Consider the following 57,671-nt stretch of genomic DNA (forward strand, 5'->3'; position numbering starts at 1 on the left):
CAGCGTTGAAGCAGCCTCCACCGCTGCCGGAACCACCGCTGCCGCCACCGCAGATCTCACCAGACACTGGCACCCCAGTCCATGTAGCTGCGCCACCTTCACCGACAGACTTCTGAGCCCCCGCAAGGTCAAGCCCAAAGGTGCGACCACCGGCCGAGATACTCCCACTCGTCGCACTCGACACTGTGATTGTGGGGTTACTAAAGGTTTCCTTCAAGAGGCCACCATGACCTGTGAAAGTGATCTGGCCCGAGTATTGCACTGTGCCTGTCTGCGCCTTGGCGTTCCAGGATCCGCCAGTTGCCTGCGGGAACACGTAGGCCCCACCTGAGCTCCCTACCCCACTCGTGTGGATACTTCCCTTAGCGATCTGCCCCGTCGTGTATGAAGCAAACGCCGATGAGACGCCCCACACGAGCGAACCAGCCTGCTGGGAGGCTCCAGGACTCGTTGGTGGTGCCGGGGGCATCGCCACAACCGTGACTGTCGCGCTCCCAACTGAGGCTGCGAAGTCTCGGTTTGTCGGCGTAAATTCGGCACGAAACAGCTTATCGCCGGCCCCGGTAAGCCGCGGCACAGCCAGCGATGCTGCTCCTGCGGTCACGGCCCGCTGACCGAGCTTCGTCTTCCCATCGTAAAAGCTCACCGTCCCTGAGACGCCTGTTGGAGCTATCTTTGCGAAGAGCTGCACCCCGTCCCCGACTGTGACCGACCTTGCCGACGCCGTGAGCGTGGTTGTGGTGGGCCGAACCGCTGCGGCATTCACCGAGAAACTCACGGGGGCCATATAACTGCCAGTCGTGTGGTTTCCGTAGTTCCCGTAGAGACGTGCTCCGGCCTCAGTGAAGACGGCCGCGGTTGTCGTCACCTTGCCAGACCTCAGCGATTGTGCTGTGAACTTCAGCTCGGCAATGTCGACGCGCTGGCCGCTCATTGCCGGGAAGCTCGCATATCCGGTCTGAACTACGGATGCCGAAAGTTTGGCAGTGGTCGGTGATGTGAGTACGATGTGCGGGTCGATAAGGCGCTGGTGTAGGCCGTACCCGCCCGGGTAGTTCGATCCGGCGTGTCCGAGCGATCGCATTTCGCCCTTGTACTCGATGGTGCCCACGCCAGTCCGCAGGTTGACGGGCTTTCGGGAACTCGCATCGCTCCATGTGACTGCCAGGGGCTTTCCGCCGGCAGGGTTCTTGAGGTCAGTGACAAGGGTTGCGGGCAGCGTCGCGCGCACCTCACCGTCCGCGATAGGTCCATAGATGTAGTTCCACCAGGTGTCTTTCACGTTCCAGGTCAGCTCCCCGGAATCGACACGCACGGACTCACCAGTGTCCTTGGGAGTCACTACGAGGCGATGCGATCCTTCGATCGCAGACGGCAACCAGCGCTCAGCATCATCCGGTGTGAAGCGCGCTCCAAGGTCGTAGGTTCCGACCTCGAGGGAATCGAGCTTCAAGGTCGCCGTGCCAGCGTTCACGGAGATGCTGCTTCCGAGCGCGGCATCCCCGTTGGTGAACTGGAGAGTCCCCGCGGCTTCGGTTGGGGTGACTTTCGCGGTCATCGTCACGGAGTTCCCCTCGACGACCGTGGATGCCGGAGTAACCGACATCGACACAGAGGTTGCCAAGGCCTTACTTGTCACTTCGACCGCAACAGCCTGGCTCTGTGATCCCGAGAAGGCGGCATCATCTTCAGGTACGAACCGCGCGGAGATCGAGTTCGTGCCCGTGGGCAGCGAGACGCCTGTGAGCGAGGCAGCACCATTCACCACGTCGACAATGCCATCCGAGAGCTCGACTCCGTGATTCGAAAAGACTACGGCCCCGACTGCCGACGCGGGGACAACCGTGACAGCAAGATCGATTGTCTCTCCCGCCGCAACGGTTGACTCCGACACTGCAAGAGACGTGGTCGTAGTCACCGCCTCAGTCGGAGTTGGCAGGGTGAAGGACACCTCGCCTGTTGGCTTGCCGACGGCGAAGTTGCCAGTGTTGCCGAACACTGGGGCGCTCGTTGCGGCAAAGACACCGGCAGCGACAACATGACCGTCAGCGAGATCCCCTTCGGAGATCGAAAGGTCGGCGAGAACGACACGCTCCCCAGCATGCGCCTTGAACGCCGCATAGGCTCCCTGGGTGACCTCCGCTGAGAGCGTCGCTGCGGTCGGCGACGAAAGAGTGATCTGCGGATTCGCGAGCATCTGGTCAAGCCCAAACCCACCGTCAACGCCGTGTCCCGAATGCCCCTGGCTCAACATGCTGCCTGCGAAGGTAACGGTACCAGTACCGGCCTTGAGGTCCACGTCACCGGAGCCTTCGGCCCACTGCACAGTCCCGTCGCCGAGTGCAGACGCTGGCGCGCCTGCAGTGATCTCCCCCTGCGCAATAGGGCCGGTCACGTAACTTCCCCATGCCGGGGCGACCCCCCAGTTCAGCGTCCCGCCTTCCACGGGGAGTGGCATCGCCTGCGCAACGAGGGGCGTGGCGAACGCGCCACCCATTGCGAGGGTCAGCGCTACGGCCGCGGTGAACGCTGTACGGAACTTGCGAATCACGAAGAATACCTTCAATCGTTGCGGAGGAGACGATACGCCGTGAAGGCCCTACCGGCTCCGGTGTTCCCGGAACGGCAGGGCCTTCAGCAACCCAGTTAGTTCTGAGCAGCCGTTCGACGTCGGGCGATGAGCATAGTAGCTGCGCCTGCGATGAGAACAAGCGCGCCGAGAGCGATAATCCCGGTGTAGGTCTCGCCACCCGTCACTGCGACAGCCGTACCCTTCCCACCGGTCTGAGTGCCGCTGCCATCCGTGGTGTCAGGCGTGCCCGTTCCACCACCGTTGTCAGTGCCCGGAGTCTCGGGGCCGCCCGTGGACGCAGCAGCCTTCACAGTGAAGGAAACCTTCGCTGTTGACTCGCCCTGAGTGAACACGATCTCGTGCTCGCCGAGTTCGAAGTCAGCCGGAACGGTCCATGTGACCTCGGCAGCACCTGTCAGCGCGTCCGCCTTAACGGTTCCGAGGTCCACAACCTCGGAGTGAACCTCAACGGCGACGTCTGCCCCGCGGTCGGCGAACGGCCCTGCGGTGAACACAACGGTATCGCCGCGCTTCACCTCGATGCCGTCGGTCTTGCCGTTTGAGCTCACCTGTGGTTCGCCCGGAGCCCAGCTCCAAGAGTAGGCAACCGGTGCCGCGGGCTTACGTACGTCACCAGCCGCGCCAGTCGCATAGTAGAAGCTCTGCGCCGGTGCTGCAGCTGTTGCAGCCTTCACGAAGGCATTCGACCACGTCGCGTCCTGCCCTGCGCTCCATGTTCCCTTCGCGGTGACCCCGGCCCACGCGAAGTCTGCAGCGCCGTCAACAGAGTCTCTGGTGAAGTCAGGGAAGCCTGCGTTTGCAATCTCGGCGATCACGATGCGATCTGCTGCGTTCTTGTCGAGATCTGCCTGGCCCGAACGAACAATGCCCGTCCATGCGCCGTTGCCTGCTGTGTCGATCACGAGCTCGGGGTCAGTGATCTCGACCCACAGTCCGTTGGCGCCGCCAGCCATTCCCTTGTATGCCTCGGTGCGCATCGTCCCTGTGAAGGCGAGCTTCACGCAGTCGTCGGCGACGATCGCAGTACCCTTCGACAACTCAAAAGTATTGCCGTCATCGGCGAGGGCAATGTTTCCGCCCGCAATCTTGTCCCAGCCTACTGAGTACTCGCTCCAACCCCAGTTTGCCTCCACGTTGGTGAATTCAACGCCACCCTTCGGAGAGCAGACCGCAGCCTGCGCGTAGTCGATGACGCGAAGCTTCGACACCGCCTCGCTACCGAGGTAGTTGTTGCTCGAGGCGAAGACCGCTCGCAACGCATTTCCGCCGGCAGCAAGCTTCGAGGTCTTCAGAGTCGCAACGCCGCTCGCGACCTGCGCCTCACCAACCTTCTGTTCCTTGCCCGTGGCTTCTGACGTCGCAAAGAATGTCACAGTACCCTCGGCCGCGACCGGTGCGACAGTCGCCGTCAGCGCAACTTCCTCGCCATTGGTGACCGACCCAACCGGGGCAACCTTCAGCTCGGTTGCTGTGAGTGCCGACCAGTCGAAGTCAACGGCGAGGGCCGACGGAGCCTTACCGGCCTGGTTCTCATTCGTCTGGTAGTAGTACGCACGCTGCGCGGGATCGAGGCCAAGGAGGAAGGAGTTCGGCCAAGCGGCGGTGTACTTCTGGCTCCAGGTGCCCTGGGGAACGACGCCGTCAAAGTTGAAGACGATGTTTGTGTTTGCCTGTGCTCCCGGCGCGATGTCTGCGCCATCAAAGCTCGCTACAGTCACGTACCCGTCACTCGCGAACTCATTACCGTTCGAGCCAGACTTGACCTTTGCAGTCCAGACGCCGCTGCCGTCAGCCGAAACGTAGAGCTTGGGATCGATGATCTGCTGCCAGTTCGTGCCACCGTGCATGTCGATACCTGCCACACCTGTGAAGGAGATCTCAGCACAGGTTGGAGTCGCTCGGACGACACCGTTTTCAAAGAGGTGCGTCTTTGCGTCTGCGTCGACACGGACGTTGCCCTCGGCAACTCGCACAGCTGACATGACACGCGAGTTCGCGTACTCGGACCAGCCCCACTCAGCTGTTGCGGTCTCGCTCGCAACCGACGCATCAGCGGAGATCTCGCAGCTTGCGAGTGGAGCAGGATCGACAACATTGAGGTTTGTCTTCTCAGGCGCCGCCTGCTCAGTAGCCTCAAACTTCCCAGCGTCTGCCGGCGTGAACGCCGCAACGAAAGAATAGCCGCCCTGCGCAAGGTCAGAGACCTTGACAGTTGCAACGCCCTCGCTGTTTACGTCTGCCGAGCCGCGCGACACGCGGTCCGTGGAGCCAGCCGCAACAGAAAAGACCTCGACCTTGCCTGAGGGCTTTGCGTCGCCGGAAACCGCAGCGACGGAAACCTCGACGTCGACGCTCTTGCCCAGGGTGACTGGGCCAACGAGTGGGCCGGTGAATGCCACAGTCGTTTTCACTGCTGGCGTCGCGTTCACTTGCACAGCCACTGCGGCAGAGCTGGACGCAGCGAATACCGCCGAGTCCGAGGGAACGAACTCTGCGGTCAGCGAGTTTGCACCCTTCGGGAGCTTCACACCCGAAAGCGAGGCTGCTCCTGTCGCCACTGGTACGGTTCCGTTTGCGAGCGCTGCCCCGTTGTTCTTGAATACGACAGAGCCGACAGCGTCCGAGGGCGCAACTGTCGCAGAGAGATCAATCGCGTCGCCGACGATCACCGAGGTTGCCGAGGCAGTCAACGACGTCGTGGTCGCTGTCGCCTCAGGCTTCGCCGGAAGAGTGAAGGTTACGTCGCCGACGGGGTTGCCTACGAGGAAGCTACCTGTATTTCCGAACACCGGGGCGCTTGTGGCCGCGAAGACACCGCGAGCCGTCGCGGTTCCGTCTTCAAGGTCACCCTCGGCGATGCTGAGGTCAGCAATCACTACGCGTTCGCCGTTGTGCTCCTTGAACCCGCCGTATGCGCCCTGCGTGACCTCCGCTGAGAGCGTCGCCGACGTCGCCGACGAGAACACGAGCTGCGGGTTTGCGAGCTGCTGGTTGAGCCCGAATCCGCCCGGGTACTGCCCCGCGTGGCCCTGCGAGACCATCGTGCCAGAGTAGGTCACCGTGCCTGTGCCTGTGGCAAGATCAACGGATCCCTGCCCGTCAACCCAGTTGACGGTGTTGCCTGTGCCAAGCGTTGCAGGTGCTCCAGCGGTGATGGAACCGCTGGCAATCGGACCTGTGACGTAGTTTCCCCAGGCTGGGGCAACGCCCCAATTCAGGGTGGCTCCCGACGTGGGCTCTTCGGCGGCGAATGCTACCGTCGGCGCTGCTACGGCACCGCCAAGGACAAGCAGGCCAGCCGTCGCGGTAGCGAGGGCAGATCTCACCCGCGTTCGAACGCTCAACTGTGCAGTCATAAAGGACGCACTCCATTCTCTGTGTTGGCTGTCTGGGACCCCGTCCTCGCGAGCTACGCGCGAGTTCCGAGTACGTCTGACTGAGGTTAGGCTCACCTACAGTCAGACCCGGTGAATAGTCTGACGAATATCGTCTGATGATGCAAGCTGCAGATCAGACCTGAGCGAGTTTTCGTGCAAATTGCGCACAGTTCGCGACGCGTATGCTTGAAACACACGAAGATCCTCGGAGGTCACCATGACTGCCATTGGCGAAGGCAACTACCCGTTCCAGCTCAGCGAGAGCGAGTGGCGCGAGCGCCTCACTCCCGACGAGTACGCGATCCTGCGCGAAGCAGCTACCGAGCGGGCCGGCACCGGCGAACTCCTCGGACAGTGGGGCGACGGACTCTACTCGTGCCGCGGGTGCGGCGCCGAACTCTTCCAGAGCGGCACCAAGTTTGAGTCGCACTGTGGGTGGCCGAGCTTTTACGAAAGCATCAACCCCGACGCCGTCGAGCTCCTCGAAGACACCTCGCTCGGGCAGGTTCGCACAGAGGTGCGCTGCGCCAACTGCGGGTCGCACCTCGGCCACGTGTTCCCCGACGGGTTCGGCACCCCAACAGGGAATCGGTTCTGCATGAACTCGCTTGCCCTCGGATTCGACGGCCCAGCAGCCTAGTTTCGGCCGAGCGGCTTGCTCGGCAACGCCGCGACGATCACCGCGACGAATGCGATCGCGGTTCCGAGCACTAGGGCTGGGGTGAGGCCTCCCGCAAGCGGGAAACCGATCTCAAACAGCATCGCAGCGATGAGCTGACCCGCCACGTTTGACATGCTCAAAAGCAGCACTCCTGCCCTGCGAACGAGCATCGCCGCGACTGCGATGAAGATCACGCCGACGACGCCGCCGCAATACATCCAGAACTCCGACGGCCACCTCGTGGGCCAGCCGTTAACGAGCACGGACACGAGCGCCACGGTTCCGAGCACTGCCGTACCGACAACGAAGTTCATGAACGTCGCAGTCACTGCGCTCTCTGCCGCAGCCCTGACGAGCCCATTCACCATTGACTGGGCAGCCATGCCTGCACCGACAATCACAGGGACGAGCACGAGCAGCACGAGCCCTCCGTCGAGGCTCGCGGCGACCGTCACAATGACGGCGACGATCGCGAGCGTGGTACCGATGAGGCGCGTGGGCGTCGCGTTGATCCGACCGCCAGGCCCGAGCCCCAACCTGTCCATGAGCAGCCCGCCAGAGACCTGCCCGGCCACGATGCCCACGGTGAAGAGCGCAACGCCTGTGAGCGGCGCTATGAGGCCCTGCATCAGCACAAACGCTGCGCCACCAATGCCGCCAAGAAGCGCCCACACCGGAAGCCTGCCTGCAGATACCTCGTCACGCATCTTTCCGAGTCCCTCGCGGCCTCGCCGCGAGAAGATCAGCACGACCCCGATGAGCACGAGGCCGCCTCCGAAGGAGATCGCGGCCGCAAGGTAGCCGCTGCCGATCTCCTGGGCGAATCCGCCGTTGATCCTCGACTGCAGGGCGACGAGCATGCCTGCAAGGCCGGAGCCAAGAAGGGCTGCTGCGAGCTGATACTTGGAACGAGCCATTTTCCCAAGTCTACTCCCGCCGTACGCATGCGACGCCCGGCCCACACATAGGCCGCCAAACGCAGAATGGCCCCGCCGAAGAGGAGCCATTCATCTGAGCCCCCTATCGGACTCGAACCGATCACCTGCAGTTTACAAGGCTGCTGCTCTACCAGATGAGCTAAGGAGGCGTCTGGGGCGGCTACTGCCGCCCCTACCGATCATAGTCGGAATTTTGTTAGTCCGTTGCCACCTCGGCGGCACCGGCCTGCTCAATCTCACCCTTGATCTTCAACATGAAGGTCTCGAGCGAACCGTCGCGGCCCTCGCTCCACTGCTGCCCGTTCACGAGCACGAGCGGGGTCGACACGAGGCGCTGCGGCTTACCCTCAGGCTGGAGCTCGGTTGCACTCTGCGGCTGCAGCAGGCGCTGCCCCTCGGCGAGGCCCCAGATTCCCTCGCTTGCGGCGGTGTAATTCTCACTGAAGAACCCTCCGAATGGGCGCTCCTGGATGCAGCGCTGCAGCTCCTGGGTCGGCTCCGCACCGGCCGCTTCAGCCTGCTTCAGCAGTTCCTTGTCGTCGAGACCAGGGGTGCCCTCGGAGGGCTGAACCTCGGGGCTAAGGAGACGCTTGTGCAGCTCAAATGCAACATCTGGCTGCTGCTCAACAACGCAGCCAAATGCGTTCGCCGCGCGTGTCGAGTACTTCGTTCCAAGCGACTGTCCGTCGAGGAAGTTGATCGGGTACACCGCGAGATTCGCGTCGCCAGAGCCGACGTAGTTCTCGAGCATGACGCCGTTCTGCGCCTCGAAGTTGCCACACGCGGGGCACATGTAGTCGACATAAACGGTCACGTCGAGCGGCAGCTCGTCACGGTTGGTCTCTGGTGCGACGCGTTCTGCCTTCGGGTCCGAGAGCGCCGCAGACGGTACAACCTTCAGATCCTTAGTGAACACGGCCGCGCCAGAAGCCATGTTCTTCGGGCCGGGTCCTGCGGGCTTGAGCGACTGCGTGAGTACGAGACCGACAATCGCGAGGATCGCGATAACGCCAAGCACGACGCCTCCCTGAACGTACAGGCGACGGCGCTTCTCGCGCTTCTTCTCGGCCTCGCGAGCGATCCGAGCCTGCTCGCGGGCCTGCGTGCGACGCTCGTTCTTCGACAGTCGCGACGTTGTGTCATTCGACATGGGTGTATTTCCTCCAGAGAAGCATCGGAAATCGATGCGTGGTCACAGTGAGCGCGGGTACGCGGCCGTTACTTCTTCTTGGCGCGACGCTGGGCGCGGTTCGCGGGGCCAGCCTCATCGGCGGGAACTTGCTGGCCAAACGCGCCTCGCGCGGTGGGCTGCGCCGGCTGCTTGGAGCCGCGCTTCTTGGCCTGCGAATCATTGACTCCAGCGCCACTCACCTCGGGGGTGCCGTCAACATCGGGTGACGTGTAGCTCAGCTGGGTCTCGTCGGGCTTTGTCTGCTCGTCGAGCCCGCCACCCTCGAGGTGCACATGCCCCTCGTGGCCAGGCTCGTTCGGACGCACCTGGACTTCGAGGTTGTAGAGGAGGCCGGTCGACTCTTCCTTGATCTGGCCCATCATGCCCTCGAACATCGTGAAGCCCTCACGCTGGTATTCAACGAGCGGGTCTCGCTGCGCCATCGCGCGGAGGCCGATTCCCTCCTTGAGGTAGTCCATCTCGTAGAGGTGGTCGCGCCAGCGGCGATCAATTGTCGTCAGCACAACCCGTCGCTCAAGCTCGCGCATCGCCTCAGAGCCGAGCGACTCCTCGCGGGCGGCGTAGGCGACCTCTGCGTCGGACAGGATCTCGCGACGGAGGAACGCCTTGTCGACGCGCCCGTTCGGCGCCTCGGCGACGACCTCGTCAACGGTGAGAGCAATCGGGTACAGCTGCTTGAGATCTGACCAAAGCGCGTCAAAGTCCCAGTTCTCGTCGGCACCGTGTGAGTCAAGGATCGCGTCGATCGTCTGCTCGCGGAACGCGACCACGCGCTCCTCGATCGCCTCACCGTCGAGGATCTGGGCACGGTCGCCGTAGATTGCCTGGCGCTGACGGTTCAAGACGTCGTCATATTTCAGAACGTTCTTACGAATCTCAGCGTTGCGCGCCTCGACCTGGCTCTGCGCGCTCTGGATCGAACGGGTCACCATCTTCGATTCAATCGCGAGATCGTCGGGGAAGCCGTCACGGTTCATGAGGGCAGCTGCCGCGCCCGAGTTGAACAGGCGCATGAGGTCGTCGGCGAGCGAGAGGTAGAAGCGGCTTTCACCGGGATCACCTTGACGGCCAGAGCGGCCGCGAAGCTGGTTGTCGATGCGGCGTGACTCGTGGCGCTCAGTGCCGAGCACATAGAGGCCGCCAGCCTCAAGAACCTTCTCAGCCTCGGTCGAGACGGCTTCCTTCACTGCCTCGAAGACTTCGTCCCAAGCTCCCTCGTAGGCCTCCGGATCCTCCTCAGTCGAGAACCCGCGCGCAGTCATCTCCTGCACAGCGAGGAACTCGGCGTTGCCGCCGAGCATAATGTCGGTACCGCGGCCTGCCATGTTTGTGGCGACAGTGACGGCACCGTATCGACCCGCCTGGGCGATGATCGCGGCCTCGCGTGCGTGGTTCTTCGCGTTCAGCACCTCGTGGCGGACGCCCTGCTTCGCGAGCTGGCGCGAGAGGTATTCGCTCTTCTCGACGCTCGTGGTACCGACGAGCACCGGCTGGCCCTTAGCGTGCCGCTCCGCGATGTCGTCGACGACCGCAGCGAACTTTGCTTCCTCGTTCTTGTAGACGAGGTCGGGCTGGTCGATGCGCTGCATCTTCTTGTTCGTGGGAATCGGAACGACGCCGAGCTTGTAGGTCGACATGAATTCGCCGGCCTCAGTCTCAGCGGTACCCGTCATGCCCGAGAGCTTGTCGTAGAGGCGGAAGAAGTTCTGCAGGGTGACTGTCGCGAGCATCTGGTTCTCTGCCTTGACCTGCACCCCTTCCTTCGCCTCGATAGCCTGGTGCATTCCTTCGTTGTAGCGACGCCCTGCAAGGATACGACCGGTGTGCTCGTCAACGATCAGCACCTCACCGTTCAGTACGACGTAATCCTTGTCGCGCGTGAACAGGGCCTTCGCCTTGATCGAGTTGTTGAGGAACGAGATGAGTGGGGTGTTCACCGACTCGTAGAGGTTGGTGATACCAAGGTGATCCTCAACCTTTTCAATGCCAGGCTCGAGCACACCGACGGTGCGCTTCTTCTCGTCAACCTCGTAGTCGACGCCGGCCTCGAGGGTCTTCGCGATCCGGGCGAACTCGCCGAACCAGCGGTTGCCTTCTCCGGAAGACGGGCCCGAGATGATGAGCGGGGTACGCGCCTCGTCGATCAGGATCGAGTCGACCTCATCGATGATGGCGAAGAAGTGACCACGCTGGACCCGCTCGGCCGAGGTGCTCGCCATGTTGTCGCGGAGGTAGTCAAAGCCGAACTCGTTGTTCGTGCCATAGGTGATGTCCGCGTCGTACTGCTTGCGGCGCTCGACAGGGTCCTGGCCCGAAACGATGCAACCGGTTGTCATACCGAGCGCGCGGAAGACGCGGCCCATAAGCTCAGACTGGTAGCTCGCGAGGTAGTCATTGACTGTAACGACGTGCACGCCCTTGCCTGCAAGCGCGTTGAGGTATGACGGCATTGTTGCGACGAGAGTCTTGCCCTCACCAGTCTTCATCTCGGAGATGTTGCCGAGGTGCAGGTTCGCGCCACCCATGACCTGGACGTCGAATGGGCGAAGTCCAATTGTGCGCTTCGCGGCCTCGCGGACGGCTGCGAAGGCCTCTGGCAGGAGGTCGTCGAGCGTCTCGCCAGCCTCGAGTCGCTTCCTGAACTCAGTTGTCTCCTCGCGCAGCTCCTCGTCGGTGAGGGCCTCAAACGAGGGTTCGAGATCATTGACCGTCTTGGCCAACCGCTCGAGCTTCTTGAGCGTGCGTCCTTCGCCGACGCGAAGGATCTTCTCGAGGACTGTCGCCACGTTGTGTCTCCTGTACGGTAGTGCGCGATGAGCTGCTGGGCAGGGCATCGTCGTTGCCCAATTGTGACAACTCCTCAGCTTAGCAACGGCTGTGTGCATTGCGCTGGGAATTCGTTCCTTCATTTGAATCATTCAAAATAAGGGCTACACTGGAAACATGCCCGCAACCGCCCCCGCCACCGAATCGGCGGCACGACTGAACGCCGTTGGCCTGCGCTCAACCGCGCCGCGTCGAGCCGTTCTTGAGGCGCTGCAGCCGGGCGGTCATCTTGACGCGAGCGAACTCTACGACCGCCTGAAGGACGATCTGCCAGGGACATCCTTGCAGGCCATTTACGGCGTTCTCACGGCCCTCGTTGAGGCAAACCTTGTGCGGCGCGTCACGCCAGCAGGCGGTTCCGCTAGGTACGAAGCACGAGTTGGCGATAACCATCACCACCTTCTTTGCCGGTCGTGCGGACGCCTTGAAGACGTCCCATGCGCAGTTGGCGCGGCTCCGTGCCTGACCCCCTCAGAAGACCATGGCTTCCAGATCGAAGCGGCCGAGGTCACCTTTCACGGCCTGTGTTCCGACTGTGTGCCCGTGGACTAGCACCTAGCTGTTCACCACATCCAGACTTCCATCCGACTCAACCCCCACGAAATGAGGCATCATGGCTGAGAACAAAACCCTGACGACCCAGACGGGTACCCCCGTCGCAGACAACGAGCACTCGCTCACCGTTGGGCCCGACGGCCCCACGGTACTGCACGATCACTACCTCCTCGAGAAGCTCGCATCGTTCAACCGTGAGCGTGTGCCTGAGCGCAACCCGCACGCAAAGGGCGGCGGCGCGTTCGGCGAGTTCGTCGTGACCGAGGACGTCTCGAAGTACACTCGCGCTGCAGTGTTCCAGCCCGGCGCCAAGGCAGAGACGCTCATCCGTTTCTCCTCCGTCGCTGGTGAGCAGGGCTCCCCTGACACCTGGCGCGACGTACGTGGCTTCTCGCTGCGTTTCTACACGCCCGAGGGCAACCTCGACATCGTCGGCAACAACACGCCGACGTTCTTCATCCGCGACGGCATCAAGTTCCCCGACTTCATCCACTCGCAGAAGCGCCTCGGCGCGTCTGGCCTGCGCGACGCAGACATGCAGTGGGACTTCTGGACGCTGTCGCCCGAGTCGGCTCACCAGGTCACCTACCTCATGGGTGACCGCGGCCTCTCGAAGAGCTGGCGCCACCTCAACGGCTACGGCTCACACACCTACCAGTGGATCAACGCCGAGGGCGAGCGCTTCTGGGTGAAGTATCACTTCATCTCCCAGCAGGGCGTCGAGCGCCTCTCGCCCGAAGAGGCAGAGAAGCTCGCAGGGTCGGATGCCGACTACTACCGCCGCGACCTGTTTGAGTCCATCGAACGAGGCGAGTTCCCGTCGTGGGACGTCTACGTGCAGGTCATGCCCTATGAAGAGGCAAAGACCTACCGTTTCAACCCGTTCGACCTCACGAAGGTGTGGCCAAAGGCTGACTACCCGCGCATCAAGGTCGGAACGTTCACACTGAACCGCAACCCTGAGAACTTCTTCGCTCAGATCGAGCAGGCCGCGTTCACGCCCGGTAACCAGGTTCCCGGCACGGGCATCTCGCCCGACAAGATGCTGATGGCTCGTGTCTTCTCGTACGCAGACGCCCACCGCCACCGCATCGGTGCAAACTTCAACCAGCTGCCTGTCAACCAGCCGCATGCCGGAGAGGTGAACAACTACCAGCACGAGGGCAGCATGCGCTACCACTTCAACAGCGCAGAGCACCGCACCTACTCGCCGAACTCGTACGGCCAGGCTGGCGGCCCGGTTGCCGATCCGGTTGCAGGTGTCGAGGCGAGCTGGGAGGCCGACGGCAGCCTCGTTCGCTCGGCTCACACGCTGCGCGCTGACGACGACGATTTCGGCCAGGCAGGCACGCTCTACCGCGACGTCTACTCGGCAGAAGAGAAGGCACGCTTCCACGAGGTGCTCGGCGGCCAGGCACAGGCAATTACCGTTGATCGCATCCGCGAGGCGTTCTTCCAGTACTGGACAAACGTCGACGCAGAGCTCGGCGCGATCCTGCGCGCGAACTACGCAGCCTAACCACGTCTGAGGGGCCGGGGCCAGCCGCAGTGGCTGGCCCCGGCCCCTCGCGTTTTCTAAACTCGGTCTGAAATGATTGGCACGTGCAGCATCCAATCGTCCCAGAGAGCGTGACTCACACGAGCGTCCTCGTCGTGCTGCCAACGTTCAATGAGCGGGACTCGCTTCGCGGAGTCGTTGCGACAGTACTCGACGCCGTGCCCGGCGCCAACGTGCTCATTATTGACGACAACAGCCCTGACGGTACCGGCGAGATCGCAGACGACATCGCACACGTAGAGCCTCGTGTGACCGTGATGCACCGCGATGGCAAGCGTGGCCTTGGTACCGCGTATATTGCCGGGTTTCGCCTCGCAATCGACCTCGGCTACGACTATGTCGTCGAGATGGATTCCGACGGCTCACACCAACCTGGCGAGCTCCCGGCGCTTCTCGACGCCGCAGCCGCGGGGGCCGGCCTCGCAATCGGCACCAGGTGGATGCCCGGCGGCAAGATCGTGAACTGGCCGCGCCACCGCCGACTGCTGTCGCGCGGAGGGACCGCGTTCGCCCGCCTTGCGCTGCGGTCGCGGCTGCGGGACCTCACGAGCGGTTACCGCGTGCTCTCACACGAGTGCATTGAGCGGCTCGGACTTGAGACCATCGACTCCGAGGGCTACGCCTTCCAGGTCGAGACCGCGTGGCGCATCGAGCAGCTCGGCATTCCCGTCGCTGAGGTTCCCATCACCTTCGTGGAACGCACCACAGGCCGGTCGAAGATGTCGACGCGAATCATGTGGGAGGCGTTCTCAAACGTCACTCGCTGGGGTATCGAGACCCGCCGAGCGCGCTCGGGCAAGCCTGCCTTCCAGCACTAGGTCAAGCGCCCGCAGAGGCACGCCCTCCGCATGCAATCGACACTAGAACTGCAGAAATCCTCGGAAATCGACATTGAGACTGTAGATCCCAGGCTGTGTGGATGTGGCGACCGGCGCAAACGCGGCGGCCGCCCCCGAATGGGGACGGCCGCCTAGTAGCTCCTGCTGACTAGCTGTCTGCGTGACCAGCTGTCCTGCTGAATAGCTGTCTGCGTGACTAGCTGTCGGGGCGCCTAGCTGTCTGCGAGCGACAGCACGCCGTAGTTCCAACCCTTGCGGCGGTAGACAACGCTCGGCTTGTCAGTCTCGGCATCGATGAAGAGGAAGAAGTCGTGGCCGACAAGCTCCATCTGATCGACTGCATCTTCAACCGGAAGTCGCTCCGCCGGGAATTCCTTCGAGCGGATAACGACAGGCGAGTACGCCTCTTCGGCCTCAGCCACGACGGGTACCGAACCTGTCGCGACAGCGTCAATGACCTCGGCTGAAGCGGGCTGCAGGTCGACCACAGCAAAGTCATTCGCTGCCGCGTCGCCGAGCGAAGTCCGACCCCGGCCGCGGCGGTCCTGCGCACGATCCTTCGAGCGGCGGATGCGCTCGAGCACGCGACCGTAGGCGATGTCATAAGCGGCGTACTTGTCTGGCCCCACTGACTCGGCTCGAATCACCGGGCCCGGGCCGATCAGCGTAATCTCAACCCGGTCACCATGCTTTGGGCTCTTGTCACTGAGGCGCGATACACGTACCTCGAAGGCCTGTGCCTTCGGGAGCAACCCTGCTACCTTCTCGGTTTTTGACTCAACGTACTGTTCAAAGCGATCAGTAATCTCGACATTTCGTCCGTGGATGCTGACGTCCATGACGACCTCCCAGGTGACTCAGGCGGGTGGGCCGGTGTGGCGCACCACTACGCCTTTCTCGAACATTACCCCCTTTCGCCTGTGAGGTTCCACTCTGTTTTTTGTGGCGCGTCGCGACGCTCCGCCGAGCAGAGTGTCACAGCGCCGACGACGGGGATGCCTTCGGCTTCGAACACGGCGATCGCCGCCCAAAGCGTCGCGCCGGTCGTGGCAATGTCGTCAACAAGAATCACTCCCCGCCCGTTGAGTCTTCGCTCCGCATCGCGGCGAACCCTGATGAGCCTTGCATTTCGCTCTCGCGCAGCAGAGTCGAGCCCAACCTGCCCGACGCGGCCACGTCTCGGCACTAACAAGCGAAGGCGTTCACCTGGCAGCCGCCCCGACAGCAGCCCGGCACGCAGCATCACGTCGACGTGCCTGTACCCTCGTTCACGCTCGCGTCGCTTTCGAGACGGGAGGGGAACCCAGACTGGTGCCCGCGGGAGTGCGTCGCCAGCGCCGCGATCCAGCGCACGCTGCCTGTGGTGTTCTGCGGCGAGCGCGGCGCGAAGCGGCACAGCCAATCGGGGTCCCAGCATGCGCCCGAAACTGTATGCGCCGCGATGCTTATAGGCGAGCAGAACCGCCCGGAGAATCCCGTCATACGCTCCAGCGGCGAAGCCTGGCACCCCGAGTGCTGGGATCGCATGAACTTCGTCAGGTGGGGCGTCTGCTACCTCCACGGCACATGTAGAACAGAGCTCTCGATCCTGCCTGCCGCATCCGACGCACAAACTCGGCCAGACAAGCGCGAGGAGGTCGAGCCCAAGCTCTCGCAGCCACCCGAGGGCTCCCGTCAAGCGCGAGCCCCTGGCAGGAGCAATGTTCTGGGCCTCAGTTCCGGCCGGAGCCCCACGGGCGGCAACTTCTCGTTTCGGCATGAGCCAAGTTTCGTCTGGCAAGTGGTTGCGAGGCGGGATCCCCGTCAGATTGTGGACAACCTCGGCCGCCGCCTGCCCCGACTCCTCCTGTGGAGCGAACTAGCCGCGCTTTGCGATCACTTCAACGTCGGCTGCGACGCGTTGCCAGCCGCTCGCTCCCTGGGGCGCAAACAGTTCCCCATTCTGGGTGAGCACTCTAATCTGGGCCCTGTTGCCGCCACCGAAGATTTCCTCCGCCTCGGGCACTGATCCCTGTTCGCTTGGAAAAGTTCCCGGCCCACCGACTGTGACCTTCCCTGCGCTCCCCTGCAAGGTGACTGCGACGAACCGGTTCTGATCGATCCAGTCGAAGTCGAGCGCCTCGCCACTTGCCCACAGCTCGATGTCTGCCTTCGGAGTGACCGCCGTCGGCATTCCGCCATCGGTTTCCCTGAGGATCCCGCCGACAAGCACGTAGCTCTTGCCACCGTCGTCAACGAGCGCGCCGATCATGCTGCCACCCGGCGCAATACCCACAGCCCGCACGTCGAGCCCGTCGAGCCAGGGAATGACGATGTCGTGTTGCTCCCCCGAGGCGCTCGCGACGTGCATCTTTGTTGGCGCTGATGCTGAGAGCGACCAGGTCCACAGGTCGTCGTCAACGTTTGGCGCCAGCGCGTCCTTCCGGTTGTCGACGACAGCTGTGAACCCTTGCGAGACGATGTGTACTCCCGCCTTCGTGCGCACGGCAGCGACGGTCTTGGAACGCGAGAGCGCAATCGCGTCGCCAGCGAGCTCTTCAACGACCGGGCTAATCCCGATCACTGGCTCGATCCCTGACGCCGTAAAGACGCCAAATTTTCCGTTCTGCACGCCCGCGAGCTTGGCTCCCACCTGCGACGGAGTCATGGGCGCGACTGCCTGCGGCTTTCCCTTGACCGGTGTCCCGTCGATGAGCAGCTCGACCCGGTTCACGCCCGAGACGCTCTGCAAGCTGGTCTGGAGTTGGAGCAGCATCTCTTCTTGCGCCTTGGGGTTATTCAATCCCTCGCCCTTAATATCGACCCGCGCAAGCCCGTCTTCGACGGTGACCGCATTCTTGGTGAGTGAGGTCCCTTCGGGGAAGCCTGAGCGAGCGACAAGCTCAAACCGTTCACTCGGGCCAGCGAGCAACGCGTTCACGATCTCCGTCGAGAGCGCAGCCCGCGACAGGAACCATCTGGTGTCGGGCACCAGCCGGTCGCCGGCACCAAGGAAGTTCACTTGGTGTTGCGACCAGATCGCGTCGAAGGTCGCGCGGTCAAGGATGACGCCAGCGGGGGCAGACGAAATCCTCCATTCATCGCCGACACGTGTGAACTCGAATCGGAGCTCGGTGCTCTCGCCGGCTTCAGTCAGCAGCAGCCGGCCTTCAGGGTCGACTTCGGCGACGACAGAGAGCATCAGCATGCCTGCCGCGTCGCCGTCTTGTCTGAACGGACGCGACCCCTCCCAGACGAGCACACCGAAGTATGGATCCCACTGATCGGCGTACTCGGGTGTGAGGTACTCGCGTGCGACAGAGTAGTCGTCAATCGGTGAGCGTGCCGCTGTGATGAACCCGCGAACCAGCTCCTCGGGTGTCGCGCCGGCCGACGGCCCAAACGCGCTGAACTGGAGGGCCTGCTCAGCTTGATTGATGTCAGTGAGTCCCGGCTGCACCGCACCGGAGCCTGGGATCGCAGCGCACGCGCTGAGCGTCAGGGTTGCGACGAGGGCGAATCCGAGGCCGGCACGCGACATGCGTCTGATCCTGCGCTTGGTCATGAGCGGCCCTCCTTTGGCGTCTTGATGCTCCGACGGAATGGGCGTTTCAACCAACCACCTGTTGTCTCACGCACGTCTGCTCCGCCCGCGACGTCCTCGGGGATGAGCGGTATCGGCGACACAAAGTCTGTCACGTCGTCACCGCGCGGCAGGGTGAGCCGGAAGCTCGTTCCAACGCCCTTCGCCGACCACACTTCTAGGAATCCGCCGTGGACCGCGGCGTCCTCTCGAGCAATCGCAAGGCCGAGTCCGGTCCCGCCGAGCGTGCGCTTGCGTGAGGGATCAGCGCGCCAAAACCTGTCAAAGACGTGGTCGACGTCGTCAGCGTCCATGCCCACTCCCCAGTCGCGCACCGCAACGGCAATTGCGTGGGCGTTCGAGTCGACTGTAACCACGATTGGCCGATCCTCACCGTGCTCGATCGCGTTGCCGACGAGGTTCGACACGATACGTCTGATGCGCCTCGCGTCGACGTCAACGGGCGTGTAGCCGCCGAGCGGCCGTACCTCGATCAGGCTCGATGAGAGCGGCCTGAGCGACGTCACGACCTCGTCGACAAGGTGGACGAGGTTCGTGGGCTCAGTCTCAAGCGTCACCCGCCCGGCGTCGTAGCGCGAGATCTCGAGCAGGTCGGTGAGGAGCGACTCGAACCGTCCAACCTGCGTGCTCAGCACTTCGACGGCACGCTGTTGGCCCGGCGCTAGGGAGTTCTGCTGCCCGCTGAGTACCTCGCTCGCGAGCCGGATAGTAGTGAGCGGCGTGCGCAACTCGTGCGACACGTCAGACACGAAACGCTGCTGCATCTCTGAGAGGTCGTCGAGCTCTTGAATGCGGGCTTGGAGCGTGTCGGCCATGTCGTTGAATCCCTCAGACAACACATCAAAATGCTCGTCGTGCTGCAGTGGCATGCGCGCATCCGCTTCACCTGCTGCGAGCCGCCGGCTCGTGTCTGCTGCCACGCGAATCGGGCGGAAGACAATCCGAGAAATCACCCAAACGAGCAGTCCGATGAACAGCATCATCCCTACCGCCGTGACAAACAGCGTGCGCTGAACGAACGAGAGCGTTTCCGCTGTCGCCGAGAGCTCGTACCCGATAAACAGGTCGAACACCCCGGCGCCCGCCGGGAACTTCAGGGACGAGCCAACGACTATGCCAGGTGCGTCTTTCGCCTCGCCGTCGCGAAACGTCACTGCCTGCCAATACTGGGGTTCCTCAGCAACAAGCACAGCCTCCGCGAGTTCCTCGCTCACTGCCTGACCGAGCGCCGATGGGGTACTCGCCACCGGGGATAGCTCGGGAAATGGCGCCTGGTTTTCTTGGCGCCTGATGTAGATCATCTGGCTCGACGACGTGTCCTGCACCGTTCGAAGCACAGAGGTTTGCAGTGACTGCAGGCCGCCCCTGTCGGCGGGATCGAACGAGTCGATCATGCGCTGCGCCTGCACCGTTGCGCGCGCTGAGTCCTGCAACGATTGTTCGAGGCGCGACGAGAACAGGTCGTTGCTCACGCTCGTGAGCAGGAACACACCGGCGATCGCGATCATCGCGCCAGTCACGAGACCCGTGATCGTCATCGTGCGGAGCATGAGCGACCGGCCCCATCGTGCGCGGAAGGGTCCGAGCACGGGTTGAGTCGCCTTGATCCATCGCAGCCTCAGGCGACGCCAAGTCCGCTGCATTCGACCGCGCGACCTTGGCTCAGTCATGCGAGTGACTATTCTGCGCGGGCACCAGCACGGTACCCAACCCCGCGCACGGTCGTCACGATCACCGGGCGATCAGGATCGATCTCGATTTTCGCGCGCAGCCGCTGGACGTGAACATTCACGAGACGAGTATCGGCCTTGTACTGGTAGCCCCACACCTTCTCGAGCAGTACCTCACGAGTGAACACCTGCTGAGGCTTCCGCGCGAGAATCGCGAGGAGATCGAACTCGAGCGGTGTGAGGGCGATAACCTCGTCGCCGCGCTTCACCTCGTGGCCGGCGACGTCGATGTGCAGGTCGCCAATCATGAGGGTTTCGTTCGTATCTTCCTGCGGTTCGCGGAGGCGAGCGCGGATCCGAGCGATGAGCTCTGCAGGGTTGAACGGCTTGACGACATAGTCATCTGCACCGACCTCGAGCCCGCGCACGACGTCGCGGGTGTCGGTGCGGGCCGTAAGCATGATGATGGGCACCCCGGATTCTGCACGAATCTGTTCGCAGACACCGATCCCATCGAGTCCTGGCAGCATCACATCGAGGAGTACAAGATCAGGGCGGGTCGCACGGAACTGCTCAACGGCTTCGAACCCGTCGTAGGCATGCTCGACAAGGAATCCTTCTCCTTGCAGCACCATGCTCAGCATCTCAGCGAGTGCTCTGTCATCATCCACTACGAGGATTCGTGCGCTCATGAGCCTATTATGACCGGTCGGCCTGGTAATCGTGCAACCAGCCCCCTCGGAAGGGGTGGAAAGCCTAGAAGTGGTCAAACCTGCCGGGTAGCAGTTCCCAAGGTTCACGTCCCAGGTACTCACACACAGCACGGTACACACAGTGCTCAATGAAGTAGCGACGGTGCTCGTCGTCATCAACGTGCAGCCCCTTGCTGCGTTGAATCGGCATTCGATAGAGCATGATGCTTGCTGCGTCTCGGTCGATCGAGTAAAGCATCGGCATTGAGCTCTCGCCTGCGGCAGCAGGCACGGTTTGGAAGCCGATCTGCACGCCGTGGAGTTCCTCGGGGAACGCTCGCTGCAAGAACTCGACCGCGCCGCGAGCGTCAGACTCGAACTTCTTCACCCTGCTCTGCGGATTCGCGAGCGCTGGTCCAGTGATTGACGAGCGGATCGGGCGACGCCCATGCCGTGTCTGGCGCCCGTGCGTACGCGGGGTCCTGGAAGTCATACCGTCCAGTCTACGGCCACCGCTAGCGCGTGTAGACCGTGAGCTGGCCCGTGTGCTCTGCGCGCGGCATGATTGGGTATCCGGCGATCGAGCCGCTCCCGACCATGCGAACTCCCGCGTGTACGGGCTCGGTGCTCGTGAGTGTGCGGCTGCCTGCCCCTGGCACGACAACGGCGGCTCCCGGCGCGACAGTGACCTGCTGCTCTTTGCCGCCTGCGACGGTGACCTCGGCGGGTACATCACCGGGGTTTGCGACGATGAGTTCGCCTCCTGGCGTCACCGGGGCTGCAGTTGGCGTATTCGCCGGAATCGTCGGGGCCGGCGCGAACCACTGGAAGTCGTGAGTCTCACCCGAGTTCGCGGCACCCTCGGCTCCCGCGAAGACAGGCACATCGGCGTCTACAACAATTGCGGTTGCGTCGTGCGGCCACGACTCAATCGCAAGCGCCCCCACGACGCGGGGTTCAAGCTCGATGACGCCGAGCTGCGTGCGAACACCCTTGGCGTCGATTGCTGAGACCGTGCCGCTGCCTGCGACATCTCCTGGGGTGATCGCGTGCACGAGTACCGGGAAGCGGTCAGCTGGCCCAGTGTCAGTTGGTACCTCTTCGTGGTCGTGCGAGTCTTCGTTCGCGACTCCTGGAATGACGAGTAGCTGCTCGGGGCGAAGCTGCCGAGTGACTACGGAGGTTCCGACAGGGACGATGCCGTCCACTCGTGCGACCCCGAGGCTTGCCGAGACAGGTGCCCCCGTGCTTGTCACTCGCACTGCGAGGCGCTCTCGGTTGGGCGCATACCCGTTGAGCGAAACGATCTGTTCGGAGTTCGGGGCGACGATCACTCCCGAGGTTTGCACTGCGTCGATCTCGCCGTTCTCGTCAAACACGGTGATCTGCACGGTTGCGGGAACCTCGCTCGCGTTGCCTAGGCTGAGCGTCGTCGAGAGTCCGAGCGTGCTTGCTCCGCCGACGAGCCACTGCTCGTTGACGGGTTCGACGCACGCACTCGCGGTTGCGCCGCGGAGTGATGCTGAGGCGAGTTTCTGGCTTTGGGCGGCAGCAAGCGAGGCCTGCGCGGCGCCGGTGAGCACTCGAGCTCCACTCGCGGCTGCGCCCTCCCCTCCCCCGAGCGTGCCGAGTTCACCGTCTCCGCTCACGACCACAGTTGCCTCGCCTACCGGCACGGCGACGTCGGGGCGAGAAGGATCAGCGCCGAGCTCTGCGAATGCGCCAGCACACACAATACTGCGCTCGCCTGTCTGTGTCGTGCTCACCGTGACTGCGTGCGGGGCGCGCTCGACGCTCGGAAGCTGAACCGTTCCGAGGAGTAACACCCCGGCTGCGGCAGCTCCGGTGATGATGAGCCCTGTGAGCGCACGGGCGCCGCCGCGAACAAACCTCTCGCTTGTGCTCATCTACTTGCCCTCCCCGAGCTGCTCGTCTGCGTCTCGCGATTCTGCGTCTGTCGCTTCCTCGACGCCCGCATTCGGCGCGTCGACCGCTGCGGCCTGCGACGTCACGGCGAGGTGGGAATCCCCGTCAGGATCGGTCGAGCGCGCATCTTCCGCTGATCCAGCCGGTTCGGTGTCCCCCGCAGGATCAGCCGGGTCGATGTCCGTCGCTGGATCAGCCGGGTCGATGTCTTCGTCAGCTTCAGCTAGGACCTCGGCCGGTGACTCGTCGTCGGATTCTGCACCTTCACCAGCATCGGAGAAACCCTCAGCCGCCTCGGACACCTCGGACACCTCAGGTACCTCGGACACCTCAGGCGCGGCAGGCGCGGCAGATGCCTGCGGCTCGTCGCCCATATCCACGGCGGGGGCAGCCGTCTCAGTGACCTCGGCCCCGGCAACCGCGGGAACAGCCCCTTCCGCGACAGCGGAAGGTAGGGGTGCGCCTGCACCGGCGGTCACAGCGGCAGCGGCGCGGCGCTCTGCTCGCTTACTCGCGCGCTTGCGCACCCGCTTCGGACGCTTGCGTCGCTCAGGGCGCTCAACAACCTCGCCCGTGGGCAGCGCGAGCAGCAGCATTGCGAACAGCAGGACAAGCTGCACGGTCCAGACAGTCTGCCCGCCGAACGAAGTCCCGACGAGCGCGGCAGACTCGTCCCCCTCAGCTTCATGGCCTGTTGCGGCATCTGAGACGCGCCAGAGGAGTCCCTGCTCGGTCGTACCGACGCTCGCGAGTTCGGGGTGCTGGTCGAGCGTGCGCTGAAGCTCGGTCTCCGCGCTCGGCTCATTCCCTGACCGCAGTAGCACGTAGGTGATGCGCTCGGCGTTCAGCGCGTCGGCGACGCTGCCGCCACCGATGCTCGCGAGCGAGCCAACGAGTTCGGCGAGCTGCTTGTCGTCGTGGGTCGGGTCAGAGAGGCGCGCGGACGTGCGGAAATCGTCAAGCTCGATACCCTCGCCTGTCACAATTTCGGCGCGCATGGCTCCCTCACCTGACGCACTGAGTACGAGTGTGCGGGTGTTTGGGTTTTGTTCTCCAGCGACCTGGACGAGCGCGGGCATCCGAGACTCCCCTGGGCCCATCGGCACGTTGCCTGTGACAAGGCGCACCGCGATCGGCCCTGCAGCAACGACCGCTGCGACGAGCGCGACTGCGACGACCGCAGGCGCAGCACGTCGCGCCGTTTCGGCGCCGAGAGCTGCGAGCCCGAGTACGGCGAGCCAGTAGAGCACGAGGCCAGAACCCGTCCAGACCGCAATCGGGGTGTCACCCGACGTGGTGAGCATGAGCTGGGTTGATCCGACCGCCGCGACTATTCCGAGCCCACCGAACAGGGCATGCAGCAGCGTTGCAGCGACCTTCCCGGTGTAGAGACCGAGCAGGGCCAGGAGTGCGATCGGAAGCATCAGCACGCCGACGAGGAGTGTCGCGGGTAGGTTACCGAGCCCGACTGTCTCGAAGATGCGTCCCCAGCCGTCGAGGCCGAACTCTGGGAACCCGAGCAGCAGGTGCCAGGTCGTACCCGGTGTGTACGGCAGTGGGATCCCTGGGTCAGCGAGAAGGTCGAGCGGTCGCCCGCCGAACACTGTCGCGATGATCTTCGGGCCGAAGAGCACGAGTGGAGCGATGGCGATCGACAGCACGCGCAGCGCGCCGCGCAGACTGGAGAATACGCCGACGACGAGGAAAACGAGCGCGACCGGGATGAGCACGGGGGCGCTCGCGAGGGCAACCGCAGCGAGCAGCGACGCAGTGCCAGCCCAGCTCCAGGACTCGCGACAGCGGGTGGCGGCGAGAAGCAACCACGGCATTACGACGGCCAGGATCAGCGTGGTGATTCGGCCCGAGGCGATCGAACCGAGCAGCACGGGGCTCAGAGCGAACCCGATGGCGACAACTGCCCGCGCCGCCCCCGACTCTGCAATCTGCGCCGCCCAGATCCAGGCGCCGAGCGCCGAGAGCGGAATTGCGATGATGAGCAGGATGACGAGCGCGTGCGAGGGGTTCCAGAACGTGACAGACCCGAGCACTGCGAGCACCCAGGCGAACGGGTCGGCGGGAACGCCGTCGAGTGTGCGGGTGTGATGCCAGAGCTCGCCGATAGGGCTGAGCGGCGCAAGGCCACCCCCGAACAGGCTCGTTTGGGCGATTGCCCACCAGGTAAGCGCGATCGCAGCCACCGCAGTAACCACGAGCACCGCGAGGCCGCCCGTCGAGACAAACCCGAGCTCGCGCGGAACACGCCCCTGGGCGGCAAGTATCGCCTCGCGGTCGATCATTCGCGCGGTGCGCACTGTCTTTCTGTCGGTGCGCAGTGGGCGCACCGCTGCCCAGCCGACGCGTGACGCCCGCTTCACTCGTTTGCGCGACGCGAGAAGCGCTTTCGGGCGGAAGAAGACTGTCAGCGCGGCGACGAACTCGCCGATCATGTTTCCTGGTTGCTCGCGAATCAGCGCCCAGAAGACGCGAACGATTGCGAGAAGTGGCAATCCGAGCCACATGAGAAACGCAGGGAGTGCTGACGCGTAGGCAATGCGCCGGTGCAGGTGTGCGGTTCGAGCTTGCCTGTGGGCGGTGCGGAGCACTCCGCGGGACCTGTCGATGTGCGGCCCGGCGACGCCGCTTCTGGCGAAGCGCACCCGCGACTCTGGCGACACTTCGACCCTGTAGCCGGCGAGACGGGTGCGCACACAGAAGTCGAGCGCGTCGTCATAACTTGTGAAGGCTGGGTCGAATCCGCCGAGCTCGTCCCACACGTCGCGGCGAACGAGCATGCCGACAGGGCCGACGCCGAGCACGTCCTCAAGGTGGTCGTACTGTTGTTGGTCGAGCTCTTGCCTCCTGAGCAGCCAGCGAGAGCCAGTCGTCGTGAGACTCTGTCCGAGCTCAATGATGCGCTCGGGGTGATCCCAGTCCACGAGTTTCGGGCCGGCGACGGCAACTGACTGCGCGCGCTGCACGCTCGACAGGATCCGCTCGAGCGCCTCGGGCTCTGGGCAGGAGTCTTCACTCAGCAGCCAGATCCACTCTTCAGCCGGGTTTGATCCGGGAAGCACGGCGGAAAGCGCCGCGGCAACGGCGCGCCCGAATGACACGCGCGACGGGATGCCGATGACCCGCGACGCCTCGGCACCACCGAAGTTGGCGTGTACGAGCTGGGTGCCGACCCGCTCGGCGCCGCCGTTGTTGATGGCGACGATGGCGTTTGGGCGCCGCGTTTGAGAGGCGATCCCTGCGATCGTCTCATCGAGCCACTCCCCACCTTGAGAAGCGACAATGACTGCGGTAACTGTGCTGCGCATAACGCCGTCAGTCTAGAAGGGGTGGCATGGTTTCAAACTGGGGGCATGCCGAGGAGCGCAAAGCTCAGCCGGCCTCGCGGCGCAGCTTGCGGCGTTCGCGCTCTGAAAGCCCGCCCCAAATGCCGAACCGCTCGTCGTTCTCGAGCGCGTAGTCGAGGCACTCCGAGCGCACCTCGCATGTCTCACAGATTCGCTTCGCTTCGCGGGTCGACCCTCCCTTTTCTGGGAAGAACGATTCTGGGTCGGTCTGCGCGCAGAGCGCGTCAGACTGCCATGCAAGAGCCTCATCTTCTGCCTGACGGCGAATTCCTGGGGTGCCGAGAAATACCGGATCGACAAACCAGTCGCCGGGAACGCCTGGCCCTGAAGCTTGTTCCATGGGTGCGCTCCTTTCTCGAAATCTCTGCGTTTGCGACGCTGACACGCCGCATTACCTAAATAATTACACCCTTGTCATTCGTTGAATGTCAAGCCGGAGAGTCTAAACCCTCAAGTACTCGTTGAGGGTCAGTGGAGTGTCGCGTGTCGCACCTCTACACTTGATGCCATGTCTGAATCTCTTCGCGTCGCGTCGGTTAACGTCAACGGCATCCGGGCCGCCTACCGCAAAGGCATGGGCGACTGGCTCGCTGAACGGGACGTCGACGTGTTGGCGCTGCAGGAGGTGCGCGCGCAGGACGAGCACCTCGAGGAGTTCCTCGGTGCCGCGGGCTGGCACTGGCTGCACGACCCGTGCGAGATCAAGGGCCGCGCGGGCGTTGCGATCGCGAGCCGAGTTCCCGCGCTTGCGCACCGCGTCGGCCTGGGTGGAGCGGACGATCAGGATCGCGTGCAGTCGTCAGGCCGCTGGCTCGAGGCCGACTTCGCGTTCGGCGACTCCCAGCTCACCGTCGTCAGCAACTACACGCACTCGGGCGAAGTAGACACGCCGCGCCAGGAGGCAAAGTGGGCGTTTCTTGACGCCATGGGGGCGCGAATGATCGAGCTTGCAAGCGAGCGCGACTTCGCTGCGATCGTTGGGGATTTCAATGTTGGGCACCGCGAGCTCGACATCAAGAATTGGAAGGGCAACGTGAAGAAGAGCGGCTTCCTGCCCAGGGAGCGAGCATATTTCGACCGTTTCTTCGGCCCGCGCGGCGAGCTCGTCACCGGCGTCGACGGCTCTGAGGGTGAGGGATACGGCTGGGTCGACGTTGGGCGCACGTTTGCTGGCGAGGTCGATGGACCGTACTCGTGGTGGTCAAACCGCGGCCAGGCATTCGACAACGACACCGGCTGGCGCATCGACTACCACGTCGTGACCCCGCAGCTCGGCGAGCGGGTACTCGATTACAAGATCGACCGCGCCGCGGCCTACGACGAGCGATGGTCGGATCACGCTCCAGTCGTCGTTGATTACCGCATCTGACCGCGTCGCCGCGGCCACGCGATCCATACTTCACACAGAAACACGTTAGATCTCACATGAGCGATTCAAAGCCAGTCATCTTTTCGGGCATGCAGCCCTCGAGCGATTCCCTCCAGCTCGGCAACTACATTGGCGCCCTGAGCCAGTGGACGAAAATGCAGGAGGACTTCGACGCGATCTTCTGCGTCGTGAACCTGCACGCGATCACCGTGCCGCAGGACCCAGCAGAGCTTGCCATGCGCACCCGCCGCACCGCGGCACAGTACATCGCGGCAGGCATCGACCCCGCGAAGTCGACGCTGTTCATCCAGTCGCACGTTCCAGCGCACGCCGAGCTCGCGTGGGTGCTGAACACACTGACAGGGTTCGGTGAGGCCGGGCGCATGACGCAGTTCAAGGACAAGTCGCAGCGCCACGGCGCTGATGCAGCCTCTGTCGGACTGTTCACCTACCCGATTCTGATGGCGGCAGACATCCTGCTTTATCAGGCGGAGTCGGTGCCAGTCGGCGAAGACCAGCGCCAGCACGTCGAACTCACCCGCGATCTCGCAAACCGCTTCAATTCGCGCTTCGGCGAGACCTTTGTGCTGCCAGAGGCGCAGATTCCGAAGACGGTCGCAAAAATCTACGACCTGCAAAACCCAGCAGCAAAGATGTCGAAGTCGGCCGAGACCGAGGCAGGCCTCATCAAGGTGCTTGACCCTGCGAACGTCACCAAGAAGAAGATCATGCGCGCGGTCACCGACGACGGCGACGAGATTCGGTTCGACCGCGCGACTAAGCCGGGCGTCTCAAACCTGCTCACAATCTTCTCGGTGCTCGCCGAGCGCTCAATCGAGTCGATCGAGGAGGAGTTTGCGGGGCTCGGGTACGGTCACCTGAAGAAGGCCGTGGCCGAGGTCGTGGAAGACTCCCTCGCGCCAGTACGCGAGCGCACAACCGAGCTCATGGCCGATCCGGCTGAGCTCGATAGGCTGCTCGCACGCGGCGCTGAACGCGCGAACGAGATCGCAAACTCAACCCTCAATCTGGTCTATGACCGGGTCGGTCTGATGCGCTAAAGTCGAGCTAATTCGCTAGAGGGGGACGCGAGATGGCCGGGCTACACATACTCGTTGTCGACGACGATCCAGACGTCGCGCTCCTCGTAAAAACTGTGCTCGAGCGCCGGGCAGGAGCAACTGTCGCTGTCGCGCACGACGCGGCTCGGGCGCTCGAGCAAGCGCGTGCGTCGCGCCCCGACATCGTCGTGACTGACATTGAGATGCCCGGCGCGAGCGGCATTGACCTCCTCACTGACATTCGCCGCGAGTTTCCCGGAGTTCCGGTACTCGTTATGACCGCGCACGTCTCCGTTGACTACGCCGTCTCGGCGCTCCGGGCACAGGCGGACGAGTTTCTGACGAAGCCGCTCGACAACACCCAACTCGTTGACGCAGTCACCCGCCTCGTCGAGGAGACGCGCAGGCGCGGGCCTGGGCGTCGCCCCAATACCGTGCTCGCAGTTGGCGCGCACCCTGACGACGTCGAGATCGGAGTTGGCGGAATCCTCGCAGCTCACGCCGCCGCCGGCGACAGCATCACGATCCTGACCCTGTCGCGTGGCGCCCGCGGCGGAGACGCCGACAGCCGGCAGTTCGAGTCGCTCGCGGCTGCCGAATTGCTCGGCGCGCGCCTGTTTCTGAAAGACCTCGTCGACACCGAGATTCCGAACAGCGGGCAGACAGTGCGCCTGATCGAGGATGTCGTGCGCGAGGTCCAACCGACTGTCGTGTACACGCACTCGGGGAACGACAGGCATCAAGACCATCGCGCCGTGAGCGAGGCAACGATCGTCGCGACACGAAGCGTCGCTACCGTTGCGTGCTATCAGAGCCCGTCGGCGACGATTGATTTCAGACCGACACGGTTCGTGCGCATTGACGACTTCCTTGAGCGCAAGTTTGACTTACTCGCCTGTTTTGACTCGCAGGTGGCGAGCCGCGACTACCTCACACGCGACTTCGTCACAGCTACAGCGCGATACTGGACCAGGTTCGGCGGCGGCAGGGCGGTAGAACCCCTCGAAATTGTGCGTGAAAGCACTGAACTTGCGCACAGCTACGAACGCCTCAGGTTGGAGAACTAATGCCCACTCGCGTACTTGTCACCGGCGCGGGCGGGCCCGCCGGAGTCGCGGTGATTCGCTCGCTGCTTCGTAGGCCTGACCTCGAAGTCTTCGCAGCCGATATGGATGGCTGGGCGAGCGGGCTCTATCTCGTGCCAGCTGAACGGCGACGGCTAGTGCCGCCTGGGCGTGACGACTCGTTCGTCCCAGCGCTCGCGCAGCTCGTGTCCAGCGATGCGCTCGACCTCGTGATCTCGACAGTCGATGTTGAGCTCGTTGCTGTCGCTGACCGCAGGGATGAACTCGCGCCCGCAGTCCTCGCGGCGCCGACCTCAGACACGCTGCGCGTGTGCCTCGACAAGCTGGCCCTCGCAGAGCGGTGCGCGTCGACGGGCAGATCGCCGCGAACCGTCGCTGCCGGCCCGGAAGCGCTCGCGATCGACTGGGAGTTCCCCGCCTTTGCAAAACCGCGCCAGGGTGCTGGCAGCCGCGGAATTCGCGTGGTGGCCGACAGAGAGGCGCTTGAGGCGCTCCCGTTCGACGAGAACCTCATTGTGCAGGATCTCCTCCCCGGAGACGAGTACTCGGTGGACGTCATTGCAGACGCAGCGGGGAACGTGGTCGCCGCCGTGCCGCGCACCCGCGCCCGCGTAGACTCGGGCGTCGCTATCGCCGGGCAAACCGTGCACGACTCTGAGCTTGAGGAAACCGCCGCAGCGATCGCTCGCGCGATCGGCCTGACCGGTGTGGCGAACGTCCAGTTGCGCCGAGACCGCGCCGGGCGCGCGATGCTGCTTGAAGTGAACCCCCGCTTCCCGGGTGCGCTCCCACTCACGATCTCGGCGGGGGTCGACATTCCATCGCTCGTTGTTGACTTGTTCCTCGGCAGGGATGTTCCGGCGAGCGTCGAATTCCGTGAGGTCGCGGCAGTCAGATTCCTCGAGGACATCGTCGTCGAGGTGTCAGACGTACTTGAGTCGGCGCACGCTGGCCACCAGGACGACGCATGAGCGAACCCACCGCAGACTCAGGGATTCTCGGCGGCGATTTCCACGTGCACTCAACGTTCTCGGATGACGCTCGCTCGTCTCTCGCCGAGAACGTCACGGCAGCCGCAGCCGCGGGCCTCCACACGGTGCGCCTCGTCGACCACGTGCGGCAATCTACCGCCTGGGTCCCCGAATACCTCGCTGCCGTCGCGGCTCTCGAAGCTCCCGACGGCCTCACTGTGCTCACCGGTGTCGAGGCGAAGATTCTGAACACCGAAGGCGAGCTCGACATTCCTGCGTTGCCCGCCGGGATCGACAGGATCCTCATCGCCGACCACCAGTTCCCGACAGCTGCGGGCCCTGTCGGCCCCACCGAGATCATCGAGCGCATCTCTGCAGGGTTGTCCCCCACTGACGCCCTCGACGACTGCATCGCCGCACTCATCGCCGCGATGGAGCGCTACCCAGGCAACCAGCTCGCCCACTGCTTCTCGATCCTGCCGAAAGTTGGACTCAGCGAGGATGACCTCTCGCGAGAGCACCTCGAAGCGTGGGCGCTGACCGCCGCACGCACCGACACGTACGTTGAAGTCAACGAGAAGTGGGGCTGCCCTGGCCCGCGCGCGATCGCAGCTCTCCGGGCGGCCGGCGCGACGCACGTCGCCTCGACAGACAGCCACGACGCGGCGACTGTTGGCAGCTATTCCCGTGTGCGGGAGCTCCTGCTGAACGCCGAGGCCACGCCGTGAACGGGTTTCAGATCGCCCTCGCGGTCCTTCTGCTCGTGTGCGTGCTCGTTGGTACGCTGCCAGTGTTCAACACCGCGTTCCAGTTTCTCGTGCTCCCGTTTCACGCTGTTAAGAATCACTACCGGCGCGCGGCTCCGTTCACACCAAACGTTGCGGTCATCGTTCCCGCTTGGAACGAGGGGCTCGTCATCGGAGCGTCGATCGACAGGCTCCTCACCCTCGACTACCCAGAGGACAAGCTGCGCATCTTCGTTGTCGACGACGCCTCAACCGACGACACTCCCGACGTTGTGCTCGCCCGCGCAGCACAGCATCCCGGTCGCGTCGTGCACCTCCGGCGCGAGGTTGGCGGAGAGGGCAAGGCGCACACCCTGAACCACGGGATCTCGAAGGTACTTGCGGAGCCGTGGGCCGAGGCTGTACTGATCATGGATGCCGACGTCATCTTCGCCCACGACTCGCTTGGCAAGCTCACGCGGCACCTCGCCGACGAACGCGTCGGAGCTGTCACCGCGTACATCGCCGAGGGATCTGCTGACCGCAACTACCTCACGCGGTTCATCGGCATCGAGTACGTCATCGCCCAGCTCGCTGCGCGCCGCGCACAGAACGTGCTCGGCGCCGTCGCTTGCCTCGCGGGAGGCGCCCAGTTGCACTCACGCGCGAATCTCGAAGCGATCGGCGGCCGGATTCCAACTGGCACGCTCGCTGAGGACACAATGACAACGTTCGAAAGCCAACTCACTGGCCGGAAGATGGTGTTCGAGCCGCACGCAGTCGTGCTCGCGGAAGAGCCCCGCACCGTCGACGCGTTGTGGAAGCAGCGTCTTCGCTGGGCCCGCGGAAACGTGCAGCTCACGTCGATCTACAAGCGGCTCTGGTTCCGCCCGAGCCGAACCCACAAGCTCGGGAGCATTCCGTTCGGCGTCGCCTGGTTCAGCATTCTGCTGCTGCCGGCGTTTCTCGTGCTCTCGGCCGCCGCACTGTTCGCGCTGCTGCTCCTGCACAGCGACATCGCCGAATCAGTCTTCAGCTTCATGTGGATCGTGGCCGCCTGCACCTACATGTACTCGATCCTCTTCGCTGTGCAACTCGACCCGCGCACCGCTCGCCACTCCTGGCGCGAGGCGCTCCTGTTTCCAGGCCTCGGGGCCATGGTCATCATGGCAGTTGCGTTGTTCCCCGGGGTGACAGACGCGGCACTCACCGAGTGGTTCGGCAGGCTCACCCCTGGCGACCGGTTCGTGACTTCGAGCATCCTGTACCTGTGGGGGCCGCTGTCGCTTCTCGGGGCGTGGCTCGCGCGCTGGGTCGAGCGGTTCACGGGCGGAAAGTTTGTCGCTGGTCTACTGATTTACGTGTGCGGCTATGGTTCACTCCTGTGTGCCATTACTGTTGATTCCTACATCAAGGAATGGCGCCGAGCAGACGCTTCTTGGGTGAAGACCGAGAAGGTTGGAAGGGTCGTTTCATGAGTACACGCGAATCAGATGACGAGATTCGGCGCGACGCGAGGCGCGAGCTGCGGCTCGTACCGCAGGCGCTGATTGCACTCATCATCGTTGCCGCGGTAGCCATCGCGCGAGAGCTGTTGCTCCGGTGAGCCCGAGCTTGCTTGCCCTCACCGTCGAGGACAACGCCGAGCAGACAGAGCTGCTGCGGCGCATGCTTGAGCGCGAGGGATACGAGGTCTTTTCAGCACCCGACGCTGAGACCGCGATCGCCGCCTTCCCTGAGATCCAGCCGTCGCTCGCGATCGTTGACCTCAGGCTCCCCGGCGTCACCGGGAGCGAATGCATCGACATCTTGCGCTCCCGGTTTCCGAGCTGCCGCATCATCGTGAGCTCAGTGCTCGACGAAGACGAGTACCCGCGCGCAGACGCGTCGCTTCCCAAACCGTTTACAGGCGCAATGTTGCACGACCTACTTGCGGAGCTCACCCAGTGATCGACAGTCGAGAAGTCAGGTGGTACCGCAACTTCGATCAGCCGAGTCCGCTGCTCAAGCAGGCTCCGACGGCTGTCGCGTTCTTGCTCGCCCTCACCACCGTGTTCCTCGTGCCAGGGCTTGCGCCCGTCGATGCCACGCTCATGCTGCTCTCCGGCGCGCTCATCGCCGGGGCCACGGTTTTCGCAGTGCTCCTGACAGCGCGCGGGCATTTTCAGGGCCCAATCGTGCTCCTCATACCACTCGTCGACTTCCTCGGATTCGCCTTTTTCCGCGCGGCGACCGGCGCGGGTCAGTCGCTGTTCGCGACGCTCGTGCTCATCCCGATCGCATGGCTCGCGACCGCACCCGGTATTCGCCAGGTTGCAGTCGTTTTTGTGCTGAGTGCCGCGATGGTTTTCATCCCCTACATCACGCACCCGCCCGAGAACAGCACCGACCTGCTCCGCGGCATCATCGTCCCGCTCATCTACGCCACAGTGGCGGCGGTGATCAACGAGCTCGCCCGCCAGCAACGCGCGCGCGTGGAGCAGGCCGAGCGACTCGCCTCCGAGCGCACCCGCGCCCTCCGCGCGAACGAGCAGGCGCTCGCACAGCTCCGCGAGAGCGAAACCCGCTACCGAACCCTGCTCGAATCTCACGAGAGCCTCTGGGCAGCAATCACCGCCCAGGCCGTCATCGCGACGGACTGCAACGGCCTCGTCAGCGCCTGGAATCCAGGGGCTGAACGCATGTTGGGCCTCAGCGAAGCCGAGGCCCTCGATGACGTCAGTATCGACAGGTTCTTCTCCCCCGCAGTGCTCGCGGCGCTCGCGGGCACGCGCCCAGGCGATCCGCCAAGCACCCCAGCCGAGCCGAGTGTTCGCGCGCTTTTCGAGCTCGCAAACACCGGCTCAACGCTCGACGAAGAACTCGAAATTCAGACGGCCGCCGGGAGCAGGATCCCGGCCAGGGTCACGGTCACGCGCAGAAACGACGGCGCAGGCAACCAACAGGGGTATCTACTCGTCGTCACTGACGAAACTCGCCAGGCTGAGGTCGCCCGGATGAAGGATGAGTTCGTCGGGATGATCTCGCACGAACTTCGCACCCCGCTCAGCGCCATCATTGGGTTCCTCGACCTGCTGCGCAACGACCCCGAGCAGCCACTCGCAGACCAGCAGATCGAGTTCGTCGACATCATCGAGCGAAACGCAAAGCGCCTGCTCGCGCTCGTTGGCGACCTGCTCTTCACCGCGCAGGTTGAGTCGGGGAGATTCCCAATCACACCGCACCACGTCGATATCTACGACGCCCTCCGGCTTGCAACCGAATCGGCCCGGCCGCACGCTGAGGGCGAAGGCGTTGAGCTAAAGATCGACACTCCGGCGGAGCCGCTCTTCGTCATGGCGGACGGCGGTCGGCTCGGGCAGGCGATCGACAACCTCATCTCGAACGCGATCAAATTCACGCCACGCGGCGGCCGGGTGACGGTGTCGGGGATGCAGCGCGATGGCGCAGTTGCGATCTCCGTGAGCGACACGGGCATCGGTATTCCGAAGGCCGAACAGGCAGACCTCTTCAACAGGTTCTTTCGGGCGTCCACCGCGACGCAGAACGCGATTCCCGGAGTTGGCCTCGGCCTCAACATCACGCACGCGATCGCGGTCGCGCACGGCGGCGGCATCACAGTGGTGAGCGACGAGGGCGCCGGAACGACATTCGAGATGCGGCTGCCGCTCGCTCCCCCAACACAAGCGATCCCGGTGGTACAGCGCGGCTGAGCCAGCTCAGTCGCGCCGCGAGCCTCTGTGGTCGAGCGAGCCGTCGTCAGAGTCATGTGCCTGCCGGGCGTCCCGCAGTGTTCGCCCGTAGCAATCCTGCACACATGGTGAGCGGGAGAGCGCTATGCTGATGGGGTGTTCCGGGGTCGGTGGGATTCCGAACCGGCGGTGAAAGTCCGCGACCTCCGCATCCGCGGGGCTGAATCGGTGAAATTCCGATACCGACGGTGATGTGTGGGGCTTTGGCTCACGCACAAGTCCGGATAGGAGGAACGCGGGTGACTGAGGCGACGCCTTGAGCACCCCATACCCGGGCACCCGAAAGGGATGACATGCCTGCAGCGCACGCACTCTCACCACAGGTGATCGAGGCAGCAATGCGTCGTGGGCTTGCGCTTGCCGAGCGCGGCCCCGAGCGGGACGAGAACCCACAGGTTGGCTGCGTCATCCTCGACGACGCTGGCGCAACCGTTGCTGAGGGCTGGCATGAGGGAGCTGGCACCCCACACGCGGAGGTTATGGCGCTCGCCTCGCTTCCCCATGACATCGACGCTACTCGGCTGACAGCGGTCGTCACGCTCGAACCGTGCAATCACACGGGTCGTACGGGCCCGTGCGCTGAGGCGCTCCTTGCGCGCGGCATTGGAGCCGTCGCATTCGGGCTGTCTGACCCCGGGGCGGCCTCGAGCGGGGGCGGCGAGACGCTCCGCGCTGCCGGCGTCGCTGTCACCGGTGGTGTGCTCGCGGCAGAGGTCGGCGCATTCCTCGCTCCCTGGCTCGCACGGCAGGCGGGAGTGAACGATGACCGCTAGACCCACAGTGACCGTGAAGTGGGCGCAAACAATCGACGGCCGCGCAGCCGCCGCCGACGGCACAAGCCAGTGGATCACTGGCCCAGCCGCCCGCGCCGACGTCCACGCGCGCCGTGCGGCGGCGGACGCGATCCTCATCGGCACAGGCACACTCCTCGCCGACGACCCGTCACTCACGGCCCGAACACCGACCGGTGACTTGCTCGTCGAAGCCGCCGACCAACCGTTTCCGGTCGTTGTCGGCGCGCGCGAGATTCCCCCTGGCGCGAAGGTGCTGCGCCACCCGGCACTCGCTGCGAGCGGGTCGCTACCGATTCGGCTCGCGGGTGCAGACCTTGCCGCCGACCTCGCGACGCTTCACGAGCGCGGGATCCGCTCCCTCTTCGTTGAGGGCGGACCGCATATCGTGAGCTCCCTGCTCAGGCTCGGCCTCGTCGACGAACTGCTCATCTACGTCGCCCCCGCGCTGCTTGGTGGGCCACGGCTCGCGGTGAGCGACCTCGGCATCGACACGATGGCAGACATTGCCAGGCTCTCGTTTTCGAGCGTCGAGCGCCTGGGTCCAGACCTCTTGATTGTTGCAACGCCCGAACCGAAGGAGACCCGCTAGTGTTCACCGGACTTATCGAAGAGATCGGCGAGATCGTCGCCATCGAGCCACTCGGCGACTCCCTCAGGCTCACAGTCGCTGGCCCGCTCGTCACGAGCGACGCAACCCACGGGGCCTCTATCGCCGTCTCTGGTGTCTGCCTGACGGTCATCGAGCAGGGCGCGGACGAGACGGGCCGCGGCACTTTCAGTGCCGACGTCATGGCGCAGTCCATCAAGATGTCGACGCTCGGAGACCTCAGCGTCGGCAGCAAGGTCAACCTTGAGCGCGCGGCACGCCTCGATACCCGGCTCGGCGGCCACATCGTTCAGGGGCATGTTGACGGCACCGCGACGCTGCTCACCGTCGCAGACGGCGACGCCTGGCGTACGCTCCGTTTCGCGCTCTCTCGCGACCTCGCCCCGCTGCTCGTCGACAAGGGATCAGTGACGCTTTCAGGTACCTCACTCACAGTGTCGGCGATCTCGCCGGTAGCAGAGACTGAGCAGTGGTTCGAGGTCTCACTCATTCCCGAGACCCTCGAAGCGACAACACTCGGCGCGCTCAGCCCAGGCGATCGCGTCAACGTCGAAACCGATCTCATTGCCCGCCACGTCGAGCGCATGCTCAGTTTCACGCCTCAGGCGTAGCAAGCTGCTCCCACGATTCACACACACGCTAAAGGACATCGAATGACTACTGAACGTACCGCGGGTATCGCCTCGATCGACGAGGCCATCGCCGCGATCAAGGCCGGCCGCCCGGTCATCGTCGCAGACAACGAGAACCGCGAGAACGAGGGCGACGTGATCATCTCGGCCGAGCTCGCCTCAGCCGAGTGGATCGCGTGGACCGTGCACCGCTCGTCGGGGCTGCTCTGCGCCCCAATGACAAACGAGATCGCCGACAAGCTCGACCTCCCCATGATGGTTGAGCGCAACGAAGACGTGCGCGGCACCGCGTACACAGTCACCGTCGACGCAGCGCATGGCGTCACCACCGGTATCAGCGCGAGCGACCGCGCGACGACAGCGCGCGTACTTGCAAACCCCGACGCTGTTCCGACGGACGTGAATCGCCCCGGCCACATCCTGCCACTTCGCGCCGTCGACGGCGGCGTGCGCGCCCGCGATGGCCACACTGAGGCCGCCGTGGAGCTCATGCGGCTCGCTGGGCTGCGCGAGGTAGCGATCATCGCCGAGATCGTCGCCGACGACGGTGAGATGATGCGTCTGCCGGGCCTCATCGAGCTTGGCGGCGCTGAAGGCGTTCCAGTCATCACGATCGAGCAGCTCATCGCGTACCTCAACGAGCACGACCCTGCAGGCACGCCCGCGGTGCAGGGACACTCGCGCCGCGTGAGCCTCCGGGCAGACACCCTGCTTCCCACCGAGCACGGAGACTTCCGCGCCCTCGCGTACCGTGACCGCCGTGCCGGGGTCGACCACGTCGCGCTCGTCGCTGCTGGACCAGACGGTGCGATGCCAGGCAAGGGCGCACTTGTCCGCGTCCACTCCGAGTGCATCACTGGTGAGGCATTCGGATCGCTCAAGTGCGAGTGCGGGCCGCAGCTCGACGCTGCGCTCGATCTCATTCACGAGCGCGGGGGCGTAGTCGTGTACCTCCGTGGCCAGGAGGGACGCGGGATCGGGCTCGCAAACAAGCTTCGCGCCTACCAGCTGCAGGAGAGCGGCGTCGACACTCTCGACGCGAACCTGCAGCTCGGGCTCCCAGCTGACGCGCGCGACTACACGGCAGCTGCCGAGATCCTTTCCGACCTCGGCATCAGCGACGTGCGGCTGCTCACGAACAATCCCGATAAGGTTGCCCAGCTTGAGGCACACGGGCTTGCAGTGGCCGACAGGGTGCCGCTGTTCGTCGGAGTGACCGACGAGAACCGAGGCTACCTGCAGGCCAAGCGTGACCGAATGGGACACGCGCTGCCTGAGGGCGAACTCTAAACCGGCGCATTCGATACGCACTATCCACACGAGTTAAGAACAGAGGACACCAGAAATGAGTGGAGCAGGAGCCCCAACGCTCGCCGTCGACGCGACAGGGATGCGCGTCGCAATCATCGCAGGAAGCTGGCACACGGAGATCATGACGGGTCTCATCGCTGGCGCAGAGGCGTCAGTTGCCGCTTCGGGCGCCACGCACTCGCTCTTCAGGGTCGCGGGCGCGTTTGAATTGCCCGCAGCCGCTCAGGCAGCGCTCACTCCGGTGGCGCAGGGGGGCGGCGGGTTCGACGCGGCAGTCTGCCTCGGCGTCATCATTCGCGGCGGCACACCGCACTTCGAGTACGTCTCGAGCGCCGTGACCGACGGACTCACTCGCGTGCAGCTCGACACGAGCCGCCCCGTTGGCTTCGGCGTGCTCACGACGGACAACGAGCAGCAGGCGCTCGATCGTTCGGGCCTGCCAGGCTCCATCGAGTCGAAGGGTGTTGAGGCAGCCGAGGCTGCCCTGCACCTCGCTGACGCGATGCGGACGATCCGTGAGGCCGGCGCGGCCGCCTAGCCGCTTGCACCGAGCCAGGTGCGCGCCGCTCCGTGAGACCCCGGCTTCCCTGCTGCAGGGCAGCCGGGGTTTTTGTGTCGTGGGCGCGTTCTGGCGGGGACAACTCCGCGACGTTCTCACAGCGCCCATGCACCACCGCTGGATAGAGTGAACGGGTGCCAGAATCTAACGCGCGACAGTCTGCTCAGCCAACCGACACCGTCTCGTCGGAGGCTCCCGGAGAGGCTCGCACAAGCGGGAAACGTCGCGGGCGCAGCGCACAGGCAAAGGGGCCTCGCGCATCTTTCAAGCAGCTTCTGCCGTACCTCTTCGAGCAGCGAGGCCTCCTCGCCTTCATCATCGCACTGAGCCTCGTGAGCGCGCTCGTATCGCTCTCTCAGCCACTCCTCGTCGGCCAGGTTATCGAGCGTGTCCAAGACTCTCGGCCGCTTGGCGTGCTCGTCGGCGTGCTTGTCGCCGTCGTCATCGTTGGCGCGCTGCTCGACGGCTACCAACACTACTTACTGCAGCGCATGGGCGAGGGAGTCGTGCTCCGCTCGCGGCGCAGGCTCATCGCGAAGATCCTGCACCTACCGATCTCCGAGTTTGATCGCCGACGCACGGGCGACCTCGTGTCACGTGTCGGGTCAGACACGACACTTCTTCGAGCCGTGCTCACGCAGGGCCTTGTCGAAGCCGTCGGCGGCTCATTGCTCTTCGTGGGCGCGCTCATCGGCATGCTCGTCATCGATCCAGTGCTGTTCCTCATCACCTTCGGCATCATCGGGGTATCGCTCGTTGTCGTCGTCGCGCTTTCGAGCCGCATCCGGCCCGCGGTCGCGCAGGCGCAGGAGAAGGTGGGCGACCTCGCCGCGTCGGTCGACCGCGCGATCGGGTCGATGCGCACAATTCGTGCGGCGGGCGCCGCAGACCGCGAGCAGGTCGCAATCGTGCAGCAGGCGGAGGAGGCGTACGGCTTCGGCCTCAAGATCGCCCGGATCTCAGCTCTCATTGTTCCGATCTCGTTCATCGCGCTGCAGGTGTCGCTCCTCTCAGTGCTCGGCTTCGGCGGGTACCGCGTCGCATCTGGCGCAATCGAGATCAGCCAGCTCGTGACGTTCATCATCTTCCTCTTCATGATGGTGACCCCGCTGGGGCAGGCGTTCGGCGCCTTCTCCGCTGTGAACCAGGCGCTCGGCGCGCTCGGCCGCATCCAAGAGATCGACTCGCTCACCACTGAGACCGCAGGCGACGCCGACCTCTCCCCCTCAGGTGACCTCCTTCCGCTCGCAGAATCGCGGAGTGACGCGGCGCCGGCGATCCGGTTTGAGAACGTACGGTTCACGTATCGATCGGCTGCGCCCGACAGGGTCGACGCACGCGAGCTCGTGCGTGGACGCTCTGGCCGCGACGCCGCCGCGGTTCCCGCCGAGATTGTTGAGACGCCGGTGCTCCACGGGGTGTCATTCGATGTTCCACGTGGCACACGTGTCGCACTCGTCGGGCCATCGGGCGCAGGTAAGTCGACAGTGCTCGGGCTGATCGAGCGCTTCTACGATCCTGATTCGGGCGCCATCGAGCTGTTTGGCGTCGACCTGCGTTCGCTCGACCGCGGAGAGCTTCGTTCACAGCTCGGCTACGTCGAACAAGATGCGCCCGTGCTCGCCGGCACGCTCAGGGACAACCTCCTCCTCGCCTCCCCCACAGCGAGCGACGCCGCCTGTGAACGCGTGCTCAGGGCTGTCAATCTTGGTGGTCTTCTCGACCGGTCGGCAGCGACCGGTGGCCTCGAGAGCGGCCTCGACGCGCAGGTCGGCGAAAACGGCCTCATGCTCTCGGGCGGCGAGAAGCAGCGACTCGCGATTGCACGCGCACTGCTCACTGCCCCGCCGATCCTGCTGCTCGATGAATCAACAGCGTCGCTCGACGGAGTCAACGAGCGTCTGATGCGCGAGGCGCTCGACTCCGTTGCTTCCGGCAGAACACTCGTCGTTATCGCGCATAGACTCTCGACAGTTGTCGACTCAGACAAGATCATCGTCGTAAACGATGGCGTCGTCATTGGTGAAGGCACACACGCCGAACTTGTCGCGTCAGTGCCGCTGTACCGCGAGCTCGCCCAGCATCAGCTGCTGGTACCGAGGGGCCCAGAAGGTCCAATGAAGTAGCTGGCAGGTCCTTTTCCCCGGCAGCCGTGTGTCATGTCACGTACCACGCGCCAAAACTGGGGATAATCGTCTGAGATTGCCCAGACGAGGACGTACAGATGGACGCTGCAGAGCTCACCGCACGGATCAAAGATCTCATCACGCTCGCCCGCGGCGACGGCGGCACACACGAGGGCGGGGATATCGGGCGCCCGGTGAGCTCACGCGACGAGGGAACCGCGCTCTTCTCTTCGCTGCAGCTCAACGCGCGCGAATCAGTGAGCGCCCTCGACAACGGAGACTACTGCGGCGACACGAACGGGCAGAGCCCCTCACAAGCAATCGCGCTCTCTGCCGGCATTCGGTACCGCGTGGTGTATTCGACAAGCATCTTCGAGCACGACGCACACCTCGAGGCGACGCTCGACGCCATCGCGCAGGGGGAGGAAGCCCGCGTCTCCGACCTCGTGCCCTCCCGGCTAGTCATCCGCGACCGCTGTGAGGCCCTCGTCATCGCGAAAGGCTACCCCAACGTCAGTCCCCTCGGTTTTCACACGACGCACCCGGCGACAGTCGAATACCTGTGCGACCTGTTCGACGCGGTGTGGACCCGCGCTCTTCCGGTCTCGCCACCGCAGCTTGACGCTCAGGCAGCCCTGTCACCCGAGCAAGTCCAGTTGCTCCAGTATCTCGTGCTCGGACGCACGGATGCGAGCATCGCGCGCTCCCTCGGCGTCAGCGAGCGCACTGTGCAACGACAAGTCCAGGCGATCCAACATGCGCTCGGTGCGAAGGGTCGTTTTCACCTTGGTGTCTGTATCGGAGAGTATCTCGCCGGCCACGAGAACGTCCCGGTGCAGCTGGGCGCGGTGCCCGTGATCCAGTAGGGTCACGAGCACCGCGCCCAGTCAGCGGTTCTTAGAAGTGCGCGACAACGCTAACGTTGTCAAACGATTCAGCGCCGTAGAGAGTGACGTAGTTCCACCCCGAGGCTGGCCAATCGAGCACAACTTGCTCGTTGTTGCCCGCATTGGTCGAGCGTCCCTGGTGATTGTTCTGGCTCGCCCAGCCTCCACTGCCGACGTAGAGATCGGCGTTGCCTGTGCCGCCACCAGCAGTGATCGTGAGACGCGGCGTACCCTCGGGAACCCAAACCATGAGGTAGTCAGAGTCGCCCGCGCCGCCCGAGCGCTTCATCCGGCCGCACACCTGGCCGAGCGACCGGGTATCGGGGTCGTCGCAGACGGGGATCTCCCACGTGTTCTCGCCGCCGGTTCCCGGGCCGGTCTCCTCATCGCCGACGACGGTCACCTTGCGGGTCGCCGATGCCGTCGCACCCTTGTTGTCGGTCACGGTGAGCTTCACCGTGAACTCACCAGCCGCGGCGTAGGTCACGACCGGGCTCTGCTCGGTCGAGGTCTCGCCGTTGCCGAACTCCCACGCCCAGCTTGCGATCGAGCCGTCGGCGTCCGTCGACCCGTCAGTCAGCGTCACCTGCAGACCTTCAATAGCCGCGGTGAACGCCGCGGTCGGGGGCGTGTTGGTCGTCGGTTGCTCGCCGCCGAGCTCGACCCCGCAGTTGCCAGCGGCACACTCGGCGAGGTACCCGGCGAACTCGGCGTCGTACGACGTGCCGATGCTGTTCTTCAGGTACGCGCGGGCCGCGTTCCAGTCGCCCGAGCGGTAGTGTCCGAGCACGGTCTGCATCTCTGCCGGGTGCGTGTTCAGCATGAAACTCACCGCGAGGTAGCCCCACCGGTAGATGCGGTCGGTGCCGTGGTCGTACGTCGTGTCGAACAGCTCGCTGAGCTTGTACGTGCCTGCGGCCGCAAGATTCTGCGCCTCAGTGTAAGCAAGGCCACGGTAGTGGTACGAGATGTACTCGGCGAAGCCCTCAACCCACCAGATCGTCGGGGTAAGCATGTTCTCGCCGAAGTCACCGTGCATGTTGAAGCGACCGTCGAGGTAGTGGGTGTACTCGTGGTTGAGGTTCCAGATCGCGAACGCAGGGCGCAGCCACTCGGCTTCGTACGCGATGAATCGCGCCTGGTTGTTCGCCTGTGACGGGTCGCCCTCGAGGTACATGCCACCATTGTTGGTGTCGATGTCGAACAGGGTGCCTGCGTACGACTGGTAGTCGTCGCTCGAGTCGAAGACAACGACTTCGATGTTCGTGTTGATGTCGCCGGGTACCGGGCCCGGGTCCTTCGCGACGGCGTGGAAGTACGCGTCCTGCGCGAGCAGACTGTTGCAGCTCTCGGTGAGCTGGCCCTGCGTCATCTCCTGCGCACGGATGGTGATGCTTGAGCTGCAGACGTGCGTAACGGGAAGCACGAAGGCCTCGATCTGCTCTTGCAGGTCGCAGATGCCGTAGTAGCTGCAGTTGTCGCGGTCGTACCAGTCGGCCATCGTGGCGACGGCAACCCACAGCGCCGAACCGGACCCTTCGAGGGTGTTCTCATCGAGAATCGCCTTGACGTGCGGCTTCGCGGCGGCTTTCACCTGCGGATCGCCGAGGAACCGGCCGAGTTCGCGGCCCGCGTTCGTCACGAGGTACGCACGCGGCGTCTGCAGGAGGCCTGCGTTCGTGACGGTGAAGTTACGAAGCGTCTGCAGGATCGACGGGTCAGCCGCGACCGCGCTCACGAACGCAGGAACCTGGTGCCCGCGGAACAGCACGGTGTAGCTCGCATTCACGGCGTTCAGCATCCACCACGACGAGTCGTAGCTCGCGTTGTAATCGGTGAGCAGGTGCTTGACCACAAACAGGTACCGGTCGTTGAGCTCTGCGCTGTCGATCAGCGTCACGGCCTCGGAGAGCGTCTCGCCGTTCGCGTCAGAGACATCCTTCGAGTGCGGATTCGCAAAGAACGTGTCGAGCGCACCCGTCATTGCGGTGCGAAGCGCGTTCCCGTACGCTGGCACGCTTGCCGAGTTGTAGTACTGCACGTAGTAGCCCGCGCGTAGGAACAGCACGAACTGCGCCGCTGAGGTCGAGTTGTTGCCCGGGTAGGTCTCCGAGATCGTGCGCAGCGCGTTCGCGGCGCTCACCATCTTGGCCTCGGAGAAGACCTGAGCTGCCTGGCTGCCCGTTACCGAGAACAGGGTGTTGATACAGTCGGTGCTGCTTGCCGCGATGAGGTCCGTGAGCGCCCTGCCCGACGCAGCGGCGAAGTCAGCCTTCGTGCACTCTGCCTTCGCCGCACGCGCGCCCTGCGCCCGCTGCTTCTCGGAGCCCGCCTGCATGGAGGGGCGCTTGGGCGCCTCGAGTTCGTCGGTCGCTTCAACTCGCAGCGCTTCTGTATTCGCTGAAAGGGGCGGGAGTGCCGAGTCTTCTCCATCACTGTTTGGATTCAGCAGGCCTGAAATATACGCCGGCGCAGTTTCGTCCGCGGGCACTTCCGCCTCCCCCGTGGTGCCGAGCGCGGCTGCCGGTGCCGTAAAGGCGAGCCCCGCGCAGACCGCGATGCCGAGGAGCATCGTCGCTCCCCGCCGCATCGTTCGTGCTGTCATTATGTCCTTCTTCCTATCGTTCTGCGCACGATTGCGCGCGACCAGGCCGCCGCACTCCTGCCTCGATTCGGGCGCACCAAAACACCGCCCCCGCAGTACGCAGAAGCAGAGATGACTTGCCCTGCGGTCAGTGTGACACACGGCCGGAAGACCCGCCAAGGTCGGGAACACGTCACCTGGTGTCGGAGGTGCGCCACGAGCAGGTTGGGTCAGCGCTACCTAGAATGAACTATGAAGGCCACCCCGAAGTTGCGGGACGCAGCGCTCATCGCCCTCGGCTGGAAGGACAGCACACTGTGAATGTTGCACAACTCACAAGTCGCCTTGAGGCGTTGCTTCGAGAGGCAAGTGAAGCGCCGGAGCAGAGGGACGAGGATCCTCTGCTGCTCGGCAGCGAGGTTCGCACAGCGGGCGAGCTCCGCACCCGGTTTCTCGCGCTCGGAGCACAGGCGACACAGACGCTCGATGTGTTGAGGGCAGCGCCAATGACCGCGTTCGCGCACTGGGAGGCGTTGCCACCGCAGCGTCCCGCGAGCACTGTGCGTGTCCGGAGAGTACTTTCACCGACCGAACCCGGCTCTGCCGGAGAAGACTCGGTGCGCTTCTCGGAACTCGCTTCGATGCACCTGGTCGTGCGCGACGGTGCCGAAGCGCTGCTAGCCGTGCCCGTGGAGGGGACCGCACACGGCGACGTTGTCCTCGCAATCCACGCAACGCACCCGGCCCTCGTCGACTATCTCATGGTGGTGTTCGAGAGCGCATGGGCGCACGCCCTCCCGCAGGCGCACTCCCTCCCCGGACGGCTCGGCGACGGCTTCTCACAGGACGAGCTTGAGCTACTAGACCAGCTGCTCCTGGGACTCACGGATTCAAGCATCGCCCGCGAGCTTGGCCTCAGCGTTCGAACCGTGCAACGACGCGCGGGGGCCCTGCAGCGGCGCTTGGGTGTGAGCCGGAGGTTTCAGCTGGGTATGCGTGTCGGACTCGACGGCTTTCCGGCCCGCTAACGAGTTGGGGCTTCGCCGCGGCCGAACATCCAGGCGAGGTTCGGCTCAACGATTGGTCTGAAGAGCGCCGAGACGGGCTTCGTCGACAGCAGGGCCGCGATCGCTACGGCTATGCCCGAGAGCGCCACGATGCCCAGCCAGCCGAGTTCGCCGACCGCACCTACGAAGCCAGACTCGCGCAGTGCCCACACGACGACTCCGTGCAGTAAGTAGACGTAGAGCGTGCGCGCGCCCCACACGGTGGCGATTGAGTGTGAACGCGACACAACAATGAGCAGTGCGAGCGTCATCGCGGCCGCAAGGAGCATGAGCAGGCCGACGACGAGCATTCCACCCGCTGCGAGTCCGAACCAGCCCGCCAGGCCGGAGCCGTTGGCGTTCCAACCACCGACCGGTGCGTGCTCGAACATCCACGAGTAACTGTCTCGGTGGGTCAACCACCTGTCGATACGCCAGAAACCCCTGACCCCACCGGGAAGCAGTGCAAACACGGCAAGCACCGCTGCCACTGCGCACAGAAGCGCCCATGCGCCAGCGCGAAGAGACCTACTTGGTGTCATGAACCAACTGCCCGAGAGCCAGCCGCGCTCACGAGCAAGCCAAGCGCCGACGAAGAATGGCAAGAACGCGAGCGTGCGCGCTGCAGAAAAGTTCACCCCAATTGCGGGCAGCAGCGGGGCAACGAGTGCGAGCGCGGTCGCGAGCAGAAGCGGATGCTTGAATCTTGCGATGTACGGCAGCAGAATGCGCATCGTGGCGAGGGTCACAAGGAACCACAGTGTCCAAGCCGGACTCACCAAGAAGCTCTGACTGAGCTGCTTGCCTTCGACGAGCCCGCGCAGTACCGCCCAGATTCCCTCCCAGGCGAGCCAAACAACGACGAGCTGCACTGTCGACACGATCGCCTTCGGCGTGACCTCAGGCTTCGAAAACAGCCCCGACAGCACGATCATCGCAGGCATGTGGAACAGGTAGATGTACGCGTACAGCGCGAATCCGAGCTCGGTGTCAGTGCGAACTGTCGAGATCAAGTGCCCGATCACGACGAGCACAATAAGCGCAAAACGCGCGTTGTCCCAAAGGGCGACGCGCGTTTTAGCGGGTGAAGCTTGAGTAGCCAGGGCTAGACCATCTTCGTGACCTGGTCGAAGCCGAGCTCGACAGGGGTTTCGCGTTCGAAGAGCGACACCAGAACCGTGAGCTTCCCAGCAGCCGGGTTGATCTCGCTGATCGTGCCTGGGAGCCCCTCGAAGGAGCCCGACTTGATGGTGATTGTCTCGCCGATCTCGAAATCGATCTCGACCTGGCCCTGAGCCACAGCGTTTGCGGGAGCCTTGCCCTTTGCAGCTGCTGCAGGCTCGAGCTCGACGGTGCTCTTGAGCATCTCGAACGCCTCGTTGATGCGAAGCGGCACAGGATTGTGCGCGTTTCCGACGAAGCCTGTCACGCCGGGAGTGTGGCGCACGACGGACCAGGTGCTCTCAGTGAGGTTCATGCGAACGAGCACGTAGCCGGGGATGCGCACGCGGGTGACCATCTTGCGCTGGCCGTTCTTGACCTCCATGACCTCTTCCATCGGGACCTGGATTTCGTAGATGTCATCTACTGCACCCATGACCTCGCGACGGTTCCAGAGGTTGGACTTCACCTTGCGCTCGTAGCCGGCGTAGGTGTGAATCACGAACCACTTGCCCGGCCTGCGACGCAGGTCCTTCTTAAAAGCCTTGTACGGGTCCTCAGCGGACGCTTCCGCTTCGCCCTCTTCTGTCGACTCCTCGTCGACGATTGCGGTTGCGGCGGCCTCTGCCTCGTCGACCGAGTCGATATCGAGTGCGTCTTCGACTGCCGCGTCGACCTCTGGGTCGGCCACGTTCGCCAGCGCGTCAAGCGCCGCGTCGAGCTCTGACTCAGGTGTGGAGCTGTTCTCGGGCGTCATCTCAGTGGTGCCTTCTCGTTCGTTACGTGTGTGGTGGTCGTCTGGGCTCTAGCGAAGCGGCGTGCCGAAGACGAAGAGGGTGACCCAGCCGAAGGCCTGGTCGAGCACCCACACGAGCGCCATCATCACGACCACAAAGGCGAGCACGACGAGGGTGTACCTAACGAGCTCCTTGCGGGTCGGGGTAACGACCTTCTTCAGCTCCGAAAACACTTGCTGGATAAACAGGATGATTCGCCCGAAGAAGCCGCGTTTACGGTCATCCTTCTTCGCCGGCTCGACGTTGCCGCCGTTCTCAGCGAGTTCAATGCTGCTCATCGGGTTTGTCCTTTCAGTGCCCTGATCTAACGATCAGGCGTGGCAGGGCGGACAGGACTCGAACCTGCAACCTACGGTTTTGGAGACCGTTGCGCTACCAATTGCGCCACCACCCTAAAAGGGAGACTCCCGCTTTACGATTGCGTTTTGGGCACAACCGATAATGGCAGAAGTCAATGCCTAGGTACAAGACTACGCGATCCTGTGCTGCTTGTCGAACTGGGATTGTTTTCGGCCGCACGCCGGGTGCGCCGCGCCCTACACGCCACCACGCAGGATCCCACGGGCATGCGCTGAGGAGTAGTCTTAATCCCGTGACCGAAACCAACCGTTTGTCAAAGAAGATCGCCGCCATCGCAGAGTCAGCCACGCTCAAGGTTGATTCAAAGGCAAAAGCCCTCCAGGCCGAAGGCCGCCCAGTCATTAGCTTTGCCGCAGGCGAGCCTGACTTTGCGACCCCGGAACACATTGTTGACGCGGCACGCAAGGCCCTCGACGACCCCAAGAACTTCCGTTACACCCCCGCAGTCGGCCTTCCCGTGCTGCGCGAAGCAATCGTGCGGAAGACCAAGCGTGACTCGGGCCTCGACATCACGTCGGCTCAGGTCATCGTGACAAACGGCGGCAAGCACGCCGTCTACTCGGCCTTCCAGACAATCCTCGACCCGGGCGACGAAGTTATCCTTCCCGCCCCGTACTGGACGAGCTACTCCGAGGAGATCAAGCTCGCCGACGGTACAGCGGTTGAGGTCTTCGCTGGCGCCGACCAGGGCTACAAGGTCACTGTCGACCAGCTTGAGGCCGCTCGCACCGATCGCACCAAGGCACTGCTATTCTGCTCGCCGTCGAACCCGACGGGCGCCGTGTACACGGCTGAGGAAACAACCGCTATCGGCGAGTGGGCGCTCGCAAACAACCTGCTCGTCGTCACCGACGAGATCTATCAGAACCTCACCTACGACGGCGTCCGCGCGATCTCGATCGTCGAGGCAGTCCCTGCGCTCGCAGCCAACACCATCCTCGTGAACGGCGTTGCAAAGACCTACGCGATGACTGGCTGGCGCATCGGCTGGTTCATCGGCCCGGCAGATCTTGTCAAGGGTGCGGCGAACCTGCAGTCGCACATGACATCGAACATCAACAACATCGCGCAGATCGCCGCAGCAGCTGCTCTCGATGGCCCGCAGGAGCCGATTGAGGAGATGCGGCAGGCGTTCGATCGGCGTCGCGGTCTGATTGTTGAAGAGCTCAACAAGGTCCCAGGCTTCCACTGCCCCACCCCGGAGGGCGCGTTCTACGCCTATGTCGATGTGACCGCGGCGCTTGGCCGCGAGATCCGCGGGGTCACTCCAACGACATCGCTCGAACTTGCCGACCTGATTCTCTCAGAGGCAGAGGTCGCGGCAGTACCCGGTGAGGCCTTCGGCCCGTCGGGCTACCTGCGCTTCAGCTACGCACTCGGCGACGATGCAATTCTCGAGGGCGTTCGCCGCATCCAGGCGCTGCTCTCCGAGTAGCAGGCCACGCTGCAGCGCACCTGACGCGCGAACGAGGGGTCCGGGACAATCGTCCCGGACCCCTCGTCGTCTGTGGAGCGATCTCGGAGACCGCGAGCGCGGATTCGCACCGGCACCCGGCGAGCGGGGCCGGATGGCACTGCGGCCTCAGCAAATCGTCCACGATGCCTGTGCACTCCTGACAGCAACAGGTGTCGCCGTGTTACCGTGTGCCGCATGGCGGGCATAACCGACGCAGTTCAATTCTTCGACGGACTCCTCACCGAGGCGCGCTCACGCGAGGCAATCCTGTCTCAGGCGGCAGTTGCAATCCGCGGAACTGTCGCAGTGCGGTTCCCGGGCGGCGACCGTATCGTGAGGGTCAGCCCGGCAGCCGAGCCGCAGTTCACGAGGCAGCCAAACAGGGTGAACTACCACGGCCCAGACGGGATCCACGTCTGGCATCAGGACGCTGCAGACGGTGTGCCAGACGACTTTCTGCCGAGGCTCGCGGTCGCGCTGCGGATCGCAGCCCACTGGGACCGGGCACCCGGCGACGCCAACCACGCAATCCAGACGCTGTTTCGCCCAGAGACCGCCGCGGGCGCGAAGACCGCTGCCTTGGCGGAGCTCTCCCTGCTTGCGGAGCAGCCGATTCGGGTCCTCGCGATCGGGGGAAACGAGAAGCTCGCCGAGCACTTCGCCGAGCAGGGGGCTCGATCGAGCGAACTCTATGCCCGAATGCGGTACCCAAAGTACGAAGCTCTGCTCGTCTCAGCCTCGTTCACGCCCGAACGAGTTGGCCCGCCCCCGCAAGGAGTTCTTGCAGCCTTCAGCGGCGTCTTTCCCGCTGACCGGGCGGATTGGGCGCTCCGCAACGCGCAGGACGCGTTGCGCTTCACATCGCTGTCGCGGCAACGAAGCCCGCTCCACCTTTCACGAGACGAGGGCTGGCGCAACGGCGGGGAGCTTCACAGCATCGCGGCGCTCACGAGCCTCCCGCGAGCGAAGCTTAGAACTCTTGAGGACGTGCAAATCCTCGAGCGGCTCAGGAAGGCCCACGGCGATCGCGTACTGCACGTGCTCGAGGCGTTCGCCACCACTACCTCAGTACGAGGCGCGGGTTCAGAGCTCTACATGCACAGAAACACGGTGGCGCACTGGGTCCGCAAAGCCGAGCAGGCGTTCGGTTACTCGCTGTCGCAGCCGTACGCTCGGGCCGTACTGTTCGTGAGCCTGTGTATGCACCACCTCGTCTACCGCAGCCCCGAGATTACGGCGTAACTGCTGATCCGACAGTTGCGAGAAACACCTCGCCGCTTCCTGTCAGGTGGATGGGCTCGCCAGCAGAGACGTACAGGGACTGCCCGCGAGCGGCGTTGGCCATCTCGGCCAGCTCCGCCTCCGGCCTCGAAACGAGTACCCGGCCTGCAGTCACGATGAGCACGAGCGGGGCGTGGGCCTCAACGACAACCTCTGTCGCAGCCCCCTCAAGGCGGGCGCCGCCGAGCGACGCAGCATCGCCAAACGCACCGACAGAACTGCCGTCACTGTCGTGGGTAACGCGGGCCCTGAACAGGCGGAAGTCTGGCACCCCCGGGTCCCACTCGCAGAGACCGGCCGCGGCACGCCTGCCAAACATTCGTGGCTCGCTCAACTCACCAAAGTCAAGGACGCGAAGCATCTCAGGAATGTCGACGTGTTTCTCGGTCAGGCCTGCGCGCAACACGTTGTCAGAAGCCGCCATCACCTCGACCGCGATCCCACCGAGGTATGCATGGAGCTGCCTGGCACCAAGGTAGACGGCTTCCCCGGGGGCGAGCCTCACGTGATGCAGCAGCAGCGATACGAGCGCGCCGGGGTCGCCAGGGTAGTGACGTGCGAGACTCCGCAGACACTCGAGCCGATCCGGATGGATCGCAGGCCGTGACCCAGCGCCGATTGCGTCCACAACTGCTCGCATCGCGTCACGCACCTCATCGGTGTCGGAGAACGCCCACAGAAGAAACTCCTCCCGCCCACGATCCGGATCAGCGCCCACAAACCTGTCGGCCACCGCCCACAGCGCCGCCGCGCCGTGGGGCGCAGCTGCGGCGAGCGCCCGGAGATCCATGATCGTGTCGCCGAGCGGCCTGAACCCGCTCAGCGCGGTGACCTCGCTGAGCGCGACAAGCAGCTCGGGCTTGTGGTTCGGATCGCGGTAGTTGCGAACCGGCGAATCGACTGGCACACCCGCCGCGTTCTCCGCTGCGAAGCCAGCGCGCGCCTGGCGCGCGTCAGGGTGCGCCTGCAGCGACAGCGGCGCCCCGATCGCGAGCACCTTCAGGAGGAACGGCAGCGGCCCACCGTTCACCCCGTACCGTTCCGGATCCTGCGAGATCAGCTCGATCAGCGTGTGCGGCACGGGGGTCGCCTTCGCGACGCTCGCCGGGCTCCCCGGATGATCCCCAAGCCACAGCTCGGCCTGCGGTTCACCTGTCGGCGCGTGGCCCAGCATCGCCGGAAGTGCATCGGTTGAGCCCCACGCATATGCGCGCGGAGTGTTCTCGATGAAGATCAGCACAATGCTCCCAGCGGTATCCCGATGCTCTACCATACCGGGTATGGCCAACAGCAAGACAAGACTCGGGGTGAGCGCGTACGCGATCGTCGTGTTTGTCTTCACACTCGCCAGCAACGGCGCACGAAACCTTCTTGGTTGGCCCGGCTTCATCGCGGCAGCTATCGTGCTCGCAGCCATCGGCGGCATCATGTTTCTGAAGATGCGACCAGAGCGCTTCCGCTGGTACAGGCTGCCCTCGCCGATCTACCTGTTTCTCGCGCTCGCCGCGCTCTCGATCCTGTGGTCGCAGTACCGTCTCGAAAGCCTGCTCGGTGTCGTCGCGCAGCTCCTCACGACACTCATCGCCGTGGCCCTCGCGTTCATCCTCACCTGGCACGAGACCCTGCGCACCCTCGGCACCGCGCTTCGCTACGTGATCGGCCTCTCGTTCCTGTTCGAACTGTTCGTCGCCGTATTCGTGAAGCACCCGGTGCTGCCCTGGTGGCTCGAACTGACCGCGGAGCAGGAGGAAAAGACACCGAAGCTGCTCTACTGGAGCCGCGACCTGCTCTTCGAGGGCGGCCCCATCCAGGGGCTCGTCGGCAGCTCGACACTGTTCGGCTTCATCGGCCTCATCGGCCTCATCATCTTCGCAATCCAGCTGCGCGCGCGACTCATCACCCGGTTCGCCGGATGGTTCTGGGTCGCCATGTCGCTTGCCACGCTCGCGCTTACGCGCTCTGCGACCGTGACAGTCGCGCTCGTCGCCGTCGTCATCGCGCTCGCGTTCGCGCTGTGGGCGCGCCGCTCCGGGCCCGTCGGCAGGCTCCCGGTCTACATCACCGGAGCGGTCGTGCTCGCCGCGATCGCCGGCGTCGCACTGTTCGCGCGGTCGTGGGTATTCTCGCTGCTCGGTAAGAGCAGCGACCTCACCGGCCGCGTCGACACCTGGGAGGGCGTCATCTCACTCGCGCAGCAGCGCCCGTGGTTCGGGTGGGGCTGGATCAGCTACTGGGCACCCTGGGTAGAGCCTTTCAAGTCACTCGACGTCCAGGGCGGCATCCAGGTCATGAGCGCCCACAACGCGTGGCTTGACGTCTGGCTACAACTCGGCATCGCCGGCCTCCTGCTGTTCGTTCCGCTCGTCGCCCTCACGCTCTGGCGCGTGTGGTTCCGTGCGGTCGACCAGCCGCGTCGAGGCTACGGCCCCCCGCTTCCATACGCGACGAGCGCTCTATGGCCGTTCCTGCTCATGGTCGCGCTCGTCGTCCAGTCGTTCGCGGAGAGCCGGATCCTGATAGAAAGCGGCTGGCTCCTGCTCATCATGCTTGCGGCGAAGAGCCGCTTCGATTTCGAGCTGCCATCGCTCGACGCCGAACCGCAGCGGGTGCCCTGGCGCCAAGTACCCATCCCGCGCGAGATCGCGCCCGCGACAACGGCTCGCTAGCGTTACCGCTCCGCGGCCACCCGCGTGCCACGCTTGGTAGAATCGGGCACGTGAACCTCCCCTCCGAGCGCCTGCAGAAACTGCGGGACGACGCGCGCATCGAACGCGAGACTATCCTCGAGTATCGCGTGCGCGGAGGACAGGACCCGGCTGTCGCATACGAAGAGACACCTGAGCTCGACGACTTTGTGGTCGCCGCCCTGCGAGACGAGCTCCTCGAAGACCGCGGGCAGCTCGCCGAGTACGGACTCGCCCGCCTCGCCGCGCAGTCATCGAGCCCAGACGCCGGCACACACCGAGCAAACGCGGATCGGGTTGAGTTCGAGCTGCTCCGCGAAATCGCCGACTCAGTGCCAGAGCTCGCCATCGCCGTCTGGCGCGCCGCCGGCAAACTGAACGTGGAGTAGCCTGCGTGGGGCAGGGTGTGGCGCCGGCGTGAACATTTCACACCTCGCGCCCCGAGTTCCGCAGGCTCTCAGCCGCTCGAATTCCGCGAGGATAGAATAAGCCGGTCAGTACCCTGATCCGGAAGAGAGACGCCCCTAGATGCCGACTACGCTGCAGTCAATCGTGTTCCCGGTGTCACAGGACCCCGACGTCCTGCCGCTCTACGCCGATTCCGAGACCTGGACGAAGGTCGGCACCCGGCCCATCAGGCTGAGCAACAACGCGAGCATTGACAACGTCCTCTCGCGCTCGAGCGCCAGAGTGCGCGCGGGCCAGCGCGTTTCGTTCGCGAGCTACTTCAACGCGTTCCCCGCCGCATACTGGCAGCGGTGGACCGTCGTCACGAGCGTCACACTGTCGCTTCGCACAGTTGGCCGCGGCACCATCATCGTCTACCGGTCGAACGCGAACGGCGTGCCGCAGCGCGTCGCTTCCCACCAGGTCTCAGACTCGGCGTCGACGACCTTCGAGCTCCCCCTCACCTCGTTCAGCGACGGCGGTTGGTACTGGTTCGACCTCATCGCCAGCACCGAGGACCTCGTGCTCGACGGCGGCGACTGGTCAACCTCGGCTGAGCCCGTGCAGACGGGCAAGCTGAGCCTCGGCATGACAACGTACAACAAGCCCGACTACTGCGTTGCGACACTCGCGAATATCGCCGAAAACCCTGCGCTTCTTGCGGGGATCGATCGCATCTTCCTCGTCGACCAGGGCACGCAGAAAGTACGCGACGAGGCAGGCTTCGATGAGGTCCAGGCGTCGCTCGGCGAACACCTGCAGGTCATCGAGCAGGGCAACCTTGGCGGCTCGGGCGGGTTCTCCCGCTCGATGTCCGAGACGCTCGAGCGCGAAGACACAGACTTCCTGCTGCTGCTCGATGACGATATCGAGTTCGAGACCGAAAGCGCCCTGCGTGCGCTGCAGTTCGGCAGGTTCAGCCGAGAGCCGGTCATCGTCGGCGGCCACATGTTCGATCTGCTCGACAAGCCAGTCATGCACGCATGGGCCGAGGTCGTACGTCCCGACCCGTTCATGTGGGGGCCATCGTTTGAAGAGCAGCACCGCCACGACTTCCGCAACCGCAACCTGCGCCAGACGAAGTGGATGCACGCGCGGCTCGACTCCGACTACAACGGCTGGTGGATGTGCATGATCCCGAAGCAGGTCATCGCCGAGATCGGGCTCTCCCTTCCGGTCTTCATCAAGTGGGACGACGCCGAGTACGGCCTGCGCGCGAAGGCGGCCGGATACCGGACAGTCTCGCTCCCCGGCGTCGCCCTGTGGCACGTGTCGTGGCTCGACAAAGACGACTCGCAAGACTGGCAGGCGTTCTTTCACACCCGCAACAGGCTCATCGCTGGCCTCCTGCACTCCGACCGCCCGAAGAGCGGGAAGCTGCTGCAAAACAGCGGCCGCCAAGACATCAAAAAGCTGCTGAACATGCAGTACTACGCGACCCAGCTCGCGGTCGACGGCATGCGCGCCGTGCTGAAGGGCCCGGCATCGCTGCACGACGACATCTCGCGCGACATGCCCGCGGCCCGCGGACGCGCGAAAGACTTCCCCGAGACCCGCGTATACCGGCCGGGCGACCCAGAGACCCCGGTGTCTCGCGGCGGCCGCGCGCTCCCCGAGCTGGCCGAGAAGCCGAAGGGGCCCGGCGGTCTCGGACTCGCACTGTTCACTCTTCGTATGGTGCCCCAGCACTGGCGGCGCGCGACGGTTCCCGAGGGCGAGCAGCCTGACCTCGAGTACGCGAAGCAGGGCGCACACTGGTGGCAGATCCCGCACCACGCGAACGTGATCGTCGGCGCCGCCGACGGTAGCGGCAAGATGTGGTACCGCCACGACCGGGCAAAGTTCCGCAGGCTGCTGCGCGAATCCCGCAGCCTGAGCAAGCAGATCGCAAAGAACTGGGACAGACTGGCGGCCGAGTACCGCGCTGCCCTCCCCCAGATGACCTCGGTCGAGGAGTGGCGGAAGACGTTCGACGGCCGCTAGCCTCTTCGCGCGGCTGCTTGCGCGCGACTGACGCTGCGTTGCTATCTTGGTTGTGACGCCCTTGGCGTCCGGCTCAACCACGCAACGACGCGAAAGACGGTGATGCACCTTGACCGAAAAGCTGCAGGAGATACTTGACACCATCGGCGGGGTGATTTGGGGGCCGTTCGTCCTTATCCCACTCCTGTTCCTCACCGGCTTGTATTTGACATTCAGGCTCGGAGGTATCCAGTTTCTGCGGCTCGGGGCAGCGCTGAACCTCGGCTTGCTTCGGCGTAAGGACCCTGGAGCACAGGGCGACATCTCACAGTTCCAGGCGCTCACTACGGCGCTCGCGGCCACGGTGGGCACCGGCAACATCGTCGGCGTTGCGACAGCCATTGGGATCGGTGGCCCTGGCGCGTTGTTCTGGATGTGGATCACCGGCCTGCTCGGAATGGCCTCGAAGTACACCGAGGCATTCCTGGGCGTGCGCTACCGGCAGGCAGACGCGAAGGGCGAGCGCAACGGCGGACCACAGTACTACCTCGAGAAGGGCATCCGCGGGCCACTCGGCAAGATCCTCGGCTGGTCATTCACCATCTTCGCGGTGTTCGCCTGCTTCGGCATCGGTAACCTCACCCAGTCGAACTCGATCGCGGCCAACGTCGAGCACAGCTTCAACGTCCCCGTCTGGGTGACGGGCCTGATCCTGACCGCCTTCGCTCTCGTCGTGCTCGTCGGCGGCATCAAGTCGATCGGCAAGGTCACCGCCGGGTTCGTGCCGATCATGATCGTGTTCTACGTCGTCGCCGCACTCTACATTCTCGGCGCGAACATCGGCGAGGTGCCCGCTGCCCTCGCGACGATCTTCCACGACGCATTCACAGGCACAGCTGCTGCGGGCGGGTTCGCCGGTTCAGTGTTCATCATCGCCGTCCAGTACGGTTTCGCACGCGGCATCTTCTCGAACGAGTCAGGCATGGGTTCGGCAGCGATCGCGGCCGCGGCCGCACAGACGAGCCACCCGGTGCGCCAGGGGCTCGTATCGATGACACAGACCTTCATCGACACGATCATCGTCGTCACGATGACAGGCCTCGTGATCGTCACGACAGGCACGTACTCCCAGATCGATCCCGCGACCAACGAGCAACTCTCCCCCGCGCTCATGACCGGCCAGGCGTTCTCTCACGGCCTTCCAGGCGAGTGGGGCCACTGGGTCGTGACCATCGGGCTCGTGATGTTCGCATTCTCGACCATCCTCGGGTGGGCCTATTACGGCGAGCGCAACATCGTACGTATCTTTGGTCGCAAGATCGCGGTCCCGTTCCGCGTCGTGTTCTCGCTGATCGTGTTCGTCGGCGCGACAACCCAGCTCGACATCGCGTGGTCGTTCTCGGACATGATGAACGGGCTCATGGCGATCCCGAACCTCATCGGCCTACTCATCCTCTCGGGCCTCGTCGCCCGCGAGACGCGTGCCTACCTGAAGTTCGACCCGAAGCTCACCGCCACGCCTGAGGAGATCCAGCAGGCCCTGGCAAATGAACCCGGCTACCAGGCGTGGCGCACCAGGGAGGCCGAGCTTGATCGCGAGAGTGGCAGAGAGCCGCAGACGCCCGCGACACGGAGCGTGCCGGTGCGGCAGGAGGAGTAACCGGGAGAAGAAACGGCCGGCCCCAGCGAGTACTGGGGCGGGCCGTTCTATGGTCGCTCGATGCGAGGCGACACGCGATTAGGGTCAGATGACGCCGTCAAGCTTGTTGTTCCACATTGAAAGTGCCGAACCGATCGCCATGTGCATGTCGAGGTACTGGTACGTGCCGAGACGCCCCCCGAAGAACACCTGCGGCTCTCTGTCGGTGAGCTCACGGTACTTCAGCAGCCGCTCGCGATCCTCAGGCGTGTTCACCGGGTAGTACGGCTCGTCGTCACGCTCAGCGAAGCGCGAGTATTCGTGCATGATGACGGTCTTGTCAGTCGGGTAGTCACGCTCGGGGTGGAAGTGACGGAACTCGTGAATGCGAGTGTACGGAACATCGGAGCCCGCGTAGTTCATCACGCTCGTGCCCTGGAAGTCACCGACAGGGAGCACCTGCTGCTCGAAATCGAGCGTGCGCCAGCCGAGCTCACCCTCCGCATAGTCGAAGTAACGGTCAACGGGACCGGTGTACACGACGGGTACCTTGCCGAGAACGGCAGCCTTGTTCAGCGGCTGTGACTCGTCGAAGAAATCGGTGTT

General features: G+C 64.2%; 45 protein-coding genes, 2 tRNA genes and 1 pseudogene (2 of these 48 only partly in view). 26 read left to right on the plus strand and 22 right to left on the minus strand.

Annotated elements, in window-relative coordinates:
- Together ACF07D_RS04950 and ACF07D_RS04955 are read right to left on the minus strand one after the other, a co-directional pair.
- Positions 1-2,551, minus strand: partial view of an HtaA domain-containing protein gene (locus tag ACF07D_RS04950; RefSeq protein WP_391504125.1) — the 5' portion only. Its footprint begins 581 nt before the window's first position; 2,551 of the gene's 3,132 nt are visible here — the first part of the coding sequence; the start codon lies at positions 2,549-2,551; its stop codon lies beyond the left edge, outside the window.
- A 95-nt stretch (positions 2,552-2,646) separates the two neighbouring features.
- Positions 2,647-5,949, minus strand: a complete 3,303-nt coding sequence (locus ACF07D_RS04955; protein ID WP_391504126.1) for an HtaA domain-containing protein — start codon at positions 5,947-5,949, stop codon at positions 2,647-2,649.
- 238 nt (positions 5,950-6,187) lie between these two features.
- Between ACF07D_RS04955 and msrB the strand changes: the two genes are divergently transcribed.
- Positions 6,188-6,610 (plus strand): peptide-methionine (R)-S-oxide reductase MsrB, encoded by a 423-nt coding sequence (msrB, locus tag ACF07D_RS04960; protein WP_119282839.1) that lies wholly within the window; start codon positions 6,188-6,190, stop codon positions 6,608-6,610.
- On the opposite strand, the gene ACF07D_RS04965 is transcribed toward msrB, so the two are convergent.
- From ACF07D_RS04965 to secA, 4 genes are all read right to left on the minus strand, one after another.
- Positions 6,607-7,548: a DMT family transporter gene (locus ACF07D_RS04965; RefSeq protein WP_255808405.1), complete on the minus strand. Its 942-nt coding sequence runs from the start codon at positions 7,546-7,548 to the stop codon at positions 6,607-6,609. The genes msrB and ACF07D_RS04965 overlap by 4 nt on opposite strands.
- Positions 7,549-7,645: 97 nt before the next feature.
- A tRNA-Thr gene (locus tag ACF07D_RS04970) sits at positions 7,646-7,718 on the minus strand.
- Positions 7,719-7,765: 47 nt separating this feature from the next.
- Positions 7,766-8,719: a thioredoxin domain-containing protein gene (locus tag ACF07D_RS04975; protein ID WP_119282837.1), complete on the minus strand. Its 954-nt coding sequence runs from the start codon at positions 8,717-8,719 to the stop codon at positions 7,766-7,768.
- Positions 8,720-8,787: 68 nt separating this feature from the next.
- Entirely contained in the window at positions 8,788-11,547 is a 2,760-nt protein-coding gene (gene secA / locus ACF07D_RS04980; protein ID WP_391504127.1) for a preprotein translocase subunit SecA, read from the minus strand.
- A 157-nt stretch (positions 11,548-11,704) separates the two neighbouring features.
- On the opposite strand from secA, the gene ACF07D_RS04985 reads away from it, so the two are divergent.
- From ACF07D_RS04985 to ACF07D_RS04995, 3 genes are all read left to right on the plus strand, one after another.
- Positions 11,705-12,139 (plus strand): Fur family transcriptional regulator, encoded by a 435-nt coding sequence (locus ACF07D_RS04985; RefSeq protein ID WP_119282835.1) that lies wholly within the window; start codon positions 11,705-11,707, stop codon positions 12,137-12,139.
- A gap of 61 nt (positions 12,140-12,200) precedes the next feature.
- A complete protein-coding gene (locus ACF07D_RS04990; protein ID WP_119282834.1) occupies positions 12,201-13,661 on the plus strand; it encodes a catalase in 1,461 nt (486 codons plus the stop codon).
- An 83-nt stretch (positions 13,662-13,744) separates the two neighbouring features.
- The gene (locus tag ACF07D_RS04995; RefSeq protein ID WP_255808407.1) at positions 13,745-14,518 is read left to right on the plus strand and encodes a polyprenol monophosphomannose synthase; all 774 of its coding nucleotides are present in this window, start codon (positions 13,745-13,747) and stop codon (positions 14,516-14,518) included.
- Between the two features lie 233 nt (positions 14,519-14,751).
- Here ACF07D_RS04995 and hpf read toward each other — a convergent pair whose 3' ends face one another.
- The 9 genes from hpf to ACF07D_RS05040 all read right to left on the minus strand — a co-directional run bounded on the left by hpf (position 14,752) and on the right by ACF07D_RS05040 (position 26,109).
- On the minus strand, positions 14,752-15,378 hold the full coding sequence (gene hpf / locus ACF07D_RS05000) for a ribosome hibernation-promoting factor, HPF/YfiA family (RefSeq protein ID WP_391504128.1): 627 nt from the start codon (positions 15,376-15,378) through the stop codon (positions 14,752-14,754).
- Positions 15,379-15,443: 65 nt separating this feature from the next.
- Complete coding sequence (locus tag ACF07D_RS05005; RefSeq protein ID WP_391504129.1) at positions 15,444-16,298, minus strand: ComF family protein; 855 nt, start codon at positions 16,296-16,298, stop codon at positions 15,444-15,446.
- A gap of 99 nt (positions 16,299-16,397) precedes the next feature.
- Positions 16,398-18,083, minus strand: a complete 1,686-nt coding sequence (locus ACF07D_RS05010) for a GerMN domain-containing protein (protein WP_391504130.1) — start codon at positions 18,081-18,083, stop codon at positions 16,398-16,400.
- Positions 18,080-19,792, minus strand: coding sequence for an MtrAB system histidine kinase MtrB (gene mtrB, locus ACF07D_RS05015; RefSeq protein ID WP_255808409.1), 1,713 nt, complete (start codon positions 19,790-19,792; stop codon positions 18,080-18,082). Before mtrB ends, ACF07D_RS05010 begins: the two co-directional genes overlap by 4 nt.
- An 8-nt stretch (positions 19,793-19,800) precedes the next feature.
- Positions 19,801-20,484 carry an MtrAB system response regulator MtrA gene (mtrA, locus tag ACF07D_RS05020; RefSeq protein ID WP_119282829.1) on the minus strand — a complete coding sequence of 228 codons (684 nt, stop codon included), beginning with the start codon at positions 20,482-20,484 and terminating at the stop codon, positions 19,801-19,803.
- Positions 20,485-20,548: 64 nt separating this feature from the next.
- Positions 20,549-20,977: a metallopeptidase family protein gene (locus ACF07D_RS05025; RefSeq protein ID WP_255808410.1), complete on the minus strand. Its 429-nt coding sequence runs from the start codon at positions 20,975-20,977 to the stop codon at positions 20,549-20,551.
- 22 nt (positions 20,978-20,999) lie between these two features.
- Positions 21,000-22,391, minus strand: coding sequence for a DUF5719 family protein (locus tag ACF07D_RS05030; protein WP_119282828.1), 1,392 nt, complete (start codon positions 22,389-22,391; stop codon positions 21,000-21,002).
- Positions 22,392-25,730, minus strand: a complete 3,339-nt coding sequence (locus ACF07D_RS05035) for a glycosyltransferase (protein WP_391504131.1) — start codon at positions 25,728-25,730, stop codon at positions 22,392-22,394.
- 64 nt (positions 25,731-25,794) lie between these two features.
- On the minus strand, positions 25,795-26,109 hold the full coding sequence (locus ACF07D_RS05040; RefSeq protein WP_119282826.1) for a WhiB family transcriptional regulator: 315 nt from the start codon (positions 26,107-26,109) through the stop codon (positions 25,795-25,797).
- A gap of 168 nt (positions 26,110-26,277) precedes the next feature.
- On the opposite strand from ACF07D_RS05040, the gene ACF07D_RS05045 reads away from it, so the two are divergent.
- From ACF07D_RS05045 to ACF07D_RS05115, 15 genes and pseudogenes are all read left to right on the plus strand, one after another.
- Positions 26,278-27,138, plus strand: a complete 861-nt coding sequence (locus ACF07D_RS05045; protein ID WP_391504132.1) for an exodeoxyribonuclease III — start codon at positions 26,278-26,280, stop codon at positions 27,136-27,138.
- 56 nt (positions 27,139-27,194) lie between these two features.
- Complete coding sequence (trpS, locus tag ACF07D_RS05050; protein WP_391504133.1) at positions 27,195-28,199, plus strand: tryptophan--tRNA ligase; 1,005 nt, start codon at positions 27,195-27,197, stop codon at positions 28,197-28,199.
- 32 nt (positions 28,200-28,231) lie between these two features.
- A complete protein-coding gene (locus tag ACF07D_RS05055; protein WP_391504134.1) occupies positions 28,232-29,266 on the plus strand; it encodes a response regulator in 1,035 nt (344 codons plus the stop codon).
- Positions 29,266-30,255 (plus strand): ATP-grasp domain-containing protein, encoded by a 990-nt coding sequence (locus ACF07D_RS05060; RefSeq protein WP_391504135.1) that lies wholly within the window; start codon positions 29,266-29,268, stop codon positions 30,253-30,255. Before ACF07D_RS05055 ends, ACF07D_RS05060 begins: the two co-directional genes overlap by 1 nt.
- Positions 30,252-30,983: a PHP domain-containing protein gene (locus ACF07D_RS05065; RefSeq protein ID WP_391504136.1), complete on the plus strand. Its 732-nt coding sequence runs from the start codon at positions 30,252-30,254 to the stop codon at positions 30,981-30,983. The genes ACF07D_RS05060 and ACF07D_RS05065 overlap by 4 nt, the downstream gene beginning before the upstream one ends.
- Entirely contained in the window at positions 30,980-32,458 is a 1,479-nt protein-coding gene (locus ACF07D_RS05070; protein WP_391504137.1) for a glycosyltransferase, read from the plus strand. The genes ACF07D_RS05065 and ACF07D_RS05070 overlap by 4 nt, the downstream gene beginning before the upstream one ends.
- On the plus strand, positions 32,455-32,586 hold the full coding sequence (locus ACF07D_RS05075; protein WP_391504138.1) for a hypothetical protein: 132 nt from the start codon (positions 32,455-32,457) through the stop codon (positions 32,584-32,586). The genes ACF07D_RS05070 and ACF07D_RS05075 overlap by 4 nt, the downstream gene beginning before the upstream one ends.
- On the plus strand, positions 32,583-32,930 hold the full coding sequence (locus ACF07D_RS05080; RefSeq protein ID WP_391504139.1) for a response regulator: 348 nt from the start codon (positions 32,583-32,585) through the stop codon (positions 32,928-32,930). Before ACF07D_RS05075 ends, ACF07D_RS05080 begins: the two co-directional genes overlap by 4 nt.
- Positions 32,927-34,693, plus strand: coding sequence for an ATP-binding protein (locus ACF07D_RS05085; RefSeq protein WP_391504140.1), 1,767 nt, complete (start codon positions 32,927-32,929; stop codon positions 34,691-34,693). Before ACF07D_RS05080 ends, ACF07D_RS05085 begins: the two co-directional genes overlap by 4 nt.
- A 332-nt stretch (positions 34,694-35,025) precedes the next feature.
- A pseudogene (gene ribD, locus ACF07D_RS05090) lies at positions 35,026-36,115 on the plus strand (bifunctional diaminohydroxyphosphoribosylaminopyrimidine deaminase/5-amino-6-(5-phosphoribosylamino)uracil reductase RibD).
- Positions 36,115-36,744, plus strand: a complete 630-nt coding sequence (locus ACF07D_RS05095; protein ID WP_391504141.1) for a riboflavin synthase — start codon at positions 36,115-36,117, stop codon at positions 36,742-36,744. Before ribD ends, ACF07D_RS05095 begins: the two are co-directional and overlap by 1 nt.
- Before the next feature lie 42 nt (positions 36,745-36,786).
- Positions 36,787-38,055 carry a GTP cyclohydrolase II gene (ribA, locus tag ACF07D_RS05100; RefSeq protein WP_391504142.1) on the plus strand — a complete coding sequence of 423 codons (1,269 nt, stop codon included), beginning with the start codon at positions 36,787-36,789 and terminating at the stop codon, positions 38,053-38,055.
- Positions 38,056-38,110: 55 nt separating this feature from the next.
- On the plus strand, positions 38,111-38,614 hold the full coding sequence (gene ribH / locus ACF07D_RS05105; RefSeq protein ID WP_255808417.1) for a 6,7-dimethyl-8-ribityllumazine synthase: 504 nt from the start codon (positions 38,111-38,113) through the stop codon (positions 38,612-38,614).
- A 155-nt stretch (positions 38,615-38,769) separates the two neighbouring features.
- Positions 38,770-40,761, plus strand: coding sequence for an ABC transporter ATP-binding protein (locus ACF07D_RS05110; RefSeq protein ID WP_391504143.1), 1,992 nt, complete (start codon positions 38,770-38,772; stop codon positions 40,759-40,761).
- 98 nt (positions 40,762-40,859) lie between these two features.
- Complete coding sequence (locus ACF07D_RS05115; RefSeq protein ID WP_391504144.1) at positions 40,860-41,627, plus strand: LuxR C-terminal-related transcriptional regulator; 768 nt, start codon at positions 40,860-40,862, stop codon at positions 41,625-41,627.
- A 31-nt stretch (positions 41,628-41,658) separates the two neighbouring features.
- Here the strand turns inward: ACF07D_RS05115 and ACF07D_RS05120 are convergent, their stop codons facing one another.
- Entirely contained in the window at positions 41,659-44,253 is a 2,595-nt protein-coding gene (locus ACF07D_RS05120; protein ID WP_391504145.1) for a collagenase, read from the minus strand.
- 296 nt (positions 44,254-44,549) lie between these two features.
- Between ACF07D_RS05120 and ACF07D_RS05125 the strand changes: the two genes are divergently transcribed.
- Positions 44,550-45,260, plus strand: a complete 711-nt coding sequence (locus ACF07D_RS05125) for a LuxR C-terminal-related transcriptional regulator (RefSeq protein ID WP_391504146.1) — start codon at positions 44,550-44,552, stop codon at positions 45,258-45,260.
- Here ACF07D_RS05125 and ACF07D_RS05130 read toward each other — a convergent pair.
- The 4 genes from ACF07D_RS05130 to ACF07D_RS05145 form a co-directional block, all read right to left on the minus strand.
- Positions 45,257-46,381 (minus strand): acyltransferase family protein, encoded by a 1,125-nt coding sequence (locus tag ACF07D_RS05130; protein WP_391504355.1) that lies wholly within the window; start codon positions 46,379-46,381, stop codon positions 45,257-45,259. The two genes, ACF07D_RS05125 and ACF07D_RS05130, sit on opposite strands and share 4 nt — an antisense overlap.
- 2 nt (positions 46,382-46,383) lie before the next feature.
- Positions 46,384-47,196 (minus strand): transcription termination/antitermination protein NusG, encoded by an 813-nt coding sequence (gene nusG / locus ACF07D_RS05135; protein ID WP_391504147.1) that lies wholly within the window; start codon positions 47,194-47,196, stop codon positions 46,384-46,386.
- Between the two features lie 48 nt (positions 47,197-47,244).
- On the minus strand, positions 47,245-47,514 hold the full coding sequence (secE, locus tag ACF07D_RS05140) for a preprotein translocase subunit SecE (protein ID WP_255808422.1): 270 nt from the start codon (positions 47,512-47,514) through the stop codon (positions 47,245-47,247).
- A gap of 40 nt (positions 47,515-47,554) precedes the next feature.
- A tRNA-Trp gene (locus ACF07D_RS05145) sits at positions 47,555-47,630 on the minus strand.
- 198 nt (positions 47,631-47,828) lie between these two features.
- Between ACF07D_RS05145 and ACF07D_RS05150 the strand changes: the two genes are divergently transcribed.
- Entirely contained in the window at positions 47,829-49,031 is a 1,203-nt protein-coding gene (locus tag ACF07D_RS05150) for a pyridoxal phosphate-dependent aminotransferase (RefSeq protein ID WP_391504148.1), read from the plus strand.
- Between the two features lie 216 nt (positions 49,032-49,247).
- Entirely contained in the window at positions 49,248-50,294 is a 1,047-nt protein-coding gene (locus tag ACF07D_RS05155; protein ID WP_391504149.1) for a helix-turn-helix domain-containing protein, read from the plus strand.
- Here the strand turns inward: ACF07D_RS05155 and manA are convergent.
- The gene (gene manA / locus ACF07D_RS05160) at positions 50,284-51,606 is read right to left on the minus strand and encodes a mannose-6-phosphate isomerase, class I (RefSeq protein WP_391504150.1); all 1,323 of its coding nucleotides are present in this window, start codon (positions 51,604-51,606) and stop codon (positions 50,284-50,286) included. The two genes, ACF07D_RS05155 and manA, sit on opposite strands and share 11 nt — an antisense overlap.
- 7 nt (positions 51,607-51,613) lie before the next feature.
- On the opposite strand from manA, the gene ACF07D_RS05165 reads away from it, so the two are divergent.
- From ACF07D_RS05165 to ACF07D_RS05180, 4 genes are all read left to right on the plus strand, one after another.
- Positions 51,614-52,999, plus strand: coding sequence for an O-antigen ligase family protein (locus tag ACF07D_RS05165; RefSeq protein ID WP_391504151.1), 1,386 nt, complete (start codon positions 51,614-51,616; stop codon positions 52,997-52,999).
- Between the two features lie 50 nt (positions 53,000-53,049).
- Positions 53,050-53,406 carry a hypothetical protein gene (locus ACF07D_RS05170; RefSeq protein ID WP_391504152.1) on the plus strand — a complete coding sequence of 119 codons (357 nt, stop codon included), beginning with the start codon at positions 53,050-53,052 and terminating at the stop codon, positions 53,404-53,406.
- Between the two features lie 139 nt (positions 53,407-53,545).
- Complete coding sequence (locus ACF07D_RS05175) at positions 53,546-55,447, plus strand: glycosyltransferase (RefSeq protein WP_391504153.1); 1,902 nt, start codon at positions 53,546-53,548, stop codon at positions 55,445-55,447.
- A 109-nt stretch (positions 55,448-55,556) separates the two neighbouring features.
- Positions 55,557-57,086 carry an alanine/glycine:cation symporter family protein gene (locus tag ACF07D_RS05180; protein WP_391504154.1) on the plus strand — a complete coding sequence of 510 codons (1,530 nt, stop codon included), beginning with the start codon at positions 55,557-55,559 and terminating at the stop codon, positions 57,084-57,086.
- 84 nt (positions 57,087-57,170) lie between these two features.
- Here ACF07D_RS05180 and glf read toward each other — a convergent pair whose 3' ends face one another.
- Positions 57,171-57,671 carry the end of a UDP-galactopyranose mutase gene (gene glf / locus ACF07D_RS05185; protein WP_391504155.1) on the minus strand. It continues 639 nt past the right edge of the window, so only the last 501 of its 1,140 coding nucleotides appear in the window; the start codon falls outside the window, past its right edge — the gene reads right to left on this strand; the stop codon is at positions 57,171-57,173.

It is taken from the genome of Leucobacter sp. NPDC015123 (assembly GCF_043080205.1).
GTDB classification, from domain to species: Bacteria; Actinomycetota; Actinomycetes; order Actinomycetales; family Microbacteriaceae; genus Leucobacter; species Leucobacter aridicollis_A.

Bases quoted from the DNA above. Each gene is read 5' to 3' on its own strand.
- ACF07D_RS04955 (WP_391504126.1), bottom strand. From the start codon at position 5,949: ATGACTGCACAGTTGAGCGTTCGAACGCGGGTGAGATCTGCCCTCGCT.
- msrB (WP_119282839.1), top strand. From the start codon at position 6,188: ATGACTGCCATTGGCGAAGGCAACTACCCGTTCCAGCTCAGCGAGAGC.
- ACF07D_RS04965 (WP_255808405.1), bottom strand. From the start codon at position 7,548: ATGGCTCGTTCCAAGTATCAGCTCGCAGCAGCCCTTCTTGGCTCCGGC.
- ACF07D_RS04975 (WP_119282837.1), bottom strand. From the start codon at position 8,719: ATGTCGAATGACACAACGTCGCGACTGTCGAAGAACGAGCGTCGCACG.
- ACF07D_RS04985 (WP_119282835.1), top strand. From the start codon at position 11,705: ATGCCCGCAACCGCCCCCGCCACCGAATCGGCGGCACGACTGAACGCC.
- ACF07D_RS04990 (WP_119282834.1), top strand. From the start codon at position 12,201: ATGGCTGAGAACAAAACCCTGACGACCCAGACGGGTACCCCCGTCGCA.
- hpf (WP_391504128.1), bottom strand. From the start codon at position 15,378: ATGGACGTCAGCATCCACGGACGAAATGTCGAGATTACTGATCGCTTT.
- ACF07D_RS05005 (WP_391504129.1), bottom strand. From the start codon at position 16,298: ATGCCGAAACGAGAAGTTGCCGCCCGTGGGGCTCCGGCCGGAACTGAG.
- ACF07D_RS05010 (WP_391504130.1), bottom strand. From the start codon at position 18,083: ATGACCAAGCGCAGGATCAGACGCATGTCGCGTGCCGGCCTCGGATTC.
- mtrB (WP_255808409.1), bottom strand. From the start codon at position 19,792: ATGACTGAGCCAAGGTCGCGCGGTCGAATGCAGCGGACTTGGCGTCGC.
- mtrA (WP_119282829.1), bottom strand. From the start codon at position 20,484: ATGAGCGCACGAATCCTCGTAGTGGATGATGACAGAGCACTCGCTGAG.
- ACF07D_RS05025 (WP_255808410.1), bottom strand. From the start codon at position 20,977: ATGACTTCCAGGACCCCGCGTACGCACGGGCGCCAGACACGGCATGGG.
- ACF07D_RS05030 (WP_119282828.1), bottom strand. From the start codon at position 22,391: ATGAGCACAAGCGAGAGGTTTGTTCGCGGCGGCGCCCGTGCGCTCACA.
- ACF07D_RS05035 (WP_391504131.1), bottom strand. From the start codon at position 25,730: ATGCGCAGCACAGTTACCGCAGTCATTGTCGCTTCTCAAGGTGGGGAG.
- ACF07D_RS05040 (WP_119282826.1), bottom strand. From the start codon at position 26,109: ATGGAACAAGCTTCAGGGCCAGGCGTTCCCGGCGACTGGTTTGTCGAT.
- ACF07D_RS05045 (WP_391504132.1), top strand. From the start codon at position 26,278: ATGTCTGAATCTCTTCGCGTCGCGTCGGTTAACGTCAACGGCATCCGG.
- trpS (WP_391504133.1), top strand. From the start codon at position 27,195: ATGAGCGATTCAAAGCCAGTCATCTTTTCGGGCATGCAGCCCTCGAGC.
- ACF07D_RS05055 (WP_391504134.1), top strand. From the start codon at position 28,232: ATGGCCGGGCTACACATACTCGTTGTCGACGACGATCCAGACGTCGCG.
- ACF07D_RS05060 (WP_391504135.1), top strand. From the start codon at position 29,266: ATGCCCACTCGCGTACTTGTCACCGGCGCGGGCGGGCCCGCCGGAGTC.
- ACF07D_RS05065 (WP_391504136.1), top strand. From the start codon at position 30,252: ATGAGCGAACCCACCGCAGACTCAGGGATTCTCGGCGGCGATTTCCAC.
- ACF07D_RS05075 (WP_391504138.1), top strand. From the start codon at position 32,455: ATGAGTACACGCGAATCAGATGACGAGATTCGGCGCGACGCGAGGCGC.
- ribA (WP_391504142.1), top strand. From the start codon at position 36,787: ATGACTACTGAACGTACCGCGGGTATCGCCTCGATCGACGAGGCCATC.
- ribH (WP_255808417.1), top strand. From the start codon at position 38,111: ATGAGTGGAGCAGGAGCCCCAACGCTCGCCGTCGACGCGACAGGGATG.
- ACF07D_RS05115 (WP_391504144.1), top strand. From the start codon at position 40,860: ATGGACGCTGCAGAGCTCACCGCACGGATCAAAGATCTCATCACGCTC.
- ACF07D_RS05120 (WP_391504145.1), bottom strand. From the start codon at position 44,253: ATGACAGCACGAACGATGCGGCGGGGAGCGACGATGCTCCTCGGCATC.
- nusG (WP_391504147.1), bottom strand. From the start codon at position 47,196: ATGACGCCCGAGAACAGCTCCACACCTGAGTCAGAGCTCGACGCGGCG.
- secE (WP_255808422.1), bottom strand. From the start codon at position 47,514: ATGAGCAGCATTGAACTCGCTGAGAACGGCGGCAACGTCGAGCCGGCG.
- ACF07D_RS05155 (WP_391504149.1), top strand. From the start codon at position 49,248: ATGGCGGGCATAACCGACGCAGTTCAATTCTTCGACGGACTCCTCACC.
- manA (WP_391504150.1), bottom strand. From the start codon at position 51,606: ATGGTAGAGCATCGGGATACCGCTGGGAGCATTGTGCTGATCTTCATC.
- ACF07D_RS05165 (WP_391504151.1), top strand. From the start codon at position 51,614: ATGGCCAACAGCAAGACAAGACTCGGGGTGAGCGCGTACGCGATCGTC.
- ACF07D_RS05175 (WP_391504153.1), top strand. From the start codon at position 53,546: ATGCCGACTACGCTGCAGTCAATCGTGTTCCCGGTGTCACAGGACCCC.